The sequence below is a fragment of the Streptomyces sedi genome, from assembly GCF_006335015.1.
In the GTDB taxonomy this organism is placed as follows: domain Bacteria; phylum Actinomycetota; class Actinomycetes; order Streptomycetales; family Streptomycetaceae; genus Streptomyces; species Streptomyces sedi.
In genome coordinates, this window is record NZ_VDGT01000028.1 from 1 (window position 1) to 57671 (window position 57671).

A 57671-nucleotide genomic window follows, 5' to 3' on the forward strand; every position below is an offset into this window, starting at 1 on the left:
GACACCCGCGACAAGAGAGCGGACGCCACCTCCGCAGGAAGGGAGACGGTGTGGGACTGGCGAACGGCATAACGATCGGACACCGGGTCGACACGCCGCGCCGCGATCAACTCATCCCCACCAGCCAGCACCCCCTCCCAACGCTCCAGCTCCCCTTCACGCTCGGCCGCTCGCGTCTCGATGAGCCCGGCCCACGCCCGCAACGACGTCCCCACCGCCGGCAACTCCACCACCCCACCGACACGCACCCGCTCCCACGCCAACGCCAAGTCGCCCAGCACGATCCGCCACGACACCCCATCAACCACCAGATGATGCGCCACCAACACCAACAACCCACCATGGTCCGGTCCACGGTCGAACCAGACGCCCTTCAGGACCCGACCCGACTCCACATCCAACCCGCGACGGCACGACTCGGCCGCCGCCCGCACCACCCCCACACCCACATCCGGCCCAACCGCACGGCGTTCCAGCCACTCCCCCGCACGGATCTCATCGGCGTCCGTGAAGGTGACCGCCCACCGACCATCCCCCCGACGCTCCCACCGCGACCGCCACGCCTCATGCCGCCCCACCACCGCACCCACAACCTCGCACAACTGCCCCCAACCCATCCCCGCCGGAGTCCCCACCACCACCGACTGGTTGTAACCACCCACACCCACACCGTCGCCGCGTTCACCAAGCCACGACACCACCGGCAACGCCCCCACCTCACCAGCAACCCCCTCAAACGCCCCCACAATCTCGGTCGAGGCTGCGGCGGCGAGTTCACGCGGAGTCCGGCACTCAAAGACCTGCCGCACACTCACCACCAACCCCGCCGCACGCGCCCGCCCCACCAACTGAATCGACAAAATACTGTCCCCACCCAACGCGAAGAACCCATCATCAACACCCACCCGCTCCACCCCAAGAACCTCAGCGAACAACCCACACCACAACTCCTCCACCGGACCACCCGGCGCCACAAACACCTCACCCGACACCACACCCGGCACCGGCAAACCCTTCCGATCCACCTTCCCATTCACCGACAACGGCACCACCTCCAACACCACCACCGCCGACGGCACCATGTAATCCGGCACCCGCCCCGCAACAAACGACAAAACAGCCCGCTCATCCACCCCCACACCGTTCTCCGGCACCACATAAGCAACGATCCGCCGATCCCCCGGCCGGTCCTCCCGCACCACGACCACAGCACGCTCCACACCCGGGAACGCGGAAACCGCCGCCTCAACCTCACCCAACTCAATACGGAAACCCCGCACCTTCACCTGATCATCCGCACGCCCCACAAACTCCAAATTCCCGTCCGCCCGCCACCGCACCAAATCCCCCGTCCGATACATCCGCTCCCCCACCCCACCAAACGGACACGCCACAAACCGCTCACCCGTCAACCCCGCCCTACCAAAATAACCACGCGCCAAACCGGCACCCGCGACATACAACTCCCCCACCACACCCACCGGAACAGGACTCAAGAACCCGTCCAAAACAAACACCCGGTGGTCGGGAAGAGGCCGGCCGATCGGTACCGCGCCCGACGGCAGCTCGTCGCCGGGAGAGAGCCGGAAGTCCACGCAGTTGACCGTCGTCTCGGTCGGGCCGTAGTCGTTGAACACCGCGGCGTCGGGATGGCCAGCCGCCCGCCACCGTGCCACGTCCTCGCCCAGTAGTCGCTCACCGCCGAGCACCAGCACCTCCGAGGGCGACGCCCATCCCGCCACCTCGGACAGCAACGGGAGGTGCGAGGGCGTCGCCTTCACCAGCGTGGGCCGTCGGCCCGCCGACACGGCCGGAGGCTCCTCGCCCAGATCGGCCACCCACACCGTGCCGCCACACGCCAACGGCGCGAACAACGTCGTCACCGTCAGGTCGAACGTCACCGGGCTGTGCAGCAGGACGCACCGCAACGCGTCCCCGTACGCCGCGACCGAGTACCGCACGAACGCCGCCAGCGAACCGTGCTGGACCACCACGCCCTTCGGCCGCCCCGTAGACCCCGACGTGTACATCACATACGCCGCGTCCGCGGCCGACAGCGCGCCCGCCGGCGCCACCGAGAGTCCGGCGCTCTCCGCCCCACCAGCATCCCTCGGCTCGTCCGCCACCAGCACCGGCACGCCCCACGCCCGTGCCCGCCTCGCCGACGACGCGACACACACCACCACCGCCGGCCGCGACTCCCCCACCATGAACGCGGTGCGCTCCACCGGCGCTTCCTCGTCCAACGGGACATACGCCGCCCCCGACTTCAGCACCGCCAGCAGTGCCACCAGCAGTTCCGCGGATCGCGGCACCGCCACGCCCACGACGCTCCCCCGGCCGACCCCGAACCGGCCCGCGAGCGCCGCCGCCAGCCGGGTCGCCCGCAGGTCGAGCTCCGCGTACGACAAGGTGGCGTCCTCAGCGACCACCGCCGCCGCGTCCGGCGTGCGCTCCACCTGCTCAGCGAAGAGCTCCAGAACGGTGTCCTCGCCCCCGCGCTCCACCGGGCCGCGCCCCCGGTCGAGCAGCTGCTCCCGCTCGCCGGATTCGAGCACGCTGACGCCGCTCAGCGGACGGTCCGCCGCGTCGGCCACCTGGCGAAGCACCGCCACCAGTCGCTCCGTCAGCCGGCGCGCGGAGTCGCGGTGGAACAGGTCGGTGCTGAACTCAAGGGCGCCGTCGATCCCCTCGCCCGGTCCCTTCTCCACGCAGAAGAAGGACAGGTCGAACTTGGAGACGCCGGTGTGCACCACGCGGGTCTCGGTCTCCAGCCCGGGGAAGTCGGATGCCGCGTCGCGTGCGGCGAGTCCGTCGAAGGTGAGCATCACCTGGAACAGCGGGTGCCGGGAGAGCGAGCGTTCGGGGTCCAGGGCGTCCACCAGCCGTTCGAACGGCACGTCCTGGTGCGCGTACGCGTCCAGGTCGACGGCCCGCACTCGCCGCAGAAGCTCGGCGAAGGTGGGGTTCCCCGAGGTGTCGGTGCGCAGCACCAGGGTGTTGACGAGGAGTCCCACCACCTCGTCCAGCCCCTCGGCGGTGCGTCCCGCGGTGGGTGTCCCGATCGGGATGTCGTCCCCGGCCCCCAGCCGTGACAGCAGCACGGCGAGCGCGGCCCGCACCACCATGAACAGGGTGACGCCCTCCTGGCGCGCCAGTTCGGCCAGGACCCGGTGGAGGTCCGGCGGCACGGTGAAGCCGACGGTGTCGCCCCGGTGGGTGGAGGTGGCCGGCCGGGGCAGGTCCGTGGGGAGCGCGAGGTGGTCGGGGAGGTCCGCGAGCGCGGTGCGCCAGTGGGCGAGTTGGGTGTCGGCGTAGCCGCCGGGGGTGTCGTCGCGGAGCGCGCGCTGCCAGAGCGCGTAGTCGGCGTACTGGAGCCGCTGGGGGGCCCAGTCGGGCGCGGCACCGCGCCGGCGGGCGGCGTAGGCGGTGGCGAGGTCGGCGAACACCGTCTGGAGGGAGGCTCCGTCGGCGGCGATGTGGTGGACGAGCACCAGGAGCACGTGGTCGGCCTCGGCGAGGCGGAACAGGCGGGCGCGGAACGGGAGGTCGGAGTCGAGGGCGAACGGTTCGCGGGCGGCCTCGGCGAGTGCGGCGTCGACGGTGTCCGGGGTGGACTCGGCCCTCGGCAGGTCGAGGTTGAGGTCGCCGGCGGGCAGGACGCGTTGGTGGAGGCCGTCGGCGTCCTCGGCGACGACGGTGCGCAGGCTCTCGTGCCGCGCCACCACGTCGTGCAGGGCGCGGGTGAGGGCGGCGGTGTCGAGGGTGCCGCGCAGCCGGAGGGCGGTGGGGATGTGGTAGGTGGGTCCGGCGCCGTGCACCCTGTCGAGGAACCACATGCGCTGTTGGGCGAAGGACAGCGGCAGCCGTTCGGGGCGCGGCTGCCCGGGGCGGGGCGCGGGGCCGGGCGCCGGCGTGCGGGCCGCGGGGGTGTCGAGGAGCGGCGCGAGGGTGGCGACGGTGGGTGACTCGAACAGGTCGCGGAGGCTGATCTCCGCGCCGAAGGCGGCGCGGACACGGGTGAGGAGGCGGGTGCCGTTGAGGGAGTGCCCGCCGCGGTCGAAGAAGTTGTCGTCGATGCCGATGTGGGGGACGCCGAGGACGTCGGCGAAGAGGCCGCTGAGCACTTCCTCGCGTGGGTCGCGTGGTGCCCGGCTGGGCGTGGCGACGTGCGTGGGCGGTGCGGGCAGGCGGGCGCGGTCGAGCTTGCCGTTGGCGGTGAGCGGCAGCGCGGGCAGGGGGACGATGGCGGCGGGCACCATGTGGGCGGGCAGCTTGCGGGCGAGCGCGCGGCGGAGGGCCTCGGTGTCGGGTGTGGTGCCGGGCGCGGGCACGATGTAGGCGACCAGGCGCGGGTCCTGGGGCCGGTCCTCGCGGATGGTGACGCCGGCGTGGAGCACGTCGGTGCCGCTGGTGAGTGCGGCCTGGATTTCGCCGAGTTCGATGCGGAAGCCGCGGAGCTTGACCTGCCCGTCGGCGCGGCCGAGGAACTCCAGGTGACCGTCGGGGAGGCGGCGTACCAGGTCGCCGGTGCGGTAGAGGCGTTCGCCCGGGGCGCCGTAGGGGTGGGCGACGAAGCGTTCGGCGGTGAGGTGGGGGCGGCCGAGGTAGCCGCGGGCCAGGCCGTCGCCGGCGAGGTAGAGCTCTCCCGCGGTGCCGTCCGGGACGGGTTGGAGGGCGGCGTCGAGGAGGTAGCCGCGCTTGTTGGTGGTGAGGCGGCCGAGGGGCGGTCGTGTGGTGGGGTGCCGGTCGTGGTGCCAGGAGGTGGCCTCGACGGTGGTTTCGGTGGGCCCGTAGGCGTGGAACATGTCCCGGCCGGGCGACCAGCGGGCGAAGAGTTCGGGGGCCGCGGTCTCGCCGCCGGTGATCAGGGTGCGCAGGTGGGGCAGTGGGGTCTCGGGGAGGGTGGCGAGGACGCCGGGCGGGATGCAGGCGGTGGTGATGGCGTGGTCGGCGAGGAACGCGGCCAGTTCGGTGCCGGTGAGGTCCTCGGGTGGGATGACCAGGGTGCCGCCGGAGTGCAGGGCCATGCAGAGTTCGGAGACGGAGACGTCGAAGAAGAGGGGGATGTTCTGGAGGACGCGCGCGTCGGGGCCGGTCCGGTAGGTGGCGACGTGGCCGGCGGAGAGCGCGGGGATGCCCTGGTGGGTGGCGACGATGCCCTTGGGGCGTCCGGTGGAGCCCGAGGTGTACATCAGGTAGGCGGCGTTGCCGGGGCGGGCCCGGCAGGGCACGACGGGGGCGGTGCCGTGGTCGGTGAGGAGGTCGGCGGCGTCCAGTCGGGGCGTGGGGTGGTCGGGGAGGCGGCCGGCGGTGGCGGGGGTGGTGATCAGCAGGCGGGGCGTTCCGTCGTCGAGGATGTCGGCGGTGCGGCGGCTGGGCTGCGCGGCGTTGAGGGGGAGGTAGGCGGCGCCGGCGCGCTGGATGCCGAGGATGAGGGCGACGGCGTCGGCGGAGCGGGGAACGGCGAGGGCCACGATGTCCTCGGGTCCGATGCCGAGGCCGGTGAGGCGGTCGGCGACGCGGTGGGTGAGCTGGTCGAGGCGGCGGTAGGTGACGGTGGTGGTGCCGTCCTCGACGGCGGGGGCGTCGGGGGTGCGGGCCGCCTGTTCGGCGAAGAGGGCGGGCAGGGTGGCCGGGGCGAGGGGGCGGGCGGCTTCGTTGCCGCGGGCGAGGAGGGTGCGGCGCTCGCCCGGGGTGAGCAGCGGTACGCGTCCGACGGGGGCGGTGACGTCCTCGGCCAGCGCGTCGAGGAAGGTGAGGAACCGGCCGTGGTGCGCGGCGAGTTCGTCGGCGGTGTACAGGTCGGGGTTGCCGCCGGTGACGAGTTGGACGCCGCCGGGTTCCCCTGGCGAGCCGTAGAGGGTGAAGCCGATGTCCCGGACGGGCCCGGAGGAGAGTTCGTGGACGGTGGCGCGGCAGGGGCCGAAGCGCAGCTCGCCGGTGAAGCCGAGGACGTTGACCGAGACGCGTGTGAGGGGGGCGCCGCCGACGCGTCCGAGCAGGCGGTGGAGTTCTTCGCCGCGGAAGCGCTGGCGCATGCCGGCGCGGGCCATGGCGCGGGTGATCCGGTCGAGCACTTCGGGGAACGGGTCCCCGGGGCGTACGGACGCGCGCAGCGGCACGTCGTTGGCGAGCATGGCGGGGGTGCGCAGGGCGGCGGGGGTGGTGCGGCCGGTGACGGGCAGGCCGAGGAGTACGTCGTCGTGGCCGGTGCGGCGGGCCAGGAACGCCGCGGTGGCGGCGACGATCAGCGAGGACCAGCGGGTGTCGGCGCGCCGGCCGGCGTCGGCGAGGGCCGTGGTCTGCCGGTCGGTGAGGCGTTGGACGTGGCGGAGGGGGAGGTTGAGGCGGGTGGGTTCGCCGTCGGTGAGGGCGGCGGCGGGGGGCGGGTCGGCGAGGGCGGCGGCCCACCACCGGGCGTCGCGGTGGTGGCGGTCGGAGGTGCGGTAGGCGTGGTCGTCGTCGACGATGCCGGCGAGCGGCGCGAAGGGGGTGGGGCCCGGGTCCTCGCCCGCGCACAGGGCGGTGTGGATCTCGGCGAGCCTGCGGAGGTGGAGGCTGGCTCCGTAGGCGTCGAGGGCGATGTGGTGGTAGCCGAAGAACAGCAGGTGGTGATCGGTGCCGAGGGTGAGCAGGACGTGTCGTGCGAGGGGCGGGCGGCCGAGGTCGAGGGGGCTGGCGAGCGCGTTCCGCATCCACTGGTGGGCGGCGGCTGTCGGGTCGGGTTCCGCGCTGAGGTCGGCCTCGTCGGTGGGGGCTGCCGCGGTGGGGTCGACGGTCTGCCACAGCTCCGCGCCGTCCGCCGTGAAGCGGGCGCGCAGGGCCTCGTTCTCGGCCACGGTGCGGCGCACGGCGGTGGCGAGCGCGGCCCGGTCGAGGGTGCCGCGCAGCTCCAGGTAGGCGCCGCAGAGGTAGAGGCGCGGTTCGGAGGCCACCTGTCCGGCGAACCAGATGCTGTGCTGCGCCGCTGTGACGGTGAGTCGTTCGGCCATCGGCGGGGCTCCCTTCGCGGCTTGCCGGTGGTGGCGGTCGGGCGCGGGCCGGGGTCAGCCCCGGGCGGCCAGTTCGTCGCGCAGCAGGTCGGTGAGGGCCTCGACGGTGGGCGCGTCCCACAGCAGGGTGGGGTCGATGTCCAGGTCGTAGTGGTCCTCGATCCGGGCGCAGATCGCCAGGCCGGAGACGGAGTCGATGCCGTATTCGGTGAGCGGTCGGTCGGCGGCGACGCTGTCGGCGGGGACTTCGGCGAAGTCGGCGATCTGGCGGGTGAGCCAGTCGCCCACGCCGGCGGCGGAGCGGTCGTCGGTCGCTTCGGCGGTGGTCTCGGTCATGGCTGTCCTCCGGGTGGGGCCCAGCCGCGCGCGAGGCCCAGCGGCCTGTCGTCGGTGCAGCGGGCGATGAGGTCCTCGACGGCGGGTTCGGCGAGGTGGTCGGGCAGGGGTGTCACGCGGTGTCGGGGCGAGCTGGGCAGTCGGGCGAGGAGGGCCAGGGGCCACCATCGTTCGTCGGGCAGGGTGGTGCCGCGGCCGTGCTGCCAGGTGCCGAGGGTGGCGGCGGCGGCGCGGACGGAGGCGTAGTGGGCCGCGAGGTCGTAGGCGGTGGTGCCGGCGAGGGGGGTGAGTTCGGCGGGTGCGAGGGCGGCGCAGGAGTCGGCGAGCGTGCGCAGTCGCCCGGTCCACTCCCGGGCCTCTCGGGTCACCTCGTCGCCGGCCGGGCCGTCGGCGGCGTCCCGCAGGGCGGGGGTGAGGTGGTCGTGGCCCTTGGCGGTGACCTTGAGGCGGTCCCAGGCGAGTGGCGGCAGCGTCTCGGCGGGGCGGAACAGGCCGGCGTGCGCCGCGCGGTCGCGGTTCCAGGAGCGGGTGGCCAGCAGGGGGAGTTGCGGCATGAGGGTGAGCAGGCAGGCGGCGCGGGAGGCGTGGAGTACCTGGGCGGCGCGGATGTCGCGCAGCAGCTTCTGGAAGAACGCGGTGTCGCCGGCGCGGAGATAGCCGTGGGCGCCCATGGCGGTGGCGAGGTCGTCGAAGGCTCCGAGGAGGGTGCCGGTGACGAGGTACTTGGCGCCGGCCGCGTGGACGCTCGACTCGCCGGGCGTCAGATGGGCGCCGCGGGCGGCGACGGCGGTGACGGTCTCGCTGAGCAGCAGGTCGGCGTAGGCGCCGGCCAGCAGGCGGCGCACGGCGGGTATCCGCAGGGCGCTGGCGCCGTACAGCCGGCGGCCGGCCAGGTGCCGTACCGCCAGGCGCAGGCCGGTGTCGAGGGCGCCGGCCAGCACCGCGGGGAGCGCGATCCGGGTGACCTGGAAGGAGGTCAGCGCGGTTTGCAGGCCCTGGCCCGGGGCGCCGACGACGGCGTCGTCTCCGAGGGGGCAGTCGGTGAACTCGACGCCGGCGAGGGGCAGTCCGCGCATGCCGACGGTGGCGGTGCGGGGCAGGGTGCGGAGTGTGGTCGGCGGGACGTCGGCGGGCCGGACCAGGAGCTGGGAGTGGCTGCGCTGTCCGGGGGCCGGGTCGGTGCGGGCGAAGACGACGTAGGCGGCGGCCCGGGCGGCGTTGGTGATCGGTTCCTTGCGTCCGTTGAGGAGCAGGGTGTCGCCGGACCTTCGGGCGTGGGTCTCGCACGCGAGGAGGTCGTTGCCGTGGGCGAGTTCGTTGTAGGTGACGGCGAGTTTGCCGTTGGCGAGGAGGAGGTCGGCGACGGCCTTCTGCTGTGCGGGGGTGCCGGCCGACCAGATGTTGACGGCGGCGAGGAAGGAGCCGATGCCGTGCCCGGCGCCCAGCGTGGGGTCGCGGCGGAACACGGTGCGCGCCACGTCGATGAGTCGGTCGAGGCGTTCGAAGCGTCCCCCGAGGGCGGCGGGGACGTATTCGGCGTTGAGACCGGTGTCGTCGAGTAGTCGTTCGCCCGCGGTGAGGATCTCGGCGTCCTCGTCGGCGGCGAGGATCGCGGCGTGGCCGAGCGGGTTGTCCGCGTCGTCGGGGTCGCCCAGGCGGGCGGTCAGCTCGGCGACGGCGGCCTGGGCCGTGGGGTGGGCGGGCATCTCAGTGGCTCCCCGGGCCGGCGAAGAGGCTGTGGCGGGCGGCGGGGTCGGACCAGAGGGCGGCGAGGCGTTCGACGGCCTCGGGGTCGGTGTCCGGCTCGCCGAGCCCGGCGCGGGCGGCGGACAGTGCCGCGCGCGCCCACAGCGCGTCGGCGGCGAGCACGCCGGGAACGGCGCCGGTGTCCCGCGCGTCGTCCTCGGCGTCCCGGTCGGGGTGGCCTTCCGTGTCGTGGTGGCGGTCGCGCAGCGCGAGGCAGGCGGCGCCGGCGAAGCACAGTTCGTAGCGCCGGGCGGCGTCGTGGGTCCAGGCGGGTGGCGGCCCGGCCGTCGGCTGGTGGCGGGCGAGTTCGGCGTGCACGGCCTCCGCGGCGGCGAGCAGGGCCTGGGCGGCGCGCAGCAGTTCGGGGGGTTCCTGGCCGGCCGCGGCCCGGGCGGTGACGCGGGCGACGAGCGCGGGCAGGGCCTGGGTGAGGCTGGCTCCGCGGTGGGAGACGATCCGCAGGCGGGCGGGGTCGAGGGGGGTGGGGGCGCCGGGCGAGGTGACGGCGCGCAGCCCGGCGTCGTCGGTCCGGCGGCGGTGCCAGCCGCGGGCGAGCCAGGGGAACTGGCCGACGAGGGTGGCCCGGCAGACGGCGGTGGTGCCGTCGAAGATCTCCACGATGCGGTGGTCGCGTTCGAGCTTGGCGAACGCCCCGTGTTCGTGCAGGTCGGCGAGGAAGCCGCGGGCGCCGAGGAGTTCGCCGAGGGAGCCGAGGGTGCTCTGCACCAGGCCGGGTACCAGGGCCTTGACGACGCAGGAGGTGACGCTGAGCTCCTCCGGCAGTTCGTGGGCGGAGCGTGCGCCGACGGCGGTGACGGCCTCGGCGAGCAGCAGCGCGGCGACGGCGTCGCCCAGGGCGCGGCGGGCGGGCGGCACCCGCGACAGGGTGGTGCCGTGGATCTCGCGGGACGTCGCGTAGTCGAACGCCAGGCGCAGCGCGTGGTCGGCGGCACCGAGCGAAAGCGCGCCGCACAGGGTGCGGGTGAGTTGGAGGGAGCGCAGTACCGCGTCGAGGCCGTGGCCGGGCCGGCCCACGACGGCGCTGTCGGGGACGGAGGCGCCGCGCAGGGCGATGCCGCTGATGTCGGCGCCGCGGATGCCGAGGGTCGGCTCCTTGGGCAGGGGCGTCAGCGTGTCGGGGTGCGGGGTCCTCCGGTCGACGAGGAACAGCGTGAGGTCCCGGGGGCCGGCGGAGGGGCCGGTGCGGGCGAGGACCGTGATCAGGTCGGCCCTGCTGGCGTTGTTGATCAGCCACTTCTCGCCGGTCAGCCGCCACTGGTCGGCGTGTTGCTCGGCGGTGGTCCCGGTGCTCAGCAGGTCGCTGCCGTGCCCGTGTTCGGTGAGGGCCCAGGAGACGACGGCGCCGGCCCTGACGCGTTCCGCGAGTCGGGCTGCCTGTTCGGGCCGGCCGGCGACCCAGACGGGGACGGAGCCGAGGAAGGTCTTGGCGTGGGCGACGGCGACGGTGAGGTCGTGGCGGGCCACCGCCCTGGTGAGCTGGACCAGGTGGGCGTAGTCGTCGAGATCCCCGCCGTGTGCGGCGGGGACGTACGCGTGGGCGAGCCCGGCCTGGTCGAGCAGGCGGCAGGCGTCTTCGGGGAAGGCGTCGTGGCGGTCGAGGGCGGCGGCGTGCGCGGGGTGGAGGGGGGCGTTCTCGTCGCGGGCCGCGGTGCGCAGGACGGTCTCCAGGCCGCGGACGGTGAGGGGGCGGCGCGGCGTGGGCTCTCCCGCGGCGGGGCGGGGCCGCGCCGCGGGGCCGCCGAGGCGTCGCCATCCGGCGTCGGTGTGGAGGGGGCGCAGCTCGCCGTTGAGGAACAGCTCCCGCATGGCGCCGCGGCGGACCTTGCCGCTGGTGGTACGCGGCACGGAGCCGGGGCTGAGCAGCGCGACGGCGGCGAGGCCGATGCCGAACTCCCGTACGGCGGTGCGTCGCAGGGCGACGGCGAGCGCGTCCAGGTCCATCCGGGCGGCGCCCGGTCCGGTCTCGTGGGCGACGACGAGCGACTCGTCGTCGGGGACCGCCTGGCCGCCGTTCGCTGGGGCGCCGCGCTGGGCCGGCACGGTGAACGCGGCGCCCGCGTGGCCGAGTTCGGGGTGGTGCAGTCGCAGTTCGTGCTCGATGTCCTGGGGGTAGAGGTTGCGGCCGTGGACGATCAGCGTCTCCTTGATCCGGCCGGTGACGTAGAGCTCGTCGTCGTACTCGGCGGCCAGGTCGCCGGTGCGCAGCCAGGGGCGGCCTCCGGGGGTGTCGGCCGGGGAGAAGACCCGCCGTGTCTCCTCGTCGTTCCGCCAGTACCCGGCGCACACGCTCTCGCCTCGGAGCAGCAGTTCGCCGACGTCTCCCGGGGGCAGGGGGCGTGTGCCGCCGGGTTCGACGATGCGGGTCTCCAGGGCGGTGGGCCGGCCGCAGCTGACGATCTCGCGGTAGGGCTCCCCGGGTGCGGCCGGGCGCAGGGTGTGGCGTTCCAGTGCGGCGGCGCTGACGCGGAGGTCGCGCATACCGGCCGACCGGGAGACGAAGACGGTGGCCTCGGCGAGTCCGTAGCTGGGGGCCAGGGCGTCGGCCCGCAGCCCGTAGGAGGCGAACCGGTCGCGGAACGCCCTCAACGTGGCGGCCTGCACGGGCTCGGAGCCGTTGGCGGCCCAGCGCCAGCGGGAGAGGTCGAGCCCGACCAGCTGGCTGTCCTTGATCCGGCGGGCACAGACGTCGAAGGCGAAGTTCGGGGCCGCGGAGAAGGCGATGCCGTGGCGGTCGATCATCCGCAGCCAGTGCTGGGGCCGTTTGAGGAAGGAGACGGGGCTGAGCAGCGTGCAGCTGGTGCCGAGGAAGAGCGCGGGGGCGAGGGTGCCGAACAGGCCCATGTCGTGGTAGGTCGGGAGCCATCCGCCGAGGGGCGTGGTGGCGTCGAGCCGGTAGGCGTCTCTCATGTGGCGGATGTTGGCGGCGATGGCGGCATGGGTGACCGCGACGCCCTTGGGGGCGCCGGTGGACCCGGAGGTGTACTGCAGGACGGCGATGTCGCCCGGCCGCCGGTGGGGCTCGCGCCAGGCGTCGGCGTCGGCGAGGGCGTCGGGGGTGTCCACGGCGACCGTCCCGGGGCGGGTGTTCCCGCTCTCGGTGAGCCAGTCGGCGATCACGGGCAGCAGGTCCCGGACGGTGAGTACGGCGGCGGCTCCGCTGTCCTCGGCGATGCCGGCGACCCTCCGGCGCTCCAGGCGGCTCCCGTCGGGCAGCGGGGCCGGGACGGCCACCATGCCGGCGTAGAGGCAGCCGAGGAATCCGGCCGCGAACGCGGCGCCTGGCGGGAAGAGCAGGAGGACCCGCGCGCCGCCCGGGTGGCGCGCGGAGAGGGTGGCGGCGATCGCGCGCGCCCACGCGTCCAACTCGCCGTATGCGAGGCGCGTCGCCCCCTCGGGGTCGTCCGGGTCGTGAACGAAGACGACGGCCGCGTCGGCGGCGCGGGTGGCCGCGTGTGCGCGCACCGCGTGGGGCAGGTCATGGAAGTCGGACACGTGCTGGGGCATATGCGGAACTCCCCCCTGAAAGCTCAAAATGACATGCGCCGTCAGCTGTCGTCAATCCCGCGAAGATCGACCCGCGAAGATCGAAAGGAACGCGGGATGCGGTGGTGTCGAAATCCCTCCCGGGTATCGCGCTGTTCGTTCTCTCCATTCACGAGTGGTGAACGGTTGAGCACAGGACGACAGTCGCACGTATGTGCGTAGGAAATATGTGCGAGATCGCGTCAGGGAGACGTTCGAAATCGCGCGGAACGACGACTTCCGTAAGGGAGATATCTCCCGCACGCCTGACTGTCAGTCACAATAGAACCCCCGTACCGACTCTCCGTACAGCGTCACCATCGCCCCTGGAAGTGCGGTCACGACTTCCACCACGGATGCGCGCTCATATTCGGATCTGCCTCCGAACTTACGTCCCGTCCTGGCGGGACGTCAATAGCTCATTGGCCGCGAGGATGTGGCGTAGCCTGGGAAGATCGGCCTACCACGGGAGAAGCGGTGCCATGGCCTGGCTCAGCGACGCTGTCGATAGTCTCTCCGCCCTGCCGACACCGGTGACCCTGTGCGGTGCCGCGGCGTTCGCCGCCGCCGAATCCGGCCTCGGTATCGGCATGTTCATCCCCGGCGAAACCGCCGTACTGGCGTTCGGCGCCGCCACGCGGGGCGGCCCGGTACTCGCCGCGTTATTCCTGGTGGTGGCGGTCGCCAGCTCGGCGGGTGACCATGTCGGCTACTTTCTCGGACGCCGCTACGGCGCGGCGTTGCGCCACACGGCACTGGTGCGCCGCGTCGGCCAGGAATCCTGGGACCGGGCCAATGACGCGCTGCGGCGCTACGGCGCCTGGGCGGTGTTCGCCACCCGGCTGCTGCCCCTCGTGCGGACACTGACACCGGCCGCGGCCGGTGTCTCCGGGGTCGCGTATCTACGTTTCCTTCCCGCCTCGCTCGCGGGCGCCCTGATGTGGTCCGCCCTCTACACCTTCGTCGGGGCCCTGGCGGGGGAGTCGGTGGGCCAGATCGAGCGGCGCATCGCGCAGGGCGGCTGGCTGCTGGCCGGCCTGGGCCTCCTGCTGCTCGTCGTCCTGCTGCTGGCGCGCCGCCGCGCGAAGGCGCGCGCGACGCGCTGAACGGGTCGAGCCCTCGCCCGGCGGGCGCCGGAAGCCCGCGACCGCGACCATCGCCATCACCGCGGTCAGCCCCAGGCTGGCGGCCACCGCGGCGACGGCCGTCGCGCCGGCCCCCCACCCGAGCGCCAACTCCCGGGACGCCTCGACGCCGTAGGTCAGCGGGTTCACCGTGGCGACGATCCGCAGCCAGCGGGGCAGCAGCTCCAGCGGGACGAACGCGCTGGAGGCGAACATCAGGGGGAACACCGCGAGGAAGCCGATGCTGGCGAGCACCTCGATGCTGCGCAGCCACGCGCCGAGCGCGAGGAAGACCCAGATCAGCGACCACGCCACGACCAGCGAGAGCAGCATCGCCGCGAGAACGCCGGGCGCTCCCCCGTCCGGTCGGAAGTCCAGCAGAAGCAGGGCGCAGCCGAGCACGGCGAGCATCTGCAGGCCCACGCGCACCAGGTCCGTGAGGGAGCGGGCGACCAGCACCAGCGGCAGCCGCACTGGCAGGGAACGGAAGCGCACCACCATCCCCGACTCCATGTCGCGCACCAGGCCGAGCCCCGCGCCCTGCGCCGATCCGATGGCCGTGGTGACCAGCAGGGCGGGGGCCAGGTAGTCGATGTACCGCACCCCGCGCGGAAAGACCTCCGGGTTGGCCATGCGCCCGAACACCTGGCTGAACAGCAGCAGCATGATGACGGGTTGGAGGAGCGAGAAGAAGGCGACGCGTCGGTCCCCGTAGACGATGCGGAACTGGCGCGCCGTCAGCGTCCGCAGCTGCCCCAGCGTGCTGCCGCCGCGCCACGCGTCGCGCTCAGCGACGGTCCCCGTCATCCGCTCTTCCCTCCGTCGGCCGCCGCCCGCGTCCCCGGCCTGGCCAGGCTCATGTACACGTCGTCCAGGGTGGGTTCGGTGAACACCAGGTCGGCGATGTCCGTGTGACCGTCCACCAGCGCGCGCACCACCTCCACCAGGTCGGCGGCCTCGGCCACCGGAACGACCACCGTGCGGGGGTTGCCGCCGTCCGCCACGGGGCTGAAGCCGGCGTCGCGCAGGGCCCGGGCCGCCGCCCCCGGCTCGCTGCCCTCGGCCAGCGTGATGTGCAGGCTGCGGCTGCCGGTGGTCGCCTTGAGCTCGGCGGCGGTGCCCTCGGCGACGACCCGGCCGCCGTCGAGGACGGCGATCCTGTCGGCGAGTTGGTCGGCCTCGTCGAGGTACTGGGTGGTGAGCAGCACCGTCGTGCCGTCGGCCACCAGCTTCCGCACCGCGTCCCACAGCACCTGCCGACCAACGGGGTCGAGCCCCGTCGTGGGCTCGTCGAGGAAGAGCACCGACGGGCGCGCCACCAGGCTCGCGGCCAGGTCGATGCGCCGCCGCATCCCGCCCGAGTACGTACCCGCGCGCCGGCGCGCGGCGTCGCCCAGGTCGAACATCTCCACCAGCTCGGTGGCGCGCCGCCGCGCTTCCCCGGTGCCGGCGCCGAGAAGCCTGGCGATGAGCACCAGGTTGGCGAACCCCGAGAGATGCTCGTCCAGTGCGGCGAACTGGCCCGTCAGGCCGATGCGGCGGCGCACCTCCAGTCCCTGGTCCGACACGTCGAACCCGGCCACCTCGGCCGTGCCGGCGGTGGGCGGCGTCACCGTGGCGAGAACGCGGATCAGGGTCGTCTTCCCGGCGCCGTTGTGGCCCAGGAGGCCGAGGACGGTGCCCGCCCTCACGTCGAGGTCGATGCCCGCCAGCGCGTGGACGTCGCCGAAGGACTTCCGCAGTCCCCTGACGCGGATGGCATTGCCGTTCATGGCCCCTCCCCCCGTGGCCGCCTTCGCACCGTACTACAGGAAGTCCGCGCCGGGGGCGTTCCGTTCCCGCCCCTTCCGGCGCACTCGGGCGCGTTGCCGGCGCGTGGTCCGGGCGGTTCCGCGCCCGGGGGGTGTCAGGGGCGGATGCCCGCGGGGTGAGGGCGGGCTGAGCCGGCCCGGGCGCCGCGAGAAAGGCGCGAGACGCTCGGCGGAGGAAGCCCGGCCGAGCGTCTCGCTGCCTGTCCAACCCGGGTCACCCGCGGGGCGACGTCGGGGGAACCGGCCGTTACGGGATGCTGGCGCCCACCGCGTTCAGCGCGGCGACGACCGGCTGGAAGAACGTGGTGCCGCCACTGGAGCAGTTGCCGCTGCCGCCCGAGGTCAGGCCGTGCGCGGTGTTGCCCGAGAAGAGGGCACCGCCGCTGTCACCGGGCTCGGCGCAGACGGTGGTCTGGATGGTGCCGCGCACGGTGCCCTGCGGGTAGGTGACCGAGACGTTGAGCGCGGTGACCGTGCCGCTGGTCACGCCGGTGGTGGAGCCGGAGCGGCTGACGCTCTGGCCGACGACCGGGTTGGCGGCGCCGGTGATGGAGCGGGAGGAGCCGTTGTACAGGTTGACCGCGCTGGGGGTGGAGATGCTGGAGCTGTACCGGCCGGCGGCGTAGTCGGAGCCGGGGAAGACGCTGGTGCTGAGGGTCCCGAACGAGGAGCCGCCGGAGGAGGCCGACCAGCTGCTGCCGGCCGAGCCGCAGTGGCCGGCCGTCAGGAAGCCGCGCTGGCCGCCGATGGTGACGTTGAAGCCGAGTGAGCAACGGGAACCGGAGCCGTAGATGGCGTCACCGCCCGCGATGTACGGGGAGAACTCGCCGTTCACCTGCTCCAGGGCGGCCTGGTCGCCCAGGCCTGCGACGGTGTCCTGGAGGTCGGCGAGCGCGTCGCCGGTGACGGTGGAGTCCACCGTCACCTTGACGGCGTTGGAGACGGGGTCGATCCCCCACGCCGTGCCGGGCACGGCGTGCTCCTCGACCTCGTCGGCCGCCGCCTCCAGTTGGGCCGTGGAGTGCTCGACCACGCGCGCCTCGGCGCCGGCGGCCTGGACCTCGGCGACGGCGGAGCCGTCCGTGACGTTCACCACGAGGGTTTCCGCCTCGGCGTCGTAGAAGGTGCCGGCCGTGTCGGCGGACAGCGTCTCGTCCAGGGTGGTCGCCAGCTCGACGGCCGCCTCCGAGGACAGGGCGTCCGGAGCGGAGGTCTGGGACTGGGCGTTCGCCTGCGACATGGTGAACGATCCGGCCAGCAGTGCCGCGACACCGGTGACGGCCATGGTGAGGCGCCGCGTGGACTTGCGTCTGTTCGTCACGCTTGTTTCCTCCTGGTTGAGGCCCAAGGTTTCGTGAGGGGCGCACACTCGTCACGTGTTCATGACAAGTGCACGCGAAGAGCATCCTCCGGTCGCCCCGCCCACACAAGGAGGACATTCAAGCCATTGCCCGGGCCTCTTCCGGGCGCGGTGCGAGGGGCAGCAGATACCTCCGGAGCTGCGGTTTGTGGCCGTGCGTCACGGGTCGCGTCGAATTCGACAGGCGAAATCCGGGCACTTCCGCGCGATGAGTCGGCGACGCGGGGGCGCCCGCCGAGGCGCCTCCGCGCCGGCGTGGCGCCGCTGGGCGCGGGCTACCCGGTGGCGAGCAACGCGAAGGCCACCGCGCGCAGTTCCTCGTCCGGGTGGCGTGGGCCGGAGAACGGGGAGTCGCACATCAGCCGACGTGGGGAGAAGGCGCAGGCGCGCAGAGTCGGGCGCAGGTCCTCCGGTGCCTGGGCGGCCTCGGCGAGGGCCCGGAGCGCGTGGAGGCCGACGGGGGTCGGGCCGGCCAACTCCGCGAGGACGGGGACGGCGCGGTCCGCCGAGCCGCTGGCGCGGAGGTGGACCTCGGCGGCCACGGCCCGCGTCCACCCGTGCCGCGGCGCTCAGCGCGGGGTCGGCGCCGCGCGCGGCCTCGGCCGGCAGGTCGGTGACCTCCCGCGTCGCCAATGCCCCGCTGACCCGCTCACGCGCCCTCGCGCGCCCCCTCCCGCCAGGCCGCCGTCAGGGCGGCGGCGCGGGCGCCCAGGGACGCGAGGGCGGCGGGGGTCGTGGGGGCGTCGCGGACGAGGGAGGAGCCGACGCCGACGCCGTGGCAGCCGAGGGCCGCGTAGCCGCGGGCGGCGGGGGCGTCGACGCCGCCGGTCGGCAGCAGTGGGATGTCGGGGAGCGGGGCGCGCACGGCGCGCACGTAGTCGTGGGCGCCGGCGGTGTCGGCGGGGAAGACCTTGACCGCGGCGGCGCCCAGGCGCCAGGCCGTCTCGATCTCCGTCGGCGTCAACGCGCCGCAGAGCACGGGCACTTCCGCCTCGCCCGCCGCTTCGAGCACGGCGGGCGAGGTGGTGGGGGTGACCAGGAACTGGGCACCTGCGCGCACCGCCCGGCGCACGTCGTCCGGCGTGCGCACCGTTCCCGCGCCGACCGGGACCTGTCGGTCGAGGGCGCGCCAGCGGGTGAGCGCGGCCTCGGCGCCGGGGGTGGTGAGGGTGATCTCCAGGGCGTGGACGCCGGCGTCGACGAGGGTGTCGTGGAGCGCGTCGGGTGGCGCGGCGGGCAGCCGCACGATGGCGACGACGCCCCCGGGGGCGGTGGCGTTCATCCCTTCACCGAGCCGTTGGCCATGCCCTTGGTGAGGAAGGGTTCGAGGAGCAGGAAGAGGATGATCATCGGCACCATCGAGATGAGGCCGACGGCCATCAGCCCGGACCAGTCGACGCTGAACTCGCCGATGAAGGAGGCGATGCCGACGGTGACGGTCCAGCCGTCTGGGTTGCCCATGAGGGTGCGGGCGAAGAGGAAGTCGCCCCAGGTGAGGATCGAGGCGTAGGTGAAGGTGGCGGCGATGCCGGGCTTGAGGAGGGGGACGATCACCCGCCACAGCGCCCCGGCCCTGCCGCAGCCGTCGATCATCGCGGCCTGTTCGATCTCGACGGGGACGGCGTCGACGAAGCCCTTCATCAGCCAGGTGGTGAACGGGACGGTGGCGGCGGTGTTGACCAGGGTGACCGACCAGAGGTTGTTGACCATGCCGAGGTTGGCGAAGAGCACGAAGATCGGGATGATCAGCAGGGTGCCGGGCAGCATCCGGCTGAAGAGCAGGGTGAAGCCCATCGCCTGCTGGCCCCTGGTGCGGAAGCGGGAGAGGCTGTAGCCGCCGAGGGTGGAGACGATCGTGGACAGGACGGCGGCGCCGAGGGTGGTGAGGGTGGAGTTCCACATCCACTCCATGACGGGCACGTCGCTGAGCACGGAGGCATAGGCGTCGAGCGAGGCGGCGTCGGCGGGCGGGACCAGCGGGGGGTCGGAGACCAGGAGTCGTTCGGAGGGAACGACCGAGGTCATGATCATCCAGTAGATGGGGAACATCAGCACGGCGGTGACCGCGATCGCCAGCGCGAGCAGCGACCACCGGCGGGGCGCGGAGGGGGTGGTGGACATGGGTTGCTCCTGTGGTGGCGGGCCGGATCAGCCGAACTGGCGGCGCACGGAGCGGCCGGCGGCCGTCAGCAGGACGCCGCAGATCGCCATGGTCACGATGCCGAGCGCGGCGGCGGCGCCCATCTCGAAGAACTGGAACGCCTCGTTGTAGATCCGGATGGCGAGCGTCTGGGTGGCCTCGTTGGGGCCGCCGCCGGTGAGCGGGTAGATGAAGTCGAACTCGCGGAAGACGCCGATGCCGGTGATCACGATGGCGAGCGTGGCGGCGGGCCGGATCGCGGGCCAGGTGACGTGCGCGAACTGGCGTGCCGGCGAGGCGCCGTCCATCCGGGCGGCCTCGTACAACTCGTTCGGCACGGACTGGAGTTGGGCCAGCAGCACCAGGATGAAGAACGGGTAGTACTTCCAGATCGTCGGCAGGATGACGGCGAACATGGCGGTGTTCTCGTCGACGAGCCAGGCCACGTTGTCGTCGATGATCCCGGCCGAGCGCAGCAGGTGGTTGACGACGCCGTAGGAGGCGTCGAGCATCCAGCTGAACGCGGCGGCGACGACCACGCCGGGGACCGCCCAGGGCAGCAGGACCAGCGGGCGGATGATCCGGCGTCCCGGGAAGGCGCGGTTGAGCAGCAGGGCGAGGCCCAGGCCGAGGGCGAAGGCCGGCAGGACGACCCCGAGGGTGTAGACGATCGAACGCACGATGTCGTCGACCAGACCCGGATCGGTCAGGATGTCGCCGTAGTTGTCGAACGTGAGCGGGTTCTGCTCCAGGTGGAGCAGGTCGGAGATCTGGCCGCCGCGGAGGCTGAGGTCGATCGCCACGTAGAGCGGGTAGGCCATCAGCAGCCCGACGACGGCGAGGGTCGGCGAGAGCGTGAGGTACGCGAAGAGGTCGCGGGCGCGGTGCGCGCGGCGCAGCGCCGGCGAGCGCTCGGGGGTGGCGCGCGGGGCGCGCTGCCGTTCGGATGCCATCAGGACTCCATCGCCGCTTCGAGCTCGTCCTGGAGGTGGGCGGCGATCGAGGCGGTCGGCTCGTCGGTGGTGATCAGGGAGGTGGCGGCGGCCGACACGAGGTCGCTGACCCGGCCGAAGCGCTCCCTGTGGGTCTGGTTCCCGGGGAAGATCGACTCGGCCTCGTCGGCCAGCCGCTGGAAGAGCGCCAGCTCGGGGGTCTCCTCCAGGGCGCGCGCGGTGGCCGAGTCCGCCCGGGGGGCGGGGTTGAGGGTCAGCTCGGTGTAGCGGCGCTGCCACTCGGGGGAGGAGGCCAGGGCGATGAGCTCCCAGACGGCGTCCGCCTTGTGCGGGTCGATGCCGGCGGGCATGTGGATGCTGTTGGAGACGCCGCCGGGGACGTGGGGGAACGGCGCGCGGGCGACCTTGAGGTGGGGGCGGTGTGCCTCGGAGGCGCCGGCCAGCTCGTTGAGGAGGAACGGGCCGTCCAGCAGCATCGCGATCTTTCCGGTGAGGAACAGCTCGTTGCGCTGCTGCCCCTGGATGCCGCGCGGCGCCTGGGCGAGGGCCCTGCGGTAGAGGTCGAGGCCGGCGACGGCCGCGTCGGAGTCGGCGGTGAAGCCGCCGTCGTCGGTGGAGAGCGCGCCGCCGTTGCCGACGACGAAGGCGGCCAGCTCGGTGTAGTTGTCGGGGTTGGGGGTCGTGGTGGCGCCGAAGCCGTAGATCCCGTCGCCGGTGATCGCCTCGGCGGCGGCGATCAGCTCCTCCGGGGTGGTGGGGACCCCGGCGCCGGCGGACTCCAGCAGCCGCTCGTTGTAGTAGAGGGTGTAGCCGTAGCCGAGCAGCAGGACGCCGTGGGCCTCGCCGTTCAGCTCCATCTCCTCCTGCAGCGGGGTCCAGGTGCGGGGGATGTCGGTGCCGCGCAGCCGGTCGGCGAGCGGGGTGAGCCAGCCCCGGCCGGCGAACTCGGCGGCGTTGCGCGCCGGGAGATGGGTGATCTCGGGGCGGTCGCCGGCGGCGAACCTGATGGTGAGCTGGTCGACGTAGCTGTCGTACGGGATGGAGTAGAAGTCGACCTCGACGTCCGGGCGGGCCTCCTCGAAGGCGGCGATCAGCTCGCGCCACCAGAGGGCGAAGGACCCCTCGGCGGCCTGCCAGGAGGGGAACTCCAGCACGGTCCTCCCGCCGGCCGACCCGCCGCCCGCGCCGCAGCCGGCGAGCGCGGCGCCGGCCGTCGCGGCGAGGCCGAGCGTGAGCACGCGCCGCCGGGACGGGCCGGCGGGGCGTCCGGGTGCCGGCGCCATCAGGCACCGCCGCCGAGGGTGCGGGGCGCGGCGGACGGCCCGTGGTGCGGGTAGACGGCGGGGCCCGTGTAGCCGAGGGCGGTGCTGACCTCGTCGGCCGTCTCGATCACGCGGCCGGCCAACTCGCCCTCGCGGCGGTCGAGGTCGATCGCGGAGAGCGAGCCGGAGATCGACAGCGCGGCGACGACCTCGCCCGCGGCGTCCCTGATGGGCGCGGCCACGCAGGCGCGGCCCAGGGCGAGTTCCTCGACCTCGGTGGCGTAGCCGCGCTCCAGGACCAGGGCGACCTGCGCGTCCAGCTCCTCGTGGGCGCCGACGGTCCGGCCGGTGAACCTCGGCAGCTCGGGCAGCATCGCGCGGCGCTCCTCGGGGGTGCTGCCGACCAGCAGGCACTTGCCCATGCCGGTGGCGTGCAGGGCGTTGCGCTGCCCGGCGAGCGTCATGGACTTCGGCGCGAGCGCGCCCTCGTAGTTGGCGAGGTAGAAGACGGTGCCCCGGTGCAGCACGGAGACGTTGACGCCGAGGCCGAGCAGCGCGGCGGCCTCCTGGGCGTGGCGGCGGGAGGCGCGGTAGACGGGGTGCTGGTTGAGCGCCGAGCCGGCCAGGGTGATCAGTCCGGTGCCGAGCCGGTAGAGGCCGGTGGTGGCGTCGCGCTCCACGTACTCCAGGGCTTCGAGCGTCGCGAGCATCCGGGACGTCGTGGACTGGCCGAGGGCGGCGCGGGTGGCGACGTCGGCGACCCGCAGCGGCTGTCCGTCGTGGAACGCCGCGAGGACGGCGGCGGCGCGTTCGACGCTCTGATTGGTGCTCGTGCCCTGCTCCGCGGCCACTGTCTGCTCCCCTGCATCCGAAACACTTGCGTTGTGTTGTGGATACTGCATTAGGCTATCCACTCAACGCAAGAGTCCAACCGCAGAATGGATGAGCACATGCAGATCGCCTCGGTCGAGACGTTCGTCCTCAAGGTCTTCCACGACGAGGCGTACCTCGGCGACCTGCCGGACGGCTCCGAGGTGCCGGCCGGCTACCAGGTGCGCGCGCCCTGGCGCAGCCTCTACTCGCGGCGGTTCGAGACCCTGCTGGTGAAGGTCGTCGCCGAGGACGGCACCGCGGGCTGGGGCGAGGCGCTGGCGCCGGTCGCGCCCGAGGTGCCGGCCGCCGTCGTCGACCTGCTGCTGGCCCCGGTGCTGCGAGGGCGCGACGCCCGCGCGCCGCGCCCGAACTGGGTGGCGCTGCGGGACCTGATGCGGGAGCGCGGGCATCTGGTGGGCCACCAGGCGGACGCGCTGGCGGCCGTCGACATCGCGCTGTGGGACCTGGCCGGGCGGCTGCGCGGCGAGTCCGTGGCGACGCTGCTCGGCGGGGCGTTCCGGGGCCGGCTGCCGACCTATGTCTCGGGGCTGCCGCGCACCACCGACGCGGAGCGCGGCGCGCTCGCCGCCGACTGGGCGGCGCGGGGCGCGCGCGGCGTCAAGCTGCACCTGGGCCACGGCGTGGACGCCGACCTCGCCACGGTGGACGCCGTCCGGGCCGCGGCGCCCGCGCTGCGGGTCGCGGTCGACGCGCACTGGGCTTACGGCCCGGCCGAGGCGCGGCGGCTGGCGGTCGGGCTGGCCGAGCGCGGCTGCTGGTTCCTTGAGGCGCCGCTGGCGCCCGAGGACGAGGAGGGCCATGTCCGGCTCGGCGCGCGGTCGGCGCTGCCGCTGGCGGTGGGCGAGACCCTGCGCAACCGCTGGGAGTTCGCCCGCTGGCTGCGTTCCGGCGCGTTGGAGATCGCCCAGCCGGACGTGGCCCGCACCGGCGTCACGGAGGCGATGGCGATCGCCGAGCTGTGCGCGGGCGCCCATGTGCCCGTGGCGCCGCACCACTCCGTCGGGCTCGGCGTCGCGCTGGCCGCCGGGCTGCACGTGGGGGCGGCCGTCGAGGACCTGCTGGTCTTCGAGTACCAGCCCACCTCGACCGAGGTCGGCCAGCGCGTGCTGCGGACCCCCCTGGAGGTCCGCCCCGACCACTTCCCCCTTCCCGCCGGGCCCGGGCTCGGCGTGGATGTCGACGAGCAGGTCGTGCGCGACCTCGCAGGAAAGGACTGATTCCCCCATGCCCCTCGTCCACGGGCTCGCGCCGATCCTGGCCACCCCCTTCGCCTCGGACGGCTCACTCGACCTGCCCTCGCTGCGCCGCGTCGTCGAGTTCAACCTCGCCAGCGGCGTCGACGGGCTGGCCGTCTCCGGCATGGCCAGCGAGACCTTCGCGCTGACCGCCGAGGAACGCGCCCGCGTGCTGCGCGAGGTCGTCGACGTCGCGGCCGGCGCCGTGCCGGTGGTGGCCGGGGTCAACGCGACGTCCACGGTCACCGCCGTGGAGCAGGCGCGGGCCGCCGCCGACGACGGCGCCGCGGCGCTGATGGTGCTGCCGCCGTACATGGTCAAGCCGACGCCCGCGCAGCTGCTGGAGTTCTACGCGGAGGTCGCCGCCGCCACCCCGTGCGAGGTGATGGTCCAGGACGCGCCGGGGGTGACCGGGGTCGCCATGACGCCTGCCGCGCTGGCGCGGCTCGCCGAGGTGCCGGGCGTCACCTCCGTGAAGGTCGAGGCGCCGCCGACCCCGCCGAAGGTGACCGCCGTGGTCGAGGCCGCCGGCGGCGAGGGGTTCGCGGTGCTGGGCGGGCAGAACGCGCAGTTCTGCCTCGACGAGTACGCCAGGGGCGCCATCGGCACCATGCCGGCCTGCGAGTTCCCCGACCTGCTGCGCCCGGTGCTCGACGACTGGGCCGCCGGGGAGCGCGCCCGGGCCAGGGAGGGGTTCGCGCGGCTGCTGCCGCTGGTCCTGCACGGGCTCCAGCAGGGCTGGGCCTGGGCGATACACAAGGAGGTGCTCGTCGCCCGCGGGCTCATCGCCGACGCCACCGTCCGCTCCCCCGCCCGCCCGCTCGACGCGCCGACCCGCGCCGCCCTGCGCGAGGTGCTCGCCCCCCTGGGGATCGCCGCCGGCTGACGCGCGCGGGCGGCCCGCCGCACGCAGGCCGACCACCCGGCCGGTACGGCGACGTTGTCGACCGCGTCCCGCCACCCGGCGTTCGCGCCGTCCCCCGCGCCCCCGAGCCGCCCACCGGCGGTGGGGGGGGACGCGGGGCACCGCGCGAGCGACCAGTGGCCACGGGAAGGGGCCGCCCCTTCCCGCACGCCACGGCACTCTTGACAATTCGACTCCGGTAACTCCGACTTCCGAATTACCCGCACGAGAGCGGAAAAAGAACCGGGCGTGACCGCGCGGTTCCCCGCGAGTTACCCGAACGAGAGGACAACGTTCGGCGTCCCGTGGGATTTCCGTCCGGCCCGCGCCCACGCGTCGATGTCCGACACCGCGGGACACCGCCGCGAACACGCTCCTCCCGGCTACGGTCGAAGAGTTCACACGCCGTCAAACCCCGGTGACCTGGCCCGCGTTGCCCGACACCCGCTTCTCAGCGGAGCGGACAGGGGATATGGTCAACGCCACGCGCCGCTTTAGGGCGCTCTCGCCGTCCCGAAATAATCCTTCGACTTATCCAGGGAACGGTCCCGCGGCTCTTCCCTGATTCCCCTGCTCCGACGAGAAGGAGAACGCGTGAAGAACTCAGACGGCCACTGGCTGCTCCGCCAGCGCACCGAGGACGTGTACGCGACCGAGGTCGCGGAGGCCGTGGTCGCGGACGACCGGCTGACGTTGTACTCCGCGGTCCAGCACGTGGCCAGCCGGGACAGCACGATCGACTCCGCGCTGCTCACGGTGGAGTGCTCCTCCCCCGCGGAGGGCGTGATCTCCGTGCGGACGACGCACCACGCCGGAAGCCTGCCGCGCGGGCCGGAGTTCGCGCTCGCCGAGCGCCCCGACCACGCGGCGAAGACCCGGCGCGACGGCGCGGTGGTGGAGCTGAGCAGCGGTTCCTTAGAACTGCGGGTCGACACCTCGGGGCCCTGGCGGCTGGAGTTCTCCGCAGACGGCCGGAGGCTGACGACCGCGGAGGGGCTGGGCACCGGCTTCACCCTGGTCGGCGGGGAACGTCACTACTCGGTGGCGCAACTGTCCCTGGGAGTCGGCGAGTTGGTCTACGGTCTCGGGGAGCGCTTCACGCCGTTCACCAGGAACGGGCAGACGGTGGAGGTCTGGCAGGCGGACGGCGGGACGGCCACCGACCAGGCGTACAAGAACGTGCCGTTCTATCTGACCAACCGCGGCTACGGCGTCTTCGTCAACCACCCCGGGCAGGTCCGCTACGAGGTGGGCTCCCAGGACGTGGGGCAGGTGCGGTTCTCCGTGGCGGACCAGTCGCTGGAGTACCTGGTCATCCACGGCCCGACGCCGAAGGAGATCCTGGACCGCTACACCGCGCTGACCGGGCGCCCGGCGCTGCCGCCGGCGTGGTCGTTCGGGCTGTGGCTGTCCACCTCCTTCACCACCGACTACGACGAGGCCACCGTCACCCGCTTCGTGCGCGGCATGGCCGAACGCGACATCCCGCTGGGCGTCTTCCACTTCGACTGCTTCTGGATGAAGGCGTACCAGTGGTGCGACTTCACCTGGGACCCGGATGTCTTCCCCGACCCGGAGGGGATGCTCGGCCGACTGCGGGAGCAGGGGCTGCGGATCTCGGTGTGGATCAACCCGTACATCGGCCAGAAGTCCCCGCTCTTCGCCGAGGCGATGCGCGCCGGGTACCTGGTCCGCAGGCCCAACGGCGACGTGTGGCAGTGGGACATGTGGCAGGCGGGCATGGGGCTGGTGGACTTCACCAACCCGGACGCCAGGGAGTGGTTCGCGGGGAAGCTGCGGGCGCTGACCGACCAGGGCGTGGACGCCTTCAAGACGGACTTCGGCGAGCGGGTCCCGACCGACGTGGTGTGGCACGACGGCTCCGACCCCGAGCGGATGCACAACTACTACACCCAGCTGTACAACCAGGTGGTCTTCGACGTCCTCGCCGAGGCGCGCGGCGCCGACGAGGCGGTGCTCTTCGCGCGCTGCGCCACCGCGGGCGGCCAGCAGTTCCCCGTGCACTGGGGCGGGGACTGCGACTCGACGTTCTCCGCGATGGCCGAGTCGCTGCGCGGTGGGCTGTCCCTCGGGCTGTCCGGCTTCGGCTTCTGGAGCCACGACATCGGCGGCTTCCAGAACACCCCGCACCGCGCGGTCTTCAAACGGTGGGTGCAGTTCGGGCTGCTGTCCTCGCACAGCCGGCTGCACGGCGCCGGCACCTACCGGGTGCCGTGGGACTACGGCGACGAGGCGGTCGAGGTCACCCGGGACTTCACCCGGCTCAAGCACCGGCTGATGCCCTATCTCTACCGGGCCGCCCAGCAGGCCGCCGCGCACGGCACCCCGATGATGCGGGCGATGGTGCTGGAGTTCCCCGACGACCCGGCATGCGGCACGCTGGACCGGCAGTACATGCTCGGCGGCGACCTGCTGGTCGCGCCCGTCTTCTCCGAGGACGGCACCGTCGAGTACTACCTGCCGGCCGGCACCTGGACCCACCTGCTGACCGGCCGTCAGGTCGAGGGCCCCGGCTGGCGGCGCGAACGGTACGGCTTCGAGAGCCTGCCGCTCTTCGCGCGCCCCGGCTCCGTCGTCCCGTTCGGCGACCGGGACGACTCCCCCGTCTACGACTGGGCCGACGGCGTCACCCTCCGCGTCCACGCCCCGGCCGACGGCGAGACCGTCGTCACCCATGTACCCGGCCGCTGGGACGACGGCGCCGGGGATTTCGACACCCACCGCGTGGGCGACACGGTCACCGTCCGCGCCCGGAACGCGCCGGGCAGCTGGCGCGCGGTGCTGGCCGGACCCGACGGCTACGGCGCGCCGGTGGCCGCCGTCGACGGCGTGGTCACGCTGACCCTGCCGCGCTGACCCGCCCCCGGGCCCGGCCGCGCGGTGCCGCGCGGCCGGGCCCGGGAACGTGTCGGGGTGGCGCCGCTACGCGGACGCGACCGCCTCGACGAGCCGGGAGATGGTCTCCGCGCGCGGCATGTCCGGCAGGAAGGCCGGCACCTGGGCGTCGGCGAACGCGCGTTGCCGCTCGCCCAGTTCCGGGTCGACGGCGTCGCGCGCCTGCACATACAGGAAGTTGAGGGTGCCGGCGAAGAACGCGGAGAACGAGTCCAGGTCGCGCACCCGGCCCGGCCCGCCGGCGTCCCGGTAGGAGCGCCACAGCCTGCGGGCGTCGTCGGCGCGCGGGTGCTGCCGCCCCGACCACATGTGGAGCACGCTGGCCAGCTCGCGTTCGGCGGTGGTCGGGCCGGTGTCGTCCCAGTCGAGCAGCACCGGGCCCCGCGCGTCCCGCAGCACGTTCTGCGGCTGGAGGTCGCGGTGGGAGACCAGCAGCTCGTCCTCGGCGGCCGGCGCGATGTGCGGGGAGAGCGCCGGGAGCGAGCCCTCGACGAACGCGGTAAGCTCCCCGGCCCAGGAGGGGCCGGCGGCGCGGACGTCGGCCAGCAGCCGCTTCCAGTCGTCGGCCTCGGGGGCCCGCTGGTACCAGCCGTCGGGGGCCTGGCTGGCGGGGACCCCGGCCAGGTGGACCCGGGCCAGGGTGGCGCCCACCCAGTCCAGGACGTCGGGGGCGGTGGCGTCGACCGGGAAGCCCTCCACCCACTCGTAGAGCTTCACGTGAACGGGGCCGAACTCGGGCGGCAGCGCCGGGGTGCGGACGCCGTCGCGGGTGGTCAGGAAACGGGGGGCGAGGACGCCGCGCGCGGCGGCGGCGTCGCGGAGCGTCGCCTCGTCACGCACCTGCCCGGCGTCGAAGCCGAAGAGCAGCTCCTTGACCGCCCAGTCCGCCCCCGCCCCCGACAGCCGCCACACCCGCCCGGTCGCGCCGCGCGCGACGGGCCTCAACGTCCAGGGCCCCTCGCCCAGTCCGTAGAGGGCCGCGAGATGGTCGGCTGACTCCGCGATGTTCACGCGCATGGCCGTGACTCCCCTTTGCTGTGGAACGGGCGGTGCCGGAACGGGTCCGGCGGACGGGCTCGGTGGAACGGGCGCCCCCGCGGTGCCCCCGGGGGCGCTCACCGCGCGCCGGGGCGCGCGGTGTCGTGGCGCGCGGTGTCGTGGCGCGGGTCGTGTGGGGTGCCGTGCCAGGAGTGCCAGAGGGCCGCGTAGGCGCCGCCCGCGGCCATCAGTTCGGCGTGGGTGCCGAGTTCGCCCACGCGGCCGTTCTCCATCAGCACCACCCGGTCCGCGTCGTGCGCGGTGTGCAGACGGTGCGCGATGGCGATGACGGTGCGCCCCTCCAGGACGGCGGCGAGGGCGCGTTCGGTTTGGCGGGCGGTGCGCGGGTCGAGCAGCGCCGTCGCCTCGTCGAGGACCACGGTGTGCGGGTCGGCCAACACCACGCGCGCCAGGGCCAGTTGCTGGGCCTGCGCGGTGTCGGCGCGGTGCCCGCCGGCGCCCAGCTCGGTGTCCAGGCCCCGCGGCAGTTCCCCCACCCAGTCGGCGCCGACGGCGGTGAGCGCCGCGTGCAGCCGGGAGTCGTCGGCGGACTCGGCGGCGATCCGCAGGTTGTCCCGCACGGTGCCGAGGAAGACGTGGTGCTCCTGGGTGACGAGCACGACCTGGCGCCGCAGCCGGGCGGGGTCCAGCGCGGCGATCGGCACCCCGCCCACCGCGACGGTTCCCGAGCGCGGCACGTCGATGCCGGCCAGCAGCCGGCCGAGCGTCGACTTCCCCGCGCCGGAACGGCCGACGACCGCCAGCCGTTCGCCGGGCCGCACCGCCAGGTCGACGCCGTGCAGCACGTCGCCGCCCCCGTCGTAGGCGAAGCGCGCGTCGACCACCTCGATCCGGTCGTCGGCGGGCACGGGCGGCTCGCCGCGCCGCTCGGGCGGGAGGGTGCCGACGCCCTCGACCCTGGTGAACGAGGCGCCGCTGCTCTGCAACTGCTCCAGCCGTTGCAGGATCACGTCCAACGGCTGGGCCAGCTGCCGCAGATAGAGCGCGACGGCGACCACCGAGCCCAGGCTCACCGCGCCGCGCTCGTGCAGCGCGCCACCGAGCAGCAGCACCCCGGCGACGGGCAGGACATAGGAGACGTCGACGGCGGGGAAGAGCACGCTGCGCAGGAAGAGCGTGCGTTCCCTGGTGCGCCGGCTGGTCGCGACGGCGTCCCGGCAGACCTCCAGGCGGCGCCGCCGCAGGGACAGCGCCTCGACGGTGCGGGCGCCGGCGACGGTGGCGGACAGTTGCTCCGCCAGCGCGGAGGTCGCCGCGCCCTCGGCCAGATAGGCGGCGCGCGCCCGGCGCAGATACCAGCGCACGGCGAACCCGATCCCGGCGAGCCCGGCCACCCCGACCAGCCCGAGCAGCGGATGGACGACGAGGACCGCGACGAGCACGAGCAGCGCCTGGGTCGCCGCGATGAACATCTCGGGGCCGATGTCGCGCAGGGTGTGGCCGACGGCGGCGACATCGGTCGTGCCGCGCGTCGTCAGGTCGCCCACGCCGGCGCGTTCGACGGTGGAGGCGGGGAGCGCGAGGACCCGTTCGACGAAGCGCTCCCGGATGTGCGCCGAGGTCCGTTCACCGAACCGGTGCCCCAGGTGGCGGGCCTGGCGGGAGAGGACGATCTGCGCCAGCGCGAAGACGGGCATGGCCAGCGCCAGCCGTTCGACGCCGCCAGGACCGGCCCCCGACTCGACCTCGTCGACGATGCGACCGAGCAGCCACGGGCCGGCGAGGCCGGCGACGGCGGCCAGCGCGTTGAGCACGATCATGGCGGTGAACGTGGCGCGGTCGTCGCGGACCAGCGCCACGGCGGCGCGACGCACCTCCGGCGGCGCGGCGACGGGCAGTTGGCCCTCGTGCGGCTGTCCGGGAACGGTCATCGGACGGTCTCCGGGGTGGCCGGGGCGTGGCCGGCCGCGTCGCGGGGGTCGTCCTGCTCCCGGGCGACGAGCCGGCGGTAGTCGGGGCGTTCGGCGAGGAGGCGGCGGTGGTCACCGGTGGCGGAGACCCGGCCGGCCACCAGGAAGTGCACGGTGTCCGCCCGGTCCAGCAGCAGCGGCGACGAGGTGGTGACGGCGGTGGTGCGGCCCGCGCGGGCGGCGCGCAGCCGTTCGGCGAGCGCCGCCTCGGTGTGTGCGTCGACCGCCGAGGTGGGCTCGACGGCCAGCAGCACCTCGGGCTCGGCGCGCAGCGCCCGCGCGAGCCGGAGGCGCTGGCGCTGGCCGCCGGAGAGGTTGCGGCCCTGGGCCTCGATCCGGGAGTCGAGCCCGTGCGGCAGGGCGTCGACGATGTCGCGTGCCATGGCGGCGGCGAGGGCGTCGGCCACCGCCCGCGGGTCCGTGTCCGCGCCGCCGGCGACGATGTCGCGCGCCGTTCCGGAGAAGAGGTCGGCCTCGTTGTCGGCGAGCAGGATCCGCTCCCGCACCCGCTCCGGCGCGATGCTCTCAAGCCTGACCCCGCCCCAGGTGGCGGCCGAGCCGGTGAACCGGCCCAGGCGCTCGACGACGGCCGCGGTCTCCTCCGGGCGGGCGCTGACCAGCGCGGTCAGCGTGCCGGGGGCGAGGGTGACGCCGGAGTCCGGATCGTGGAGCACGGCGGGTCCCACGGGTGGTTCGGCGTGCGGCGCCTCGGTGTGGCCGTCGGGCGTCGGCCCGTCCGGGGGCAGCCGCAGGAAGCGCACGACGCGGCCGACCGCGACGAGGCCGCGCGCGTAGTCGTACCCGACGTCGATCAGCGTGGAGACCGGCACCACCAGGACTGCGGCGTAGCCGTAGACGGCCACCAACTCGCCGACGGTGATGTCCCCCTGGGCCGCCATCCGCGCGGCCAGCCACATCACCACGGCGAGGAGGAGCGTGGGCAGCCCCACGCCGAGCGCCCCGATCCAGCTGGTCACCGCGCCGACCCGGTAGCCCTCCTCGCGCAGCGCGCGGGAGCCCTCCCGGTAGCGGGCGGCGAAGACCGCCTTGCCGCCGAGTCCGTTGAGGACGCGCAGCCCGCCGACGAGGTCCCCGATCCGCGCGGCGAGCGCGCCCTGCCGCTCCCGGTAGGTCGCCTCGACGGCCTGGAGGCGCCGCAGCGGCGGGCCGACCAGCACGCCCACCAGCGGGACGCAGAGCAGGACGACGGCGGCGAGCGGCGGCGAGACGGTCCACATCAGCCCGGCGACGACCGCGTAGGCGCAGACCGCGCCGATCGCGGGGCCGATGACGGCCAGCACGGTGGCGATCACCCCGGCGTCGCCGAAGCCGATGGTGACGGCCTCGCCGACGGTGACCCGGCGGGGCAGGGCGGCGCCGAGCCGCATGGCGTGGCCGACGACGGCGTGCACGGTGCGGTAGATGGCGTCCATGCGGATGCGGGTCATCGTGCGGTGCCGGAGGACGGCCAGCCACGCGTTGAGCACGCCGACGCCCAGCAGGGCGGCGACCCAGCCGAGCAGCGCGCCGGAGGTCGTGGAGTCCCCGTCGCCGAGCCCGTCGTCGATGGTGCGCGCCAGCAGGTAGGGCATCAGCGCCAGGCCGACCATCTGACCGCTGACCAGGAACGTGTCGAGGGCGACGCGGCGCCGCTGGCGGGCGGTCATCCACAGGAGATAGCGCTTCGGGCCACGGGAGTCGGGAATCTCAAGATTCAGCTGTGAATCCACCATTCGCGTCACCATAGATCATGCCCGAGCGGCGTGTCAGCAGCCGTTAATCCCACCTCCGGGGCGCCGTGAACTCAGCGCGGTAATTGTTCGTTCATCGCCCGGTAACTGGGCGCCCTTTTCGGGGTGTTTCGCGCCCCCGGCAGGCAAAATATACGGGAGGACAGGGGTTTCGGATCCCGGCCCCCGGGCCCTTTCCGCATACCGACCTCGATCGCGGCTCAACCGGACGAAGCGAGCGGTCCTGGGGCGGCTGAGGGGCCGTCAGCGCACTCTTGACCGGGTGGCAACTATGTGCCTACGCTTATTTTCGCCTTTGGGCGTTCGTTGATTTCTCACTTCCCACAGGAAGCTGTGTCCTCGTGACCGACGTTTCTGTTGTGGTACCCGCGCACAATCGGCCGAAAGAACTCGTCAGAACGCTTCTGAGTCTGACCCGACAGACGCTCCCCACCACCGACTTCGAGGTAATCGTCGTCGACGACGGATCTCGCGAGGATGCACGTGCACTCGTCCGGGAATCGGCCGACGCGCTGTCCTCGCTCGATATCAGGGTAGTCAGGAACGAAAAGGCCGCCGGCGCTTCCGGGGCCAGGAACCAGGGAGCCCGATTAGCCACCGCTGACCTCCTGGTCTTTCTCGACGTCGACTGCCTCGCCCATCCCGACATGCTGGCCGTCCATCTCGCGACGCAGGGCGCGCGCCGGGTGGCGGCCTCCGGTTACACGCACGGCAGGGAACTCACCCCGGAGACGTGGGAGTTGCGGATCGGCGGCGACTGGAACTGGGAGTCGGCCGAGGAGGTCTTCGCCAAGGCCGCCACCGTCGACCTGCTGCACGACCCGCTGACGGAGCTGCTCGCCGAGCCCAGACCCAGCGACTGGGCGTTCTTCTGGACCTGCAACGTCAGCGTCCCGCGCGACGCGTTCGAGGCCGTCGGCGGTTTCGACGAGAGCTTCGACGTCAAGGGCGTCGAGGACGTCGAGCTGGGGCTGCGCCTGTCGCTCGCCGGGCTGCCGACGGTCTTCCTGCCGGACTCCCGCGCGCTGCACCAGCCCCATCCCCGCGACCGGCACACCGAGTTGCTGCGGGACCGGCGCAACGACCTCGTGCTGCTCCGCCGCCACCCCACGCTGGAGGTGGAGGCCGTGTGCGCCTTCGACATCGTGAACGCCCGCGCGGCGCTGCCCGCGTTGACCAGCTTCCGCGACCGCCTCGCGCCCGAGGCCGTCGACACCGCCCACCTGTCCGCGCTGCCCGGGGCGAGCGAGGCGCTGGCCGGCGCGGAGAGCACCCTGCTGATCGGCGCGGCCGACGCCTGGCCCACCTCGCTGCCCGCGCCGACGCTGACGGTCGGCCCCACCGCCGACGAGGTCGAGGGCCGCTCCTACCGGCTGCTCGGCACGCGGCTGCCGTTCGAGGACGGACAGGTGGACGTGGCCGTCCTGACCGACTACTGGCGGGTGCTGCCCGAGGCCACCGCGTGCCGGGTGATCGCCGAGGCGCTGCGGTGCGCGCGCCGGGTCCTGGTCCTGAGCGACGCGGCCACCGCGCCGCCCGCCGTGCCGGACCCGGAGCTGGCGGCGGCCCTTGAGGGGGCGGGCACCCCCTTCTGGACGCACACGATCGCGCTGCGCCGGGAGTTCCACCAGTTCCGTTTCACCGCGCTGGACAGACCGGCGGGCGGGCCCGACGCCGCCGGGGCGAGCCGCGCGTTCGAGGTGGAGCCGGCCGCGTGGCCGCTCGCCCACCTCTCGGACATCACGCACTAGCCGGCGCCCGCACACGACAGCCGGTTCGACAATTCCGTGCCACACCGACGGTCGGGGACCAGCCATGCTCACCCGCGAAGAAAACCGTGTCCTGAACCTCAGGGAATTCGAGGAGGGACGCGCCAGGCTCACCAGCCGACCGCGCGCCCTCTTCGTCGAACTCACCGAGAACTGCAACTTCTCCTGCCCGATGTGCCGTTCCGGCGGCCCCTTCGACCGCTCGAAGAACATGAGCTTCGAGCTCTTCGAGGAGATCGCGGAGGAACTCTTCCCGACGGCGGAGATCGTGGACCTCCGCGGCTGGGGGGAGAGCACCATCCTCAAGCGCTTCCCCGAGTTCGTCGACAAAACGCTGAGTTACGGCTGCCGCGTGCGGATCGTGACGAACCTGTCCGTGCCGAACGAGGAGATGTGGCGGCATCTGGTGCGCAACCGGGCGCTGATCGCCGTCTCGTTCGACGCGGGCGAGGAGAAGACCTTCGAAACCCTTCGCAGCGGCGCCAAGTTCAAGACCATCGTGCGGAACCTCGAAATCCTGGCGGACGAGGGACGCGCCAGCGGCGTCGGCACGGACAACGTTCACCTGAACGTGGTCGTGCAGGCCGCCGCGTTGGAGGAGCTCGGGCAGATCGTCACCCTCGCCGGGCGCCTCGGGTTCCGCGTCCACCTCAACCCGGTGACGCTCGGCCACGACGACCCGGACAACCTCCGCTTCCACCGGGACCGGCTCGCCGCCTCCCTCGCGGAGACCGCGCGGGTGGCCGAGGAGACCGGCACCGAGGTGCGCATCGACGCGGCGCTCGACGAGGAGTGGGCGCTCACCGAGCACACCGCCAAGACCTGCACCCACCCGTGGATGTACTGCTACTTCAACTACGCGGGCCGGGTGGGCTTCTGCGACCACCTCATCGGCCAGCCGGGCGAGAGCTATCTGCTCGGCGACCTCAGGGCGGCGTCGTTCGAGGAGATCTGGAACGGCCCCGCGTACCAGGATCTGCGCGCGGAGCACGCGGCCTGGGAGAAGGGTCTTTCGAAACGATTCGAAGAATGCAACTGGTGCTACCGCAACAGGTACGTCGACTTCGACGCCGAGACCCACCCCGGTTACGCGGACCACGTGGTGCGGCTGACGCCGGCGAACTGCCCCGCCGTGACCGGCGTGGGCACGCCACAGCCGCCCTCCCCCGGCGCGACGCGGCCCTCCCTGCCGCTCACCGTGGTCTCGCACCCGCCGCACCAGTCCTGATCCAGGAGAGGGAGTCACCCGTGCCTGTCGAAGGAAACCTCGCCCCGCACACCGGCGCCGCCTGGCCCGAGTGGCCGGAGACGGACGAACGGTCGGTGCGCGCCCTGGCCCGGCCGCTGCTCAGCGGCCGGCTGGCGGTGAGCGGCGCCCGCAGCGTCTGGTCGTCGGACAACGAACGCGCCGCACGCGAGCTGGCCGCCCGCTCCGGGCGCGCGCACGCCGTGCTGACGACCAACGGTTCCAGCGCCATCGTCGTCGCCCTGCACGCGCTCGGCATCGGCCCCGGCGACACCGTGGCGATGCCCGCCACCACGTGGGTGAGCTGCGCGACGGCCGTCTTCCGGGTGGGCGCGCGCCCGGTCTACTTCGACGCGGACGAGGACTCCCCCTGCGGCGACCCGGCCGGGCTCGCCGCCGCCCCGAGCGCCGTGCTGGGCATCCATCTCTATGCCCAGGTGTTCGACGTGGCCCGCGCCAGGGCCGCCTGGCCCGGCGTGCCGATCATCGAGGACGTGTCGCACAGCCAGTTCGGCACGGACGCGCACGGCCGGCGCCTCGGCGGGCTCGGTGACGTCTCGATCATGAGCCTCCAGGCCACGAAGATCATCACCTGTGCGGAGGGCGGCGCGGTCCTCACCGACGACCCGGAGATCGCCGCACGCCTGGACTCGCTGGTGATGGACTCGCGCCGGCGGACCCGGCTGCCCGAGCCGGAGGCGGCCAACGAGCTGGAGCCGGCGTTCCTGCTCCACGGCGCCAACCACGCGCTGCCGGAGACCTCGGCGGCGCTGCTGCTGGACCAGTTGGCCAGGTTCCCCCGCCAGGCGGCGGTCCGCGCGGAACGGGCGGCGCTGTTCCGTTCGCTGATGACCGACCAGGGTTGGGAGGTCGCGGCGGACGAGGGGGTGCTGTCGGGCGGCACGTTCTACGGGCTGGCGCTGCGCGTTCCCGACGGGCGCCCGCCGGGGGAGGTGCTGCGGGAGGTGCACGCGCGCACGGGCGCGACGCTGGACCGCGTCTACCCGCCGGTGCCCGAGGGCCCGCTCTACCGGCCCGGCACGGTCAAGCAGTTCGCGGCGCTCGCGCGCGACCCCGCGCCCCCCGTTCCGCGCTCCGGCGCGTGGCACACGACCGGGGTGGTGGTGCCGCACCAGCTGTTCCTCGCCGCGCCGGAACGGGTCGAGCGGCTGGCCGCCGCGCTGGGGCGGCCGGGGAGCGCGCGGGGCGGACCGCGCCCGGCGTTCGGCGGCCTGGCCTCGGAGTCGGCGCCGCCGGTCATCGACGTCGTCGTCATCACCCGGGGCACGCGCCCCACGCTGGACGCCGCGTTGAACAGCGTCGCCAAGCAGGACGTGCACGCCCGGATCCGCACCACCCTCTGGATCGACGGCACGGCCGCCGCGCCCGACGTGCCCGCGACGCTCGACGCGCGGGTGGTCCGCATCGACCGGGCCGACGCCGCGTGGGACGACCCGTTCGACCGCATCGCGGCACTGCGCGACCTGGCGACGCGGGGGACGACGGGCGACTTCGTGGCGTTCCTGGACGACGACAACGAGTGGGAGGTGGACCATCTGTCGAGCCTGCTGGAGCTCGCGGTCGGCACCGGCAGTCCCGCCGTGCACTCCTGGCGCACCCTCGTCGACGGCGAGGGCCGGCCGACTCCGGTGACCCGCTTCCCCTGGCTGCCGCCGGGGCCCGAGTCGGAGCGGCGCTTCCGGGAGCTGTGCGCGGCGGGCGTCATGGGCGGGGACCCGGTGATCCGCGACGGCTTCGCGTTCGAACTGCCGGAGGGCGACGGGGGGATGGTCGACATGGGCGAGTGGCTCTTCGAGCGCCGGCTGCTGGGCCTGCTCACCTTCCGCCGCCCCCGCACCCGGCGCGAGGTCGCCGAACGCCTCGGCGAGGACGACATCCTGCTGGAGCAGCTGGTGGCGCTGGACGTGCCGGTCGGCTGCACGCGGCAGGCCACGCTGCGGTACCGGCTGGGCGGCATGTCCAACAGCGAGTTCGGCGACGTCCCGCCGCCGCCCGTCCCCGACGCCCTGCGCGAGTGAGGGCCGGGCCCGTTCGACACCGGTGACCCGGCCGGCACCGGCGGCACGACCGGCACCAGCGACCTGTTCGGCACCAGCGCGAGATGGGGAGAGCCCACGATGAGCCTGCACGAGTTCTACGACCCCGAGCTGTACGAGATGAAGATGGGCATCTCCCCCCGGGTCGGCCCCCTCTACCTCTCCGAGCTGCGTGGCCTGGCGCCCGGCTCCACCGTGATGGAGCTGGGGTGCGGCATCGGCGACGTGCTGCTGCCGTTCGCCAGGCTCGGCCACCGCGTCCTGGGCGTCGACGGCTCAGCCGGGATGCTGCGCAGGTTCCAAGAGCGCCTGGACGAGGAGGAGTTGGGTGGGCGGGCCGAGCTGCACCGGCACACGCTGCCCGAGCTGCCGGACACCGGTCCCGCGGACGCGATCGTGATGCCGTACGACCTGATCTCGCACCTCCTGGACGACACGCTGCTGGACGAGCTGTTCGCCAACTGCCGGCGGATCAGCAAGCCGGAGACGGAGATCCTGCTGGATGTGTCGCGCTTCGACGTCGAGTATCTGGGCTCGCTCGCCGGGGCGACGGGCGCGCTCACCCGGGCGCACGACATCCACGACTATCTGGGCGACCACTCCCTGTACGTCAGCGAACAGTCCCGCTATACGCCGGAGACCGGCGTGCTCGCCTGCACCTTCCGATACGAGGAGCTGGACGCCTCGGGCCACCTGGTCCGCACCTGGTTCCGCCAACTCCGGCTCTACCCGCGGCGCGCGCGGGAGGTCACGGCGGCGCTGGCGCTGGCCGGGTTCGCCGACGTCCGCGTCGAGGACCGGTCGTTCCCCGACGGGATGGACCATCTGCTGGTCCGGGCCACGGTCGGCCACGGATAGCGCCGAGGCACTTCCGTGGCCGCTCCGACGGCAAGCAAGGGCATGTTCAGAAACTCGCTGAGGAGGGAACATGGCGGCAACGGGCGCACCCCGCCCCCCGGGCACCGCGCCCGAACGCGTCGTCGTCACGGGCGGCGCCGGATTCGTCGGCTCCCATCTGGTCGCGCACTTTCTCGACGCGGGCGCCGAGGTGGTCTGCCTGGACGACTTCTCGTCGGGCTCCAAGCGGAACCTGGAGTTCCCCGACCACGGCAGGCTGTCGCTGCGGACCATGGACGTCTCCGAGGAGTGCGAGGTGGAGGGCCCGGTCGACGCCGTGCTGCACTTTGCCTCACCCGCCTCCCCCGTCGACTATCTGAACAGGCCGCTGGCCACCATGCGCGTCGGCTCCCAGGGCACCTGGAACGCCCTGGAATTGGCGCGCCGCAAGGGCGCGCGGCTGCTGATGGCCTCCACCAGCGAGGTGTACGGCGACCCGCAGGTCCATCCGCAGCCGGAGAGCTACTGGGGGTGTGTCAATCCGATCGGGCCGCGCAGCGTCTATGACGAGTCGAAGCGCTTCTCGGAGGCGCTGACGATGGCCTACCACCAGCAACACGGCGTGGACGTTGCCATCGTGCGCATCTTCAATACCTACGGCCCCCGGATGCGGCACAGCGACGGCAGGGCCGTTCCCACGTTCATCGCCCAGGCGCTGGCCGGGGAGCCGATCACCATCTCGGGCGACGGCAGTCAGACCCGGTCGTTCTGCTATGTCGACGACCTGGTCGCGGGGGTCGCCGCCATGCTGCGCTCCGGCCTCGTGGGCCCGGTGAACCTCGGGAACCCGGAGGAGTACCGCATCGACACCCTGGCGCGGCGGGTGCGGTCGCTGACCGGCTCCTCCTCCCCCATCAGGTTCATCGATCTCCCCGTCGACGACCCCAGGTGCCGGCGCCCCGACATCACCAGGGCGCGCCGGGATCTCGGCTGGGCGCCCGCGGTGGGCGTCACGGAGGGGCTGCGCCGGACCATCGAGTGGTTCCGCGGGGCCTCGGCCGTCTGAGACGGAGAGCTGGAAGGGAGAGGGGAACGCGATGGAACGCACCTCCGAAGTGGTCACCGAGGCCGACATCGCCCGCTGGTACGAGGGCTGCGTGTTCTCGTCCGACTGGACGACGAGCCACTTTCCCGTCTGGACGGAGGTCCTCGGCGCGCGCCGCCACCGGCGCGCGCGGGTGCTGGAGATCGGCTCCTGGGAGGGGCGTTCCGCGCTCTTCTTCCTCCACTTCCTCACGGGCTCCTCGCTGACCTGCGTGGACACGTTCGAGGGCAGCGTCGAGCACCACGAGAACGCGTCGCTGGCGCCCTCGGTCGCCGACGTGGAGCGGCGTTTCGACGCCAACACGGCCCGGTTCGCCGACCGGATAGAAAAGATCAGGGGAACGTCGCGCAGCGTGCTGCCGCTGCTGGGGATCGCCGGGCGCCGCTTCGACCTCGTCTATGTGGACGGCAGCCACTACGCCGCCGACGTCTACGGCGACGCGGCGCTGTCCTGGTCGCTGGTGGAGTCGGGCGGCCTGGTCGTCTTCGACGACTACGACTGGAACCTGATGGAGACGGAGAGCGAACGCCCGAGGCTGGGCATCGAGACCTTTCTGCGGACCGTCCCGGGGCAGTTCCGCGAGGTCCATCGCGACTACCAACTGATCGTCGAGAAGCTCTGAGACCTCCGCCTCGTCGGCGGAGCCGAACGCTGTACACCGGTGAGATGGGAGTGGAACCGCTTCATGGGCCTGCTTGATTCCGAACAGCTCGCGTTCTTCGACTCGTTCGGCTTCGTCGTCGTGCGCGACTTCTTCGCTCCCGACCAGTCGGAGCGGCTCTTCGCCGAGGTCGTCGGAAGCCTCACCGAGCAGTACCCCCAGCTGCGCCGGGCGCGGGAGCCCGCGGCGCGGACCGGGATACCCGTCGACGGGGTCACGAGCTACTTCCTGCCGTTGATGAACACCGTCTCCACGCCGACGAGTTGCGCGCTGGTCAACGCGTCGCCGCTGCGCGACGTCGCCGAGCAGCTGCTGGGCGCTGACGCGCTCGTCAAACCGCCGAAGGGCACCTATCTCAGCAACGCCTCGCCCTGGCACCAGGACACCGTCGAGCCGCACCTGCGGGCGGTCAAGTGCGTCGTCTACCGCGACGAGTTGTGCGAGGCCGACGGGTCGCTCCAGTTCCTTCCCGGCTCGCACCGCGGGCCCCTCGCGGAACGGCTGGCCGGATACCGGAAGGCGCTGGCCGTCGACGAGGAGTTCGACGAACTCGGCGAGGAACGCCGCTGGCCCGGCTTCGTCCCCTCGCTCGGCCCCCACGACGTGGTCGTCTTCGACCCGCACATCTGGCACGGCAGCATCCACGGCCGCGCCCGGTTCAGCTGGACCACGTCGTTCGTCGCCGTCCCCGAGACCCCGGAGGAACGCGCGGCGGCACACCGTTACATCGCGCAGTTCCTCGGCCAGGACTTCGTCTACGACCAGGAGAGGTTCCCCTACTACGACCCCCGCTGGTCGGCCGCGGACGCCCCGCCCTTCGTGCGACGGATGCGGGAGCTGGACGTGCTGTGACGGGCGCCCGGCTCCCCTCCGGGCCCCGGCGCCGGTGCCGCCCGCGCGGCGGGCCGTTCGTGGGAGGCTCACTCCATGGAGCAGCATGTGGTCGCGGTGGTCGGCAGCCCGGGGGTGGGGAAGTCGACGCTGTGCGGGGCGTTGACGGAGTGGTTGGCCGGGGCCGGGGTGGTGGTCGACCACTTCGAGGAGGCGGACATCCTCACCCGGGAGGTCTTCCGGCCGGTCGCGGAGGAGTTCGCGGGGGGCGCCGGCAGCGTGCGGCCCGACACGCTGGTCGCGGCGACCCGCGCCTACGTGGCGGGGGCCCGGCGGGCGGGCGTGCGGGTGCTGGTGACGGACGCGCTGCTGCCGTTCGTGCCGTCGCTGGTCGCCTGGGGCCACGACGAGGCCGCGATCACGAGGACGGTGCGGGAGCTGGCTGAGGCGGTGGAGCCGGCGAGGGTCCATGTCGTGTCTCTGCGCGACGACCCGGAGACCGCGTTGGCGCGGGCGGTCGCCCGGGAGGGCGCGGGGTGGGGGCGGTGGTATGTCGACAAGCTGAGTCGCGCGCCGGGCACCCGCTCCGTGCGTGACCTGGCGTCGGCCGCCGAACATCTGCGGTGGGAGGCCGAGTTGACCTCGCGGGTGCTGGCGGGCACGGGGTGGGACGTGGTGACCGTGGAGGTGGGCGGGCGGGACGCGGCGGCGATGGAGCGCCACGTGCGCGAACGGCTGCGCGGGGCGCTCGGCGTCGGCTGAGCCGGCGCCCCGCCCCGGTCAGCCGCGCCTGTCCCGGATCTCGTCGGCGAGCAGCGCGGAGGCCCGGCGGTAGATCGAGACGAGGGCCGTCGCGCGCTCCCCGTCCTCGGGCGGGGAGGCGGCCCACTCGTCCAGCGCGGCGCGGAAGACGGTGAGCGCGGTCGCGGCCGTCACCTGGAGGTGGAGAAGGCTCTCGGGGTCGGTCTCGTCCTGCGGGGCGACGCGCTCGACCACGCGCTCGACGCACTCGGCGTCGTGGAGCTGCGCGATCCGGCGCAGGGCGGCGTCGTGGGAGGCGAGGCGGCGGACCGTCAGCATCCGCTCCAGCCAGTCCTCGGTGGCGGACTCGGTGAGGACGCCCGCGATGACCTCCTCGAAGTCGACCAGCCTCAGGGGGCGTCGGGCGGCCCGCTCGGCCAGCTCGTCGCCGAGCGTCGCGCTGAACCGCCTGGCCGTCCGGAAGGCGGCCTCCTCCTTGTTCGCCCCGTGCCGGTAGAAGGTGCGGGGCGAGACCTCCGCCGCGGCGGCGATGTCGTCGCAGGTCGTCGCCTCGAAGCCGCGGCTTTCGAACAGCTTGATCGCGGCCACCTCGATCTCCGTCTCGGTGGCCTGCCGCCGTCGGTCGCGAAGCGTGGACACGCACGCATCCTACTCGATGGCGAATTGGCAGTGTCTGCCAGTATGCTGGTGCCTGCCCGAACGGCATCCGCTGTCGTGGCGATGCCGGGGAACCGATATGACAGAGGTGTGTCTGTGTCCACGGACGACGAACGGCACGAGCTGCTGGAGCTGCGCTACGGGAAGGGGAAGGCGCCGGAGGACCTGCGGTGGAACGACCAGATAGCGGGGTTGCTGCGACACCGGTCCGTCCGCACCTATCTGCCCGACCCGCTGCCGGACGGCACCCTGGAGACGCTGGTGGCAGCCGCCCAGTCGGCGTCGACCAGCTCCAACCTCCACCAGTGGAGCGTCGTGGCGGTGACCGAGCCGGAGTTGAAGGCGAAGATCGCGGCGACCACGCGGATGGACTCCATGGACCTGGAGAACACGCAGATCAACGAGGCGCCGCTGCTGCTCCTCTGGGTCGCCGACCTCTCGCGCAGCCACGCGATCGCCACGGAGAGCGGCGACAGCGGGGACGTGCTGGAGCAGCTGGACACGTTCCTGGTGGCGGCGACGGACGCCGCGCTCGCCGCTCAGAACGCGACGGTCGCCGCAGAGTCACTGGGCCTGGGGACGGTCTACATCGGCGCGGCGAGGAACAGGGCACGCGAACTCGCCGAGCTGATCGGGCTGCCGCCGCTGAGCTTCGTCTCCTTCGGCCTGGTGGTCGGGCATCCCGACCCCGAGCGGCCCGCCCGGATACGCCCCCGACCCGCCCAGGAGTTGGTGCTGCACCGGGAGCGCTACGACACCTCGGCGTGGCGGGAGGTGGTGGAGGAGTACGAGGAGGAGTTCCGCACCTTCCGGGATGACGTGGGCCTGGGCTTCAAGACCTGGCGTTCGTCCGTGGTGAGGATGTCGAGCGGCGTCGACCTGATGGACGGGAGGCAGAACCTGGACGAGACGGTCCGCGCCCGCGGCTTCCTCGCGCGGTAGTCCCGGCGGCCCCGGGGGCTCCCGCCCGTCACCACCGCGCCCGGCGGTCCCGCGTCGCGCCTGTCGGTCACAGGCGCGAGGGTCCGCCGGCGCACGGAGTCAACCGGAGGATGGCCTCGCTTTCCCGACGTGCGTGCTCAAGGCCGGGGCAGACGACCCTGACCACGGTGAACGGATCGCTCCCCGTGGAGAGTTCGGCGAGGAGCGGGGGCATCCCGGTGTACTCCTGCACCCGGCGGGCGAGATCCTCCAGCGCGGCGCCCGGATCGTCGTGGTCGGTGCGGTAGCCCTCGGTCGCCTCGGCGACCGGCCGTCCCCTGGAGATGGACAGCAGCGGATCGGAGGCGTGCGGCGGCCGGTGCTCGGACGGCAGATCGTCGCGGACGGCCGTGATCCTGGTCAGACGCGCCTGGACGGCCTGGCCTATCGCCCGGCACATGGCGGCCCCGAGATCCAGGTCGGCGCCCACGCCCGCGGCGACGAGCGGGTGGAGGGGCGACCAGACGAACGCCAGGAAGACGGGCACCCCGAGGGCGTTGCGGACGAACGCCATCTCGATCTGAGTGCTCGCCTCGGCCAGCCGGTCGAGCAGCCCGCGCAGATGCGCGTTGTCGAGCGTGGAGAGGTCGACGCGGACCAGGGGGTCGGGGCCGTCGGAGCCGAGGCCGGCCAGGGCATGGCGTTCGACGACCCGGTACAGGCCGTCCAGCGCGGCCTCGGGGAGAGTGCCGCCGGAGGCGAGCCCGCTGCGGGAGGCACGCAGGACCCGGGGCTCCCCCGGGTCGCCCGGGTCGGCCGGGTCATCCGACGCGAACGACAGGCGCAGGAGCTGAAGCGGCAGCGGCACCGGCTCACCGCCCAGAAGCGTGCGGCCGGGCGCCCAGGCGAGCTTGACGTGGGCGAGCGGCCCGCTGGTCGGCAGGGTGTTCAACGCGTCGACGGCGTAGGGCAGTCGAAGGTCGTACGCGGTGGCCTCGCACACGGGTGGGTCGAACCGCTCCGCGTGCGCCAACTCGACCGAGCGCATCGTGGCCAGGCCGTGCGCCATCGACGGGGTGAGGCCCGCGCTCTGGGTGGTGGCGTAGGTCTCGGCCAGCGGGCGGACCGCGACGGAGACCGGGATGCCGATGTGGTCCAGCCGGGTCACGTCCGCGACGCGGGTGATGCCGTACCGCGCCAGCAGCGGCTGGACGCGCGCCCAGGTCTCCTCGGTGTTCGGCACGCCGACCCGGGGGTGGGGAGCGCCGTCGGGCGCGAGGGGCCCCTTCACGCCGTCTCCGCGCGTAGCGACCCGGGCCGCATGTCGGCGTCGGTGACGAACGGTCTCAGCATCCTGACCGCCGTCCCGACGTCGGGTATGCCCCGAGCACGGCACTCGCCGGCGAGTTCGGCGGAGGGGATCTGCCAGATGTGGCAGAGCAGGACGCGGCTGTCGTCGTCGGAGAGCGCGCGCACCGTGCCCTGCCCCGCGGCGCGGGGGAACGGGCCGGCGCCCGGGTCGCCCGTCCGGCGCAGGTGCGCGGCGACGGCCTGGACGTCCGCCGGCTCCTCGGCGCTCAGCAGGAGCGCCACCTCGCGGGGGTCGCTCAGGTCGGGGACCGGGCAGTCCGCGTCGGCGAGGCGGCTCTCCCGCTCACGGGCGGCCGTCAGCGGCAGGCGCGTCACGTCGCCGCCGCCGGGGAGGGAGTCCTCCAGGTAGCGGCTCCAGACCCGCGCGTAGTAGGGGTTGAACACCTGTTGGTAGGCGAGGCGTTGACCCAGCGGCGGGTTGCCCTGCTCGGCCACGAAGTGGTTGCGCCAGCCGCGCAGCAGCACGGTGCGCCAGGCGGCGTCCCCGGCGCCCTCGACCCGGCCGACGACGCCCTCGGCGACCATGCGGCGGGCCACCTCGATCGCCGCGAGGCAGTCCCTGCGCTGCTGGTCGAAGATGTGCGGGTCGTCGGCGACCCGGCGGGCGTACCAGTCGGCCAGCCGGGGCCGGCCGGCGCGGCGCAGCAGGTGGATGACGCGGTCCTGGGTGCGCGAGGGGTAGTACTCGCGGCGCAGCGCGTCGACGACCCGTTCGATCTCGGCCGCGCGCAGCACCCCCTCGGCGCAGGCGGCCCGGGCCGCGGCCAGGAGGTTGACCAGGGAGACGCTCAACGCGGCGTACGGCGCCTCCTCCTCGTGGGCGACGGCCACGGCGTCGTCGCCGTCGAGCACACCGGAGCGGTAGAGCTCGTGAACCGTTCCCAGGCCGCGCATCCCGAAGGCGCCCAGCTCCAGGGCGCGCAGCGCTCCGACACCCGCCGTGCCGACGAGGGTCACCCCCCGGTCGAGCGCGTGCAGGTACTCCTTGTGCCGGGCGCCGGGCCGGTGCGGGGCGAAGTCGTCGACGACGACGGCGACATCGCCGGCCGCCGGCTCCGAGCCGAGGAGGTCCCCGTGCGCGACCGGCGGATGGATCACCACCTCCGGAAAGCGCTCACGTATCTCGTCCGCCGGACAGGTCGGGCCGACATAGACGTGAATTCGTCCCTTTGCCACGTGGCCATCCCTCTTTCAGGAATCTGGCGTTCCCTCACCTGAAAAAACTGTAGGCGAGAGTAAAGGAAGGGTCATGTCAGCGATTGCGCAGTCCCTGACGGATCTTGCGAGCACCTTCACATACTCGTCGGTAGAACCGGAACGGGGCGGGCCGGCCGCCCTTGCCCCCCTGCCAACGGGTATTCGGGGGCTTCTTGTTCCCGCGCCCGTCCTCCCCCGGTGGCGGGAGGTGCCGGGGCGCCGCCGCTGTCAGGGAGGCGTCGCGCGCCGGCCGCGCTGGCGGTACTCGGAGGGCGAGCAGCCCACGTGTTTCCTGAACACCCGGGCGAAGTTCTCCGGGGTGACGAAGCCGCAGAGCCTGCCGACGTGCGATATCGGATCGCCGCCCGAGACGAGCAGATGGCGGGCCGCGTCGACGCGCAGCCCCGTCAGGTACTGGAGCGGCGTCTTGCCGGTGGCGACGGAGAAGCGGCGCAGGAAGTGGTAGCGGCTGAGCCGCACCTCCTTGGCCAGCCGGTCGAGCGTGATGTTCTCGGAGAGGTGGGTCTCCATGTAGGTCCGCACGGTGAAGAGCTGCTCGGCGTTGAGCCCCCCGGCGCCGGGCGAGGCGGTCCGGAACGGTTGGAGCAGGTACTCGGCGAGGTAGTGGGCCGCCGCGATGGCGTACTGGTCGCCGTTGCCCGTCCGCCAGGCGTGCAGCAGCACGGGCGCCATCGACGCGATGTGCGGGTCGAAGGCGCGCAGCGTGTGCAGCTCCGCGACGGTGCGGATCGAGGACTCCGGATGGGCCTCCAGCGTGCGTTGGAGAATGGTCAGCGGAAGCTGTATACAGGCCACCCGGAACGCGGGCCGCCTCGGTGGAGTACGGTCCAGACGTACGGGATTGTTGGGGGCGACCCTGCATATCTCGCCCGGCATCAGCGTCGCGCTGCGCCGCCCTCTGCCGTCCATTCCCGATACCTGGCAGGAGCTCTGGAGCGGCGTGATGATGCCGAACGCCCCGTCCGGCAACTGGTAGATCCAGCCGTCTTCCCCGCTTTCCGGTATCTCCTTTTCCAGCACCAACTCCTGCCAGAAGAAGCCGTCCAGTCGAGCAGTCATCTGATTTTCCCTTGCGTGGGGGAAGGCCGGGAAACGAGTGAGAGAGGGCCGGGACCGTGCCGCCGTCGCCGCGCGGTCGGGCGCGGGGGCGCGCACGCGCCCTCGACACCGGAACGCCCGGACGCGCCGCACCGAAGTGATCGTTCACCTGGAAGGCGGCGCGAAACCGCCGGGTCGCGCGAGCCGCGCCGCGCACGGCCCCGTCAGGGGACCGGGCGGGCCCGTTCGGTTCAGGGACCGGCCGCGCGGACCGCCTTGAGGGAGTCGGCGAGGATGTCGACGCCGGTGTGCAGCTCGTCCTCGCCCACGGTCAGCGGCGGCGCGATGCGGAAGATGCCGCCCATGCCGGGCAGTTGGACGATGTTGACATGGAGCCCCCGCTCCAGGCACGCCGCCGTCACCGCCTGCCCGAGGGCGTCGGCCGGCGTTCTGCTCGCCTTGTCGGTCACCAGCTCGATGCCCTGGAGGAGCCCGCGTCCCCGGACGTCGCCGACCTCCTCGAACGTGTCACGCAGCTCCAGCAGCCGCTCCCGCAGCGTCGCGCCCAGCCGGGCGGCACGCGCGACCAGTCCCTCGCGCTCCACCACGTCCAGCACGGTCAGCCCGACGCTCGCGGCGAGCGGGTCGGAGACATGGGTGGTGAAGAAGAGGAAGCCGCGCTCCCGGCAGACCGCCTCGACGGCCCCGCTGGTGACGACCGCGGCGACCGGCAGCCCGGCGCCCAGCGTCTTGGAGAGGGTGAGGATGTCGGGCACCACGCCGTCGCGTTCGATCGCGTACATGTGCCCGGTCCGGCCGACGCCGGTCTGTGCCTCGTCGACGATCAGCAGCATTCCCCGCGCGTCGCACAGCTCTCTGAGCCGGGCGAGATAGCCGGGGGGCAGCTCGACGATGCCGCCCGAGGAGAGGATCGGCTCGATCAGACAGGCGGCGAGCGACCCCGTCGACTGCTGGTCGACGGCGGCGAAGCCGTGGGCCAGCTCGGTCTCCCAGTCGTGGGAGCCGTCGGCGTGGCGGAACGGCGAACGGTAGGCGTTGGGCGTCGGCAGCGTGAGGTTGCCCGGCACCGTCGGGCCGTAGCCGCGCCGGCCGGCGGAGTAGGTCGCGGCGGCGGCGCCCGAGGTCATGCCGTGCCAGGAGCGGTCGAAGGAGACGATCTCGTAGCGGCCGGTGGCGAGTTTGGCCATCTTCAGGGCCGCCTCGTTGGCCTCGGCGCCCGTCGTCAGCAGCAGCGTCTTCTCCAGCGGGTCCGGCAGCGTGCCGGCCAACCGCCGGGCCAGCTCGACGACGGGACGGCTCAGCATCCCGCTGAAGAGATGGTCGAGCGTGGCCACCGACTCGGAGACCGCCCGCACCACAGCCGGGTGCCCGTGTCCGAGCACCGCGCTCATCTGCCCCGAGGTGAAGTCGAGGATGGCCCGACCCTCGCTGTCATAGACATGACTTCCAGCGGCGCGTTCGATGATGCGTGGCGTGAACGACGCACCGTAGTGCACCAGATGACGCTCGACCCCGTCCCAGAACGTGTCGTCCGTCTCCACAGCCCCTCCCCGGTACAGCAATCGATTTCCGCCCCCCGAGAGCTACGTCCTTCCCATTGCCCAGGATGCACGTGCTTCATCCCTGCGGTCATCTTTCCGTACCGCAGGGCGTATCCGGGGAACGACGCGCCGCACCCGGTGGCGATTACGGTGCGGGGATGCGCATGTATCTCTCCTCCTGGCGGATCGGCGACCACCCGGAGCGGTTGCTGGCTCTGCTGGACAGCCCCGGAACCCACCGGGTCGCCGTGATCGCCAATGCCGTCGACGCCCTGCCGGCCGCCGCACGCCGGGCCGCGGTCGAGCGCGAGATCGACGCGCTCACCGCGCTTGGCCTGCGGCCGGTCGAACTCGACCTGCGGGCCTACTTCGACCAGCCTCCGGAACGGGTCGCCGTCGCCCTCGAACGTTTTCCGATGGTCTGGGTCCGCGGTGGCAACGTGTTCGTCCTGCGCCACGCACTCGCTCGCAGCGGCGCGGACCGCGCTCTGACCGAGCTGCTGCGACGGAACGCCGTCGTCTATGCCGGCTACAGCGCGGGCGCCTGCGTCCTGGCCCCTGAGCTGCACGGACTGGAACAGTGCGACGACCCGAGCGCCGTCACCGCCGCCTACGACGCCTCGCCGCGCTTCGACGGCCTGGCCCTGCTCGACTACGTCGTGGTGCCGCACATCGATTCGCCCGGCCACCCCGAGACCGAGGTTCTGGGCGCCGTCGCCGATCGCTACCGAGGGCGGGGTGTCGCCCACCGGACCCTCCGCGACGGCCAGGCCCTCGTGATCAGCGGAAGGAGGGCGGACGTCCACTGACCGGCGCCTCGCCGGCCCACGAGGGAACTTCGCGGCTTCGCCACGGTGGTGCGGGTTTCGAGGCGGCCGTGGAGAGCGCCGACGCGTCAGTCGCCGACCTGGCGCGGGGCCGGCGTCGAGGTCGCGGGCGCGCCGCTTGCCGTGGTGGCGGGGCTCCGGGCGGGTTCCGCGGGGTGCGGAACGCGTGGCGCCGGAGTGCGTCGACGCTCGGGCACGGTCTGGCCACGCGACTCGAACGGCTCCGGAGTTCCCGGTGCCACCCGCCGGCGGCCCCGTCGAGCCTCGCTCACCGACCTGACCAGTCATCCGGGGTGCTGGTCAGGCGGGTGGTAAAGGTATGGCTGCCGGAGGCCACATGGTGGGAGACCCGGCCGGCCCCGGCGGTGGGCACCCGGATCTCGGCCGTGGTGTTGGGAGGTATCCGCACCCGCAGGTGGAAGGTGGTGGCGTCGCGGGTCCACTCGGACACCACCTCTCCGTACGGGGTGCGGTAACGGCCGCTGACCCGGCTGAGGGAGCCGACCAGGCGCGGCTCGACGAGGAGTTCGCGGAACCCCGCGGAACCCGGCTGCTGTCGGATGCCGGCCAGGGAGCGGTGGAACCACTCCACTATCGGGAGGAGGATCACATGGTTCTTGGAGTTGGCCAGGTCCCACTGCTCGGGGAGGGTGGTCAACCCCTCGGGGTTGGCGGTGGTCGGCGTCAGAAAGTGGCCGTAGCCGGGGCGGGTGTCCTGTTGGAGGGCTTCCCATAGGAGGTCGTCCCGGCCCGCCTCGGTCAGCGACCTGACCAGTGGGGCCAGTCCGATCGTTCCGGCGCTGAGGTGGGGGCCGCCGCCGAACGGGCGGTAGGAGTTGACCAGTTCGACCAGTGCGTCGACCACGCGTGGCCTTTCCCCCTCGGGAACCAGTCCCTCGTCGAGCGCCAGCGCCTGGGCGGCCTGGGTGGCTCCCTCGGTGCCTCCGATGCCGCCCGCGCTGGTGTAGCGCCCCCACTCGCGGTGGTAGAAGGCGGCGTGGAACGCCTCGCCGATCTCGGTGGCGAGCGCGCGGTACTCGCGGGCGTCCGCGGTGTGGCCCAGGAGCGCGGCCATCCGAGCCATCCGGTCGACGGTCTGGTGGTAACCCCAGGTTCCGGTGAGCAGACCCGAAGTGGTCTCGTCGGCGGCTATCCAGTCGGCCAGCGGGGCGTTCACGAGGTGCGCCCGGGCGCCGGTTCCGGCCTTCTCCTCGCGGACGTAGCGCACGAAGGCACGCATCCGTTCGTAATGACGCTCCATCAACTCCGTCTCGCCGTAGGTCTCGTAGTGCAGCCAGGGCACCAGGACGACGGCGTTCCCCCAGTTGATCTCGTCGCCGAACTCGCCGAGGTAGCCCCAGTCGTAGACCGGGGCCTTCAGCGCGACGTTGCCGCGGTTGGCTCCGGTCAGGGACTGCCCCTCGACCAGATGGCGTTGCATGGTGCGCAGATAGGCGGCGAAGCCGAAGTGCCGGGCCAGGGAGTGGAACGGCTGGGTGTAGTCGGCGAGATAGGCCAGCTTCTCGCGGCCGGGGCAGTCGGTGAAGGTGGACATCAGGTTGCTGGCCACCGAGCGGCCGGCCAACCGGTGCACGCGGTTGATCCGCTCGTCCGAGGTGTGCAGCCCGCCCGCCCCGGGGGCGGCTGCGCGCAGCCGCAGGGCGGTGACCGTGTCGGCCGTCGCCTCGAAGTCCTCGGGTAGGCCGGTGAGTTGGACCCACTGCATCCCGAAGTAGTCGAAGCGCGGGTGCCAACTCTCGCCGCCTGGCTCGCCGTGGGTGGTGTAGGTGGCGAAGACGTCGGTGCCGCGTTCGGGGCCGCCGCCCATGACCGAGCCCTGGTCCACGGTGCCGTCGGCGGCCAGCGACTCGGCGGGGCGCAGGGTGACCGTGGTCCCCGCGGGCACGCCGTCGGGCAGACGCAGCAGCGGCCAGCCGGCGAGGTTCTCGCCGAAGTCGAAGACCCAGACGCCGGGGCGGGGCCGGGTGACGCGCACCGGGGCGAGCCGGTCGACCACTTCGACGGGTTCGGCGGCGCGCCAGACCAGTCGGGTGGTCAGTCCTGGCGGCGGCGCCAGACCGGCCCGTACCCAGCCGACCGTGGTGCCGTCGCGCCGCCGGGCACCGGCGGTGAGATCGGCGGCGGGCGCGCTCCAGCCGGGCTGTTCACGGCGCGCGTCGTGGTCGGTGCCGGTGTACCAGCCGGTGGTCACGGTCGGTCCGAGGGCGGCCCGCCACGCGCGGTCGGTGACCACGGTCTCGGTCGAGCCGTCGGCCAGCGTGATCTCCAACCGGGCGATCAGCCGGGGCGAAACGGCGGCGTTGGCGGTGGGTTCGGTGCCGGCGAGCGGGTTGCCGGAGCCGCTCACGGCGGCGCCGGCCGGGTGCGGCCGGTGGAGCGGCGGGGTGAGGGAAACCGCGGTGTGCCCCGACTCGCGCGTGGTGATCTCGACGACCTCGCGGGTCTCGACGCGTTCGCCTCCGTCGCCGGTGTCGACGTGGAGCGCCCCGCCGACATGGAGGCGGCCGGTCAGTCCGGTCAGGGTGACGCGGCTGGCGCCGGCGGGCGCATCCGTCAACAGGGCCCCCTGCGAGGGGAGTTCGCTCTCCCACCAGCTGTAGGGGGCCATGCGCCCGGTGGCCTCGTGGGTGAGGGAGCGCGTGACCAGCGCGGTGCCGTGGCCGAGCGCGACGCCGAGCGTGTTGGCACCGGGGCGCAGCAGCCGGGTCACGTCGTGGACGCGGTACTCGGCGGAGAGCTGGTAGTGCGAGTTGCCCGGCGCCAGGACCTCGTCGGTGACGGGCTCGCCGTTCAGCTCGGCGTGGTGCAGCCCGAGGCCGCACAGGTAGAGCCGGGCGTCCACGACGCGGGCCGCGCGTTCGCCGGGCAGGGTGAAGGCGCGGGCGAGCAGCGGCAGCGGGTCCTCGGGGCGCCGGTCCGGGTGCTCGATCCAGCGGGCCTCACCCCAGTCGGCCTCGGTCAGCAGGCCGGTCTCCCAACTGGCGGTCCGGCTCCAGGCGGTGGGGTCGCCACGGGTGCTCCACGCCCTGACCTGCCAGACGACCGGCTGCCTCGCGGGCAGCGGCGCCCCGCCCCAGGGGATGTCGTGCTGGGCGACGGACTCCACCCGGCCGGAGTCCCACAGCAGCGGCCCCTCGGTCAGCGCGGCGACGCTGCCCGCCGCGCGCACGTGATAGGCCGCCTGCGCCCAGCCGTCGGGCGCCTCGGTCACCCGCCAGCCGAGGCGGGGGGCGGGGTCGTCGACGCCGAGCGGCTCGTCGGCGCGGCCTGCGACGCGGAGGTCGGTGACGACGGCGGGGGGCGGGAGGGCGCGCGCACCGGTGGGCATGGTCGGGACCGCCTCCCATTGATACGTTTCACGTCTGCCACCTGGGACGTTAACCGGGCGCGGGGGAAGAGCCAACCCCCGGAGGTCAGACCCGGGGCTCTGCGAGTTGGGCGGCGACGGCATCGAGGACCCACTCCAGGCCGGTCGCGAACGAGGTCTCGGGGTCCACGTCGGTGCCGTCGTGCACGGCCCTGGCCAACGCAGGGAAGCGGCCCGTGGCCAGCATCCTCGTCACGTGCGGCCCTGAGACGCGCTGCCATTCCCGCTCGGTGAGGCCGTGCGGGCCGGGCGCCGGGCGAGCAGATCGGCCAGCCACTCGCGTCTCAAAAGGCAGTGCGCATGCTGCGGTGGGGCAGGACGCTCAGCTCCTCGCGCCAGTCGCCGGGCCGCTCCTCGAAACCCGCCTACCAACACAGTGGGAAGCCTAACCGTGATTACGTGTGATTTTAACGTAGCCCACCAGCTTCTCCGCACCCAAAATCTCAGTGTTGTTTTGCACCTCCATTTCACGAAGCGATGCCATCTTCGGGAAGGTGCTCACATCAACTGTCGACCCCGCAGCGAAAATCACCCTCTCAAGGCGATGGAAATATCTTAACCATTCCCACGTGCAAGACATTTCGATGGAGATGCGAAGGTGAGTCAACCTAGCAGGGTTACATTCCTCTCGAAACAGCTCCAATGGAATAGCGCCAGTGATGTCGACTCTGGCTCGGCCGCCATGCTCGGCCAGCACGCACAACTCCCCGATGGTGGATACCGGAAAAAAGAGCCCTCTCTCATCCACATGCGCCAGAACCTCCTCAAAATAGCGCCCTGGGTCAAAACGATTCCATGAATTCACCAGCAGCGAGCGAATGTCCAGGTCATCCGAATCTCGGTATTGCGCGAGCAGCGGAATGGCGCCGTCGGTCGCGATTCTCGTCGCGGTGGATACGACGAAAAGCTGCTCCTCGCTCGACATTCCACCAGGGCCAGAGAGCAGCTCCAGCACCACGGGACCGACTTCCGACAGTTCGCGCGCCTCACTGAGCGATTGAGGCGGGATGAGCTGCTCAGCCCGCTTCTGCACCTCTCGATGCACTTGAGGATCAAGTTCAGTGGCATGCTCCAGACAGGCAGCTGCGAGCAAGTATAGCTTTCCCCGCTCATCTCCCGACTGATCTCCGCGCTCCAAGAGGGCGGAGAGCAAACGGAAGCGTTCATTTGGCCGGGCGTGGGCCACCGCCATGCGCACCACATCTTCCCATTGGTCGAGGTGCGCGTTTGCGACAATATAGTCGAAATCCAAGGCCTCAACAGCAGCTCTAGCCCCCAAATAATCCTGAAACGTTCGGTGAACGAAGTCGATCGTCTCATTGCTTGGTTCACGCAGAAGGCCACTGCGCACAATGAGATATGGGTAGATCTTTTCTACTGAGCCCTGCTCAGCTATCTTCGGCATCGCCGGCAATGCTCGACGCAAAAGATCTACAGCGTCAGATTTCGCCATTTCCGAGCGACCGTTGCGAATCATCCAATATGCGATCTTCTGAATTATCTGCACCTGAGACGCCTCGCTCATACGAAAGTCATCGGAGGATTGAACGCCACGTTCACGATCCCGCCGAGAAAGCATCATAGAGAGCGCAGCGTCGTAGAGCTCTTTGCGTCCTTCCGGGAGATACCCTCGTCGATCCCTATGCAAAGCGCAAATGAGTCCGCACATCAGCGGATTAATGGCGAGCCTACCCAGGTCCTGCTTTGACCACAGAGTCTTAAGTAGGGATCGAGCATAGGAGTCACCGACGCCGGCGGCATGGTGCCAGCGCTTCACAAAGGACGTAACATCATTCCGAGACATCGGCGCCAAATCGAACTCAACGAAATCCTCAGCGCTTAGCCAATCGTGACGTACGGCCGAAGGCCTGGAGGTGATCAGCCAATGGTTCGCCGGGAAAGCATGCAGCAGGTTTCTAAGCCATTGCCGCACCGAACCGCGCTCCACCTCCGGAACCTCATCGATTCCGTCGATGAGAAGCAAACCTCTTCCAGAGGTGAGCACCCGATCGATCCATCCGTCCGGTTGAGCACTAGCGACTGGGCACCCAATAGACGTCAGAAACTGCTCTGGGCTTGGCAAACTACTGTTTCTTCTCGTAAGAGTCCGAAGGGGCAAGACAAACGGAACAAGCCCGTGGAGATAGAGCAAGCGTTCGTCCATACCCGGGCGGGCCGCTGTAACGGCTAGCCATTGAGCAAGCGTGGTCTTACCGGACCCCGCTACCCCTCGAAGAAGAACCCTGGCATGGCGATCAAGAATACGGTCTGCCGGCAATAGATGCTCAACGTGTGTATCACTTACGGCGGCGTCCAAGCTCAGATACGCAGCATCCATCGGCCATCGTTCAGGGGCATCTGTGAGGTCCAGCCCAAAAATCGTGAGTTCGTTGTGAGCTTGCGCGATATAAGAGGCGTAACGCCTCTCGAAGCCTGAATCCGCTGGTGACGGAGTCCGTGCGACAGCCGCATCGATCCTATTGAGCAATTCTTGCATCTGCTTACTCTGCTCAACCAAGGTGCGGGCGACAAAAGTGGAACGCTGAGTGAAAAAATTGAGAATGTGAAGCGCGGCAGTTTCCAACACTCGATCGTAAAATTCGATCGCGTCACTAGAAAGGCCAACCGTCGAGTGTTTCGCGTGAGTACGAAGCATCTGCGTGAAACCTCGATGCCCAAGACTCACGGCCTGGACGTCATCCATGTCCAATTCACCCAAAGAGCGCAGAGAATACACCAAAGCATTCTCAACGGCACGCAACTCGTATTCAGGCAATCTCTCTCGTGCACCGATCGCATAGGCAGCACGTTCGACGAGCTGTTCTGAAATTGCCCGAAAATCCCGATCAGTGAGCGTTCGCTTCTCCCCTGCGAACGAGATCAACAAGCCGATCCTCACAGGCTTGTCGACCATTCCGGCACCAGGGCCCTCAGCTCGGAATAGCCTTTTCACTAATGGAGCCACGAAGCTAGAAGCCAATCGGGCCCCGATCAGGGTCAGATCCATTTTCCCCCTACCTCAGGGTCTCGAAGGCTATCGTAGTCACCTCAGTGGAGGTAGAGCAAAGAGCTTCGGCTGCTTGCCCCTAGCGCTGCAGACCCACACTCTGACCGCCATCCCCCAAGAGAGCATCGGCCTGGAGTTCGAGGCAAACATGCTACGGCCGCTTACTTCTCCCACGCCAGCAACATCAAATTGGGCAGCTTTCGAACAAAAATCACCACCATCCCCCTCTCAGGGGCAGCGTCGGGCCCGGCGCAGCACTCCCAGTTATCACCCTCTTGCTCGCTCATGCGCCGTGGCCACAACCACTGCTTCCAAACGCCGTGGCGCTTCCGTGCCCGGCCACCGATCAGCGAGGGACTGCGCCAACGCGGGTAGAACGTCAGAACTCATGACTGGCGTTCCTCAGAGGTCATTTTCGCCCGGTCATTTTATCTAGGTATCGGCTGTTTAGTCTGCGGGTTCGGAGTGCGCCAGGAGATGGTGTTCTCGCTGGTGAGGCGCGGCGGAGTCCTGCGCGCTTGCCGCGGTGACCAGCACGGCGAGGAGAAGTCCGAGGGTTTCGGTGACGATGTTCCGTTTCCTGCCGACGACCTTTCTTCCCGGCGTCGACGCCCTGGCCGATGGCGGGGACGCTGGTGGATGCCTTGACGCTCTGTGCCGGAGGAAGCCGTTGAGCTGGACGAACACACCCTCGTCCGCCCACTCGGCGAAGTAGCCGTAGACGGTGTTCCAGCGAGGGAAGTTATGCGGCAGGTAGCGCCCCTGCGCACCGGTGCGGTCCACGTACAAGATCGTGTTCATGATCTCGCGCAGGCCGTGCTCGGGCGGACGGTCGACGTTCCACGCATGCCGCCGCCGCTCGGCCCGCCAAGTGGTCAGCACCGGTTCGATCACCCCCCAACGGGCAGCGGGACAGATCACTCGGATACGGGCGACACTCAGCCATGACCTCGACATATCGCGAGCAGGCGAGAGCGCCCAGGCGAGCGGACACACAGACGGAGTCACACCTTCGCTCCCGACACATTGGGATGAGACAGGCACAAGCCGACCCCCACCTCACCCATCACTCCACCCGACCACCAAGTCCGACCCACACGATCACTTCCAGGAGATAACAGGGCAGCAAATGCGAAAGCGACCTCTCATGTTGCGTTTAGGAACAGGAAAGCTGTGCGTTCCGCCCCTCGGACGAGGACCGGGTGCCGGTGACCGTCTGGGAGGCCGGGGTGCGGGACTTCTTCGCGCCCGACAAGGCGGGGATCGCGGGGGATCTTCTCGTCGCCGGGGAGTGAGCCACGCACCGGGCACGGACGGCGCGGGGGGCGGAGCCACCGTTCAACTGGTCAACCGGCTCACCGAGCAGGGGTCCAGCTGGTCAGGTGGTCAAGTGGGTGGGTGGTCAAGTGGGTGGTGGTCGACCGCCGGCGGAGACACATCAGGGGGCGGCTGACGCCGGATCGGGCTACCGCCGACCGCCCCGAGGCGGCATGATCTCTGCCGGAGGTGGTCACGGTGCAGCAGCTGGCGGAGGGCGACCCACGGGAGATCGGGCCCTACCGGTCGCTGGCCGTGCTGGGCCACGGCGGCATGGGCCGGGTGTTCCTCGGGCGCGGGCCCGACGGCCGACTGGCGGCCGTCAAGCTCATCCGTGCGGCTCTCGGCGACGACGCGCGCCACCAGGGACGCTTCAGACGAGAGGTCGCCACGGCACGCCGGGTGCACGGCTCCCACACCGCCGCCGTACTCGACGCGGATCTCGACGCGCCAACTCCCTGGTTGGCGTCGGCCTACATCCCCGGCCCGTCATTGCGGAGGGTGGTCGCCGGTGAGGTCGACGGTGCCGGCGTCGACACCGAGGCCACCACCGTCGACGTCGCCGTCGGGGTGCTTCCCGAGGATGCCGTTCTGCGGCTGGCCGCCGGCCTGACCAGTGCCCTTGGCGAGATCCACGGCGCGGGCCTGGTGCACCGGGATCTCAAGCCGGACAACATCCTCCTCACCGACGAGGCCACCGCGACGGGCGTGCCCGGCGGAGACGGGGGCGTCCGGGTGGTGGATTTCGGCGTCGCGCTGGCCACCGACGACGCCGCCGGCAGCACCCGGCTGACCAGGACCGGGTGGGTGGTCGGCTCGCCCCCTTACATGTCGCCCGAGCAGGTCGAGGGAGCCGCGATCACGCCGGCGAGCGACATCTTCTCGCTCGGCTGCGTGCTCGTCATGGCCAGCACCGGGGCAAGTCCGTTCTCGGGAAGCTCACTTCAGCAGGTGCTCTCCCGCGTCCTGCACTCCGAACCCGACCTGTCGGCGCTCCCCGACCGCGTGCGTGAGGTCGTCGCAGCCTGTCTGGTCAAGGAGCCCGCCCGACGGCCGAGCCTGGACCGGCTCCGCGAACTCGTCTGCCGGGTCGGCGCCCCCGCCCCGCCCTGGCCGTCACGCGTCACGGATCTCGTCCGGGAGCAGCGCGACGAGGTC

General features: G+C 72.2%; 37 protein-coding genes and 3 pseudogenes (1 of these 40 running past the window's edge). 15 read left to right on the forward strand and 25 right to left on the reverse strand.

Translation table 11 applies throughout. The features are described from left to right. The 4 genes from FH715_RS29415 to FH715_RS29210 form a co-directional block, all read right to left on the reverse strand. Positions 1–6995 (reverse strand): non-ribosomal peptide synthetase (locus FH715_RS29415; protein ID WP_139649585.1); only part of this gene is annotated, 6995 nt, incomplete at its 3' end. A 54-nt stretch (positions 6996–7049) separates the two neighbouring features. Then, entirely contained in the window at positions 7050–7331 is a 282-nt protein-coding gene (locus tag FH715_RS26010; protein WP_139649588.1) for an acyl carrier protein, read from the reverse strand. After that, a complete protein-coding gene (locus FH715_RS26015; protein WP_139649590.1) occupies positions 7328–9037 on the reverse strand; it encodes an acyl-CoA dehydrogenase family protein in 1710 nt (569 codons plus the stop codon). Before FH715_RS26015 ends, FH715_RS26010 begins: the two co-directional genes overlap by 4 nt. Before the next feature lies 1 nt (position 9038). After that, complete coding sequence (locus FH715_RS29210) at positions 9039–12602, reverse strand: AMP-binding protein (protein ID WP_139649592.1); 3564 nt, start codon at positions 12600–12602, stop codon at positions 9039–9041. Positions 12603–13102: 500 nt separating this feature from the next. Between FH715_RS29210 and FH715_RS26025 the strand changes: the two genes are divergently transcribed. Beyond that, the gene (locus FH715_RS26025; RefSeq protein ID WP_246108988.1) at positions 13103–13726 is read left to right on the forward strand and encodes a DedA family protein; all 624 of its coding nucleotides are present in this window, start codon (positions 13103–13105) and stop codon (positions 13724–13726) included. A gap of 48 nt (positions 13727–13774) precedes the next feature. Here the strand turns inward: FH715_RS26025 and FH715_RS26030 are convergent. The 9 genes and pseudogenes from FH715_RS26030 to FH715_RS26070 form a co-directional block, all read right to left on the reverse strand. After that, positions 13775–14551: pseudogene (locus FH715_RS26030) on the reverse strand (ABC transporter permease); the annotation flags it as partial. Then, on the reverse strand, positions 14548–15516 hold the full coding sequence (locus FH715_RS26035; RefSeq protein WP_139649596.1) for an ATP-binding cassette domain-containing protein: 969 nt from the start codon (positions 15514–15516) through the stop codon (positions 14548–14550). The gene FH715_RS26035 and the pseudogene FH715_RS26030, both read right to left, overlap by 4 nt. Positions 15517–15802: 286 nt before the next feature. Continuing rightward, positions 15803–16876 carry a S1 family peptidase gene (locus FH715_RS26040; RefSeq protein WP_170184834.1) on the reverse strand — a complete coding sequence of 358 codons (1074 nt, stop codon included), beginning with the start codon at positions 16874–16876 and terminating at the stop codon, positions 15803–15805. A gap of 314 nt (positions 16877–17190) precedes the next feature. Continuing rightward, on the reverse strand, positions 17191–17457 hold the full coding sequence (locus FH715_RS26045) for a hypothetical protein (RefSeq protein WP_139649598.1): 267 nt from the start codon (positions 17455–17457) through the stop codon (positions 17191–17193). A gap of 107 nt (positions 17458–17564) precedes the next feature. Continuing rightward, positions 17565–18197, reverse strand: coding sequence for a bifunctional 4-hydroxy-2-oxoglutarate aldolase/2-dehydro-3-deoxy-phosphogluconate aldolase (locus FH715_RS26050; RefSeq protein ID WP_139649600.1), 633 nt, complete (start codon positions 18195–18197; stop codon positions 17565–17567). Continuing rightward, positions 18194–19036, reverse strand: coding sequence for a carbohydrate ABC transporter permease (locus FH715_RS26055; RefSeq protein ID WP_139649603.1), 843 nt, complete (start codon positions 19034–19036; stop codon positions 18194–18196). Before FH715_RS26055 ends, FH715_RS26050 begins: the two co-directional genes overlap by 4 nt. Before the next feature lie 27 nt (positions 19037–19063). Then, positions 19064–20008 carry a carbohydrate ABC transporter permease gene (locus FH715_RS26060; protein ID WP_139649605.1) on the reverse strand — a complete coding sequence of 315 codons (945 nt, stop codon included), beginning with the start codon at positions 20006–20008 and terminating at the stop codon, positions 19064–19066. After that, complete coding sequence (locus FH715_RS26065) at positions 20008–21291, reverse strand: ABC transporter substrate-binding protein (RefSeq protein WP_139649607.1); 1284 nt, start codon at positions 21289–21291, stop codon at positions 20008–20010. Before FH715_RS26065 ends, FH715_RS26060 begins: the two co-directional genes overlap by 1 nt. Beyond that, positions 21291–22121 carry an IclR family transcriptional regulator gene (locus FH715_RS26070; protein ID WP_139649609.1) on the reverse strand — a complete coding sequence of 277 codons (831 nt, stop codon included), beginning with the start codon at positions 22119–22121 and terminating at the stop codon, positions 21291–21293. The genes FH715_RS26065 and FH715_RS26070 overlap by 1 nt, the downstream gene beginning before the upstream one ends. 99 nt (positions 22122–22220) lie before the next feature. Between FH715_RS26070 and FH715_RS26075 the strand changes: the two genes are divergently transcribed. From FH715_RS26075 to yicI, 3 genes are all read left to right on the forward strand, one after another. Then, positions 22221–23381: a mandelate racemase/muconate lactonizing enzyme family protein gene (locus FH715_RS26075; protein ID WP_139649612.1), complete on the forward strand. Its 1161-nt coding sequence runs from the start codon at positions 22221–22223 to the stop codon at positions 23379–23381. Between the two features lie 7 nt (positions 23382–23388). Further along, positions 23389–24285 carry a dihydrodipicolinate synthase family protein gene (locus FH715_RS26080; protein ID WP_139649614.1) on the forward strand — a complete coding sequence of 299 codons (897 nt, stop codon included), beginning with the start codon at positions 23389–23391 and terminating at the stop codon, positions 24283–24285. A gap of 612 nt (positions 24286–24897) precedes the next feature. Continuing rightward, complete coding sequence (gene yicI, locus FH715_RS26085; protein WP_139649616.1) at positions 24898–27180, forward strand: alpha-xylosidase; 2283 nt, start codon at positions 24898–24900, stop codon at positions 27178–27180. Between the two features lie 66 nt (positions 27181–27246). Here yicI and FH715_RS26090 read toward each other — a convergent pair whose 3' ends face one another. From FH715_RS26090 to FH715_RS26100, 3 genes are all read right to left on the reverse strand, one after another. Beyond that, positions 27247–28236, reverse strand: a complete 990-nt coding sequence (locus tag FH715_RS26090; RefSeq protein WP_139649618.1) for a phosphotransferase enzyme family protein — start codon at positions 28234–28236, stop codon at positions 27247–27249. A 98-nt stretch (positions 28237–28334) separates the two neighbouring features. Next, positions 28335–30149 carry an ABC transporter ATP-binding protein gene (locus tag FH715_RS26095; RefSeq protein WP_139649621.1) on the reverse strand — a complete coding sequence of 605 codons (1815 nt, stop codon included), beginning with the start codon at positions 30147–30149 and terminating at the stop codon, positions 28335–28337. After that, entirely contained in the window at positions 30146–31921 is a 1776-nt protein-coding gene (locus tag FH715_RS26100; RefSeq protein ID WP_139649623.1) for an ABC transporter transmembrane domain-containing protein, read from the reverse strand. Before FH715_RS26100 ends, FH715_RS26095 begins: the two co-directional genes overlap by 4 nt. A 377-nt stretch (positions 31922–32298) precedes the next feature. Between FH715_RS26100 and FH715_RS26105 the strand changes: the two genes are divergently transcribed. From FH715_RS26105 to FH715_RS26140, 8 genes are all read left to right on the forward strand, one after another. After that, positions 32299–33690, forward strand: coding sequence for a glycosyltransferase (locus FH715_RS26105; protein WP_246108992.1), 1392 nt, complete (start codon positions 32299–32301; stop codon positions 33688–33690). A gap of 64 nt (positions 33691–33754) precedes the next feature. Continuing rightward, positions 33755–34936, forward strand: a complete 1182-nt coding sequence (locus FH715_RS26110) for a radical SAM protein (protein ID WP_139649626.1) — start codon at positions 33755–33757, stop codon at positions 34934–34936. A 20-nt stretch (positions 34937–34956) separates the two neighbouring features. Further along, positions 34957–36993 carry a DegT/DnrJ/EryC1/StrS family aminotransferase gene (locus FH715_RS26115; protein ID WP_170184836.1) on the forward strand — a complete coding sequence of 679 codons (2037 nt, stop codon included), beginning with the start codon at positions 34957–34959 and terminating at the stop codon, positions 36991–36993. Positions 36994–37092: 99 nt separating this feature from the next. After that, entirely contained in the window at positions 37093–37869 is a 777-nt protein-coding gene (locus FH715_RS26120) for an SAM-dependent methyltransferase (protein ID WP_139649630.1), read from the forward strand. A 70-nt stretch (positions 37870–37939) separates the two neighbouring features. Further along, positions 37940–38914: a UDP-glucuronic acid decarboxylase family protein gene (locus FH715_RS26125; protein WP_139649632.1), complete on the forward strand. Its 975-nt coding sequence runs from the start codon at positions 37940–37942 to the stop codon at positions 38912–38914. Positions 38915–38945: 31 nt separating this feature from the next. Further along, positions 38946–39575 (forward strand): class I SAM-dependent methyltransferase, encoded by a 630-nt coding sequence (locus FH715_RS26130; protein ID WP_139649634.1) that lies wholly within the window; start codon positions 38946–38948, stop codon positions 39573–39575. A 63-nt stretch (positions 39576–39638) separates the two neighbouring features. After that, positions 39639–40466 carry a phytanoyl-CoA dioxygenase family protein gene (locus FH715_RS26135; RefSeq protein WP_139649636.1) on the forward strand — a complete coding sequence of 276 codons (828 nt, stop codon included), beginning with the start codon at positions 39639–39641 and terminating at the stop codon, positions 40464–40466. 75 nt (positions 40467–40541) lie between these two features. Continuing rightward, complete coding sequence (locus tag FH715_RS26140) at positions 40542–41207, forward strand: P-loop NTPase family protein (protein ID WP_139649638.1); 666 nt, start codon at positions 40542–40544, stop codon at positions 41205–41207. An 18-nt stretch (positions 41208–41225) separates the two neighbouring features. On the opposite strand, the gene FH715_RS26145 is transcribed toward FH715_RS26140, so the two are convergent. Then, complete coding sequence (locus FH715_RS26145; RefSeq protein WP_139649641.1) at positions 41226–41846, reverse strand: TetR family transcriptional regulator; 621 nt, start codon at positions 41844–41846, stop codon at positions 41226–41228. 108 nt (positions 41847–41954) lie between these two features. Between FH715_RS26145 and FH715_RS26150 the strand changes: the two genes are divergently transcribed. Next, on the forward strand, positions 41955–42806 hold the full coding sequence (locus FH715_RS26150) for a nitroreductase family protein (RefSeq protein WP_246108989.1): 852 nt from the start codon (positions 41955–41957) through the stop codon (positions 42804–42806). A 67-nt stretch (positions 42807–42873) separates the two neighbouring features. Here the strand turns inward: FH715_RS26150 and FH715_RS26155 are convergent, their stop codons facing one another. The 4 genes from FH715_RS26155 to FH715_RS26170 all read right to left on the reverse strand — a co-directional run bounded on the left by FH715_RS26155 (position 42874) and on the right by FH715_RS26170 (position 47974). Next, positions 42874–44076 carry a YcaO-like family protein gene (locus FH715_RS26155; RefSeq protein WP_170184837.1) on the reverse strand — a complete coding sequence of 401 codons (1203 nt, stop codon included), beginning with the start codon at positions 44074–44076 and terminating at the stop codon, positions 42874–42876. Then, the gene (locus FH715_RS26160; protein ID WP_139649646.1) at positions 44073–45332 is read right to left on the reverse strand and encodes a TfuA-like protein; all 1260 of its coding nucleotides are present in this window, start codon (positions 45330–45332) and stop codon (positions 44073–44075) included. Before FH715_RS26160 ends, FH715_RS26155 begins: the two co-directional genes overlap by 4 nt. 249 nt (positions 45333–45581) lie before the next feature. After that, positions 45582–46433 carry a helix-turn-helix domain-containing protein gene (locus FH715_RS26165; protein WP_139649648.1) on the reverse strand — a complete coding sequence of 284 codons (852 nt, stop codon included), beginning with the start codon at positions 46431–46433 and terminating at the stop codon, positions 45582–45584. Between the two features lie 230 nt (positions 46434–46663). After that, positions 46664–47974, reverse strand: a complete 1311-nt coding sequence (locus tag FH715_RS26170; RefSeq protein ID WP_139649650.1) for an aspartate aminotransferase family protein — start codon at positions 47972–47974, stop codon at positions 46664–46666. A gap of 158 nt (positions 47975–48132) precedes the next feature. Between FH715_RS26170 and FH715_RS26175 the strand changes: the two genes are divergently transcribed. Next, positions 48133–48783 carry a Type 1 glutamine amidotransferase-like domain-containing protein gene (locus FH715_RS26175; protein ID WP_139649652.1) on the forward strand — a complete coding sequence of 217 codons (651 nt, stop codon included), beginning with the start codon at positions 48133–48135 and terminating at the stop codon, positions 48781–48783. A gap of 286 nt (positions 48784–49069) precedes the next feature. On the opposite strand, the gene FH715_RS26180 is transcribed toward FH715_RS26175, so the two are convergent. The 4 genes and pseudogenes from FH715_RS26180 to FH715_RS26195 all read right to left on the reverse strand — a co-directional run. After that, positions 49070–52150: an alpha-L-rhamnosidase gene (locus FH715_RS26180; protein ID WP_139649654.1), complete on the reverse strand. Its 3081-nt coding sequence runs from the start codon at positions 52148–52150 to the stop codon at positions 49070–49072. A gap of 85 nt (positions 52151–52235) precedes the next feature. Next, positions 52236–52545, reverse strand: a pseudogene (locus FH715_RS26185) (TetR/AcrR family transcriptional regulator C-terminal domain-containing protein); the annotation flags it as partial. Between the two features lie 29 nt (positions 52546–52574). Next, positions 52575–55196 carry an NACHT domain-containing protein gene (locus tag FH715_RS26190; RefSeq protein ID WP_139649656.1) on the reverse strand — a complete coding sequence of 874 codons (2622 nt, stop codon included), beginning with the start codon at positions 55194–55196 and terminating at the stop codon, positions 52575–52577. A gap of 498 nt (positions 55197–55694) precedes the next feature. Continuing rightward, positions 55695–56142 (reverse strand): annotated as a pseudogene (locus tag FH715_RS26195) (transposase); the annotation flags it as partial. 569 nt (positions 56143–56711) lie between these two features. Between FH715_RS26195 and FH715_RS26200 the strand changes: the two are divergent. Further along, positions 56712–57671 carry the 5' portion of a serine/threonine-protein kinase gene (locus FH715_RS26200; RefSeq protein WP_139649658.1) on the forward strand. It continues 618 nt past the right edge of the window, so the window shows 960 of its 1578 coding nt (coding positions 1–960); the start codon lies at positions 56712–56714; the stop codon falls past the right edge of the window.

What these genes read in the sequence shown, in the direction of transcription:
- FH715_RS26010 (WP_139649588.1), bottom strand. Translation starts at nt 7,331, where the DNA reads ATGACCGAGACCACCGCCGAAGCGACCGACGACCGCTCCGCCGCCGGC.
- FH715_RS26015 (WP_139649590.1), bottom strand. Translation starts at nt 9,037, where the DNA reads ATGCCCGCCCACCCCACGGCCCAGGCCGCCGTCGCCGAGCTGACCGCC.
- FH715_RS29210 (WP_139649592.1), bottom strand. Translation starts at nt 12,602, where the DNA reads ATGCCCCAGCACGTGTCCGACTTCCATGACCTGCCCCACGCGGTGCGC.
- FH715_RS26025 (WP_246108988.1), top strand. Translation starts at nt 13,103, where the DNA reads ATGGCCTGGCTCAGCGACGCTGTCGATAGTCTCTCCGCCCTGCCGACA.
- FH715_RS26035 (WP_139649596.1), bottom strand. Translation starts at nt 15,516, where the DNA reads ATGAACGGCAATGCCATCCGCGTCAGGGGACTGCGGAAGTCCTTCGGC.
- FH715_RS26050 (WP_139649600.1), bottom strand. Translation starts at nt 18,197, where the DNA reads ATGAACGCCACCGCCCCCGGGGGCGTCGTCGCCATCGTGCGGCTGCCC.
- FH715_RS26055 (WP_139649603.1), bottom strand. Translation starts at nt 19,036, where the DNA reads ATGTCCACCACCCCCTCCGCGCCCCGCCGGTGGTCGCTGCTCGCGCTG.
- FH715_RS26060 (WP_139649605.1), bottom strand. Translation starts at nt 20,008, where the DNA reads ATGGCATCCGAACGGCAGCGCGCCCCGCGCGCCACCCCCGAGCGCTCG.
- FH715_RS26065 (WP_139649607.1), bottom strand. Translation starts at nt 21,291, where the DNA reads ATGGCGCCGGCACCCGGACGCCCCGCCGGCCCGTCCCGGCGGCGCGTG.
- FH715_RS26075 (WP_139649612.1), top strand. Translation starts at nt 22,221, where the DNA reads ATGCAGATCGCCTCGGTCGAGACGTTCGTCCTCAAGGTCTTCCACGAC.
- FH715_RS26080 (WP_139649614.1), top strand. Translation starts at nt 23,389, where the DNA reads ATGCCCCTCGTCCACGGGCTCGCGCCGATCCTGGCCACCCCCTTCGCC.
- FH715_RS26090 (WP_139649618.1), bottom strand. Translation starts at nt 28,236, where the DNA reads ATGCGCGTGAACATCGCGGAGTCAGCCGACCATCTCGCGGCCCTCTAC.
- FH715_RS26095 (WP_139649621.1), bottom strand. Translation starts at nt 30,149, where the DNA reads ATGACCGTTCCCGGACAGCCGCACGAGGGCCAACTGCCCGTCGCCGCG.
- FH715_RS26100 (WP_139649623.1), bottom strand. Translation starts at nt 31,921, where the DNA reads ATGGTGGATTCACAGCTGAATCTTGAGATTCCCGACTCCCGTGGCCCG.
- FH715_RS26110 (WP_139649626.1), top strand. Translation starts at nt 33,755, where the DNA reads ATGCTCACCCGCGAAGAAAACCGTGTCCTGAACCTCAGGGAATTCGAG.
- FH715_RS26120 (WP_139649630.1), top strand. Translation starts at nt 37,093, where the DNA reads ATGAGCCTGCACGAGTTCTACGACCCCGAGCTGTACGAGATGAAGATG.
- FH715_RS26125 (WP_139649632.1), top strand. Translation starts at nt 37,940, where the DNA reads ATGGCGGCAACGGGCGCACCCCGCCCCCCGGGCACCGCGCCCGAACGC.
- FH715_RS26130 (WP_139649634.1), top strand. Translation starts at nt 38,946, where the DNA reads ATGGAACGCACCTCCGAAGTGGTCACCGAGGCCGACATCGCCCGCTGG.
- FH715_RS26135 (WP_139649636.1), top strand. Translation starts at nt 39,639, where the DNA reads ATGGGCCTGCTTGATTCCGAACAGCTCGCGTTCTTCGACTCGTTCGGC.
- FH715_RS26140 (WP_139649638.1), top strand. Translation starts at nt 40,542, where the DNA reads ATGGAGCAGCATGTGGTCGCGGTGGTCGGCAGCCCGGGGGTGGGGAAG.
- FH715_RS26165 (WP_139649648.1), bottom strand. Translation starts at nt 46,433, where the DNA reads ATGACTGCTCGACTGGACGGCTTCTTCTGGCAGGAGTTGGTGCTGGAA.
- FH715_RS26175 (WP_139649652.1), top strand. Translation starts at nt 48,133, where the DNA reads ATGCGCATGTATCTCTCCTCCTGGCGGATCGGCGACCACCCGGAGCGG.
- FH715_RS26180 (WP_139649654.1), bottom strand. Translation starts at nt 52,150, where the DNA reads ATGCCCACCGGTGCGCGCGCCCTCCCGCCCCCCGCCGTCGTCACCGAC.
- FH715_RS26190 (WP_139649656.1), bottom strand. Translation starts at nt 55,196, where the DNA reads ATGGATCTGACCCTGATCGGGGCCCGATTGGCTTCTAGCTTCGTGGCT.